Origin of the sequence: Chroococcidiopsis cubana SAG 39.79, from assembly GCF_003991895.1 — a bacterium.
Lineage (GTDB): Bacteria > Cyanobacteriota > Cyanobacteriia > Cyanobacteriales > Chroococcidiopsidaceae > Chroococcidiopsis > Chroococcidiopsis thermalis.
On the sequence record NZ_RSCK01000019.1, the window covers coordinates 1 to 57199 of the forward strand.

Annotated in this window: 61 protein-coding genes (1 of these 61 cut by a window edge); 44 read left to right on the top strand and 17 right to left on the bottom strand. The window is 45.6% G+C overall.

Annotated elements, in window-relative coordinates:
* Window positions 1-666: tRNA (guanosine(37)-N1)-methyltransferase TrmD (trmD, locus tag DSM107010_RS13955; protein ID WP_127023186.1), on the bottom strand; the 666-nt coding region annotated here is incomplete at its 3' end.
* 270 nt (window positions 667-936) lie between these two features.
* On the opposite strand from trmD, the gene DSM107010_RS13960 reads away from it, so the two are divergent.
* Together DSM107010_RS13960 and cphA are read left to right on the top strand one after the other, a co-directional pair.
* On the top strand, window positions 937-1800 hold the full coding sequence (locus tag DSM107010_RS13960) for a cyanophycinase (protein WP_015155362.1): 864 nt from the start codon (window positions 937-939) through the stop codon (window positions 1798-1800).
* Window positions 1801-1948: 148 nt separating this feature from the next.
* Window positions 1949-4642: a cyanophycin synthetase gene (cphA, locus tag DSM107010_RS13965; protein ID WP_106169994.1), complete on the top strand. Its 2694-nt coding sequence runs from the start codon at window positions 1949-1951 to the stop codon at window positions 4640-4642.
* Between the two features lie 64 nt (window positions 4643-4706).
* Here cphA and tatA read toward each other — a convergent pair whose 3' ends face one another.
* The 3 genes from tatA to DSM107010_RS13980 form a co-directional block, all read right to left on the bottom strand.
* Window positions 4707-4877, bottom strand: a complete 171-nt coding sequence (gene tatA / locus DSM107010_RS13970; protein WP_127023189.1) for a twin-arginine translocase TatA/TatE family subunit — start codon at window positions 4875-4877, stop codon at window positions 4707-4709.
* 92 nt (window positions 4878-4969) lie between these two features.
* Window positions 4970-6313, bottom strand: a complete 1344-nt coding sequence (locus DSM107010_RS13975; RefSeq protein WP_127023192.1) for a serine/threonine protein kinase — start codon at window positions 6311-6313, stop codon at window positions 4970-4972.
* Between the two features lie 233 nt (window positions 6314-6546).
* On the bottom strand, window positions 6547-7749 hold the full coding sequence (locus tag DSM107010_RS13980; protein ID WP_199755541.1) for an RpoD/SigA family RNA polymerase sigma factor: 1203 nt from the start codon (window positions 7747-7749) through the stop codon (window positions 6547-6549).
* Between the two features lie 674 nt (window positions 7750-8423).
* Between DSM107010_RS13980 and priA the strand changes: the two genes are divergently transcribed.
* The 4 genes from priA (at window position 8424) to DSM107010_RS14000 (ending at window position 14468) form a co-directional block, all read left to right on the top strand.
* Window positions 8424-11096, top strand: coding sequence for a primosomal protein N' (priA, locus tag DSM107010_RS13985; protein WP_127023195.1), 2673 nt, complete (start codon window positions 8424-8426; stop codon window positions 11094-11096).
* A 49-nt stretch (window positions 11097-11145) separates the two neighbouring features.
* Window positions 11146-11511 (top strand): papain fold toxin domain-containing protein, encoded by a 366-nt coding sequence (locus tag DSM107010_RS13990; protein ID WP_106167841.1) that lies wholly within the window; start codon window positions 11146-11148, stop codon window positions 11509-11511.
* Window positions 11512-11524: 13 nt separating this feature from the next.
* Complete coding sequence (locus DSM107010_RS13995) at window positions 11525-11887, top strand: hypothetical protein (RefSeq protein ID WP_106167840.1); 363 nt, start codon at window positions 11525-11527, stop codon at window positions 11885-11887.
* Window positions 11888-12152: 265 nt separating this feature from the next.
* Window positions 12153-14468, top strand: coding sequence for a nitric-oxide reductase large subunit (locus tag DSM107010_RS14000; protein WP_106167842.1), 2316 nt, complete (start codon window positions 12153-12155; stop codon window positions 14466-14468).
* On the opposite strand, the gene DSM107010_RS14005 is transcribed toward DSM107010_RS14000, so the two are convergent.
* Window positions 14465-15724, bottom strand: coding sequence for a sensor histidine kinase (locus DSM107010_RS14005; RefSeq protein WP_127023199.1), 1260 nt, complete (start codon window positions 15722-15724; stop codon window positions 14465-14467). The genes DSM107010_RS14000 and DSM107010_RS14005 overlap by 4 nt on opposite strands.
* The gene (locus DSM107010_RS14010; protein WP_015155372.1) at window positions 15721-16398 is read right to left on the bottom strand and encodes a response regulator transcription factor; all 678 of its coding nucleotides are present in this window, start codon (window positions 16396-16398) and stop codon (window positions 15721-15723) included. Before DSM107010_RS14010 ends, DSM107010_RS14005 begins: the two co-directional genes overlap by 4 nt.
* Before the next feature lie 126 nt (window positions 16399-16524).
* Between DSM107010_RS14010 and DSM107010_RS14015 the strand changes: the two genes are divergently transcribed.
* Window positions 16525-16713 (top strand): hypothetical protein, encoded by a 189-nt coding sequence (locus tag DSM107010_RS14015; protein ID WP_015155373.1) that lies wholly within the window; start codon window positions 16525-16527, stop codon window positions 16711-16713.
* A 223-nt stretch (window positions 16714-16936) separates the two neighbouring features.
* On the opposite strand, the gene DSM107010_RS14020 is transcribed toward DSM107010_RS14015, so the two are convergent.
* The 3 genes from DSM107010_RS14020 to DSM107010_RS14030 form a co-directional block, all read right to left on the bottom strand.
* On the bottom strand, window positions 16937-18826 hold the full coding sequence (locus tag DSM107010_RS14020) for an ABC transporter ATP-binding protein (RefSeq protein WP_106167838.1): 1890 nt from the start codon (window positions 18824-18826) through the stop codon (window positions 16937-16939).
* A 212-nt stretch (window positions 18827-19038) separates the two neighbouring features.
* Entirely contained in the window at window positions 19039-19521 is a 483-nt protein-coding gene (locus DSM107010_RS14025) for a single-stranded DNA-binding protein (protein WP_015155375.1), read from the bottom strand.
* A gap of 102 nt (window positions 19522-19623) precedes the next feature.
* Window positions 19624-22176 (bottom strand): mannose-1-phosphate guanyltransferase, encoded by a 2553-nt coding sequence (locus DSM107010_RS14030; protein WP_015155376.1) that lies wholly within the window; start codon window positions 22174-22176, stop codon window positions 19624-19626.
* Window positions 22177-22428: 252 nt separating this feature from the next.
* Between DSM107010_RS14030 and DSM107010_RS38425 the strand changes: the two genes are divergently transcribed.
* The 4 genes from DSM107010_RS38425 to DSM107010_RS42225 all read left to right on the top strand — a co-directional run bounded on the left by DSM107010_RS38425 (window position 22429) and on the right by DSM107010_RS42225 (window position 24119).
* A complete protein-coding gene (locus DSM107010_RS38425) occupies window positions 22429-22587 on the top strand; it encodes a hypothetical protein (protein ID WP_158631784.1) in 159 nt (52 codons plus the stop codon).
* A 29-nt stretch (window positions 22588-22616) separates the two neighbouring features.
* A complete protein-coding gene (locus tag DSM107010_RS14035) occupies window positions 22617-22808 on the top strand; it encodes a hypothetical protein (protein WP_015155377.1) in 192 nt (63 codons plus the stop codon).
* Window positions 22805-23740: a cobalt-precorrin-6A reductase gene (locus DSM107010_RS14040; RefSeq protein WP_199755543.1), complete on the top strand. Its 936-nt coding sequence runs from the start codon at window positions 22805-22807 to the stop codon at window positions 23738-23740. The genes DSM107010_RS14035 and DSM107010_RS14040 overlap by 4 nt, the downstream gene beginning before the upstream one ends.
* Window positions 23741-23984: 244 nt before the next feature.
* Window positions 23985-24119, top strand: a complete 135-nt coding sequence (locus DSM107010_RS42225; RefSeq protein ID WP_258184080.1) for a hypothetical protein — start codon at window positions 23985-23987, stop codon at window positions 24117-24119.
* Window positions 24120-24271: 152 nt separating this feature from the next.
* Here the strand turns inward: DSM107010_RS42225 and DSM107010_RS14045 are convergent, their stop codons facing one another.
* The 3 genes from DSM107010_RS14045 to DSM107010_RS14055 all read right to left on the bottom strand — a co-directional run bounded on the left by DSM107010_RS14045 (window position 24272) and on the right by DSM107010_RS14055 (window position 25669).
* Window positions 24272-24880 carry a 2OG-Fe(II) oxygenase gene (locus tag DSM107010_RS14045; RefSeq protein WP_106170649.1) on the bottom strand — a complete coding sequence of 203 codons (609 nt, stop codon included), beginning with the start codon at window positions 24878-24880 and terminating at the stop codon, window positions 24272-24274.
* A 106-nt stretch (window positions 24881-24986) separates the two neighbouring features.
* The gene (locus DSM107010_RS14050) at window positions 24987-25412 is read right to left on the bottom strand and encodes a type II toxin-antitoxin system VapC family toxin (protein WP_106170646.1); all 426 of its coding nucleotides are present in this window, start codon (window positions 25410-25412) and stop codon (window positions 24987-24989) included.
* The gene (locus DSM107010_RS14055; RefSeq protein WP_015155382.1) at window positions 25409-25669 is read right to left on the bottom strand and encodes a hypothetical protein; all 261 of its coding nucleotides are present in this window, start codon (window positions 25667-25669) and stop codon (window positions 25409-25411) included. The genes DSM107010_RS14050 and DSM107010_RS14055 overlap by 4 nt, the downstream gene beginning before the upstream one ends.
* Before the next feature lie 245 nt (window positions 25670-25914).
* On the opposite strand from DSM107010_RS14055, the gene DSM107010_RS14060 reads away from it, so the two are divergent.
* Window positions 25915-26130: a GNAT family N-acetyltransferase gene (locus DSM107010_RS14060; protein WP_106170644.1), complete on the top strand. Its 216-nt coding sequence runs from the start codon at window positions 25915-25917 to the stop codon at window positions 26128-26130.
* Between the two features lie 153 nt (window positions 26131-26283).
* Window positions 26284-26478 (top strand): heavy-metal-associated domain-containing protein, encoded by a 195-nt coding sequence (locus DSM107010_RS14065; protein ID WP_015155383.1) that lies wholly within the window; start codon window positions 26284-26286, stop codon window positions 26476-26478.
* Here DSM107010_RS14065 and DSM107010_RS14070 read toward each other — a convergent pair.
* On the bottom strand, window positions 26456-27361 hold the full coding sequence (locus DSM107010_RS14070; RefSeq protein WP_106170641.1) for an alpha/beta fold hydrolase: 906 nt from the start codon (window positions 27359-27361) through the stop codon (window positions 26456-26458). The two genes, DSM107010_RS14065 and DSM107010_RS14070, sit on opposite strands and share 23 nt — an antisense overlap.
* A gap of 80 nt (window positions 27362-27441) precedes the next feature.
* Here DSM107010_RS14070 and DSM107010_RS14075 point away from each other — a divergent pair, with 80 nt between their 5' ends.
* The 5 genes from DSM107010_RS14075 (at window position 27442) to DSM107010_RS14095 (ending at window position 29705) form a co-directional block, all read left to right on the top strand.
* Entirely contained in the window at window positions 27442-27678 is a 237-nt protein-coding gene (locus DSM107010_RS14075) for an AbrB/MazE/SpoVT family DNA-binding domain-containing protein (RefSeq protein WP_015155385.1), read from the top strand.
* Window positions 27672-28004 (top strand): type II toxin-antitoxin system PemK/MazF family toxin, encoded by a 333-nt coding sequence (locus DSM107010_RS14080; RefSeq protein WP_015155386.1) that lies wholly within the window; start codon window positions 27672-27674, stop codon window positions 28002-28004. Before DSM107010_RS14075 ends, DSM107010_RS14080 begins: the two co-directional genes overlap by 7 nt.
* A gap of 57 nt (window positions 28005-28061) precedes the next feature.
* Complete coding sequence (locus tag DSM107010_RS14085; protein WP_015155387.1) at window positions 28062-28274, top strand: type II toxin-antitoxin system VapB family antitoxin; 213 nt, start codon at window positions 28062-28064, stop codon at window positions 28272-28274.
* The gene (vapC, locus tag DSM107010_RS14090; RefSeq protein WP_106167900.1) at window positions 28261-28662 is read left to right on the top strand and encodes a type II toxin-antitoxin system VapC family toxin; all 402 of its coding nucleotides are present in this window, start codon (window positions 28261-28263) and stop codon (window positions 28660-28662) included. Before DSM107010_RS14085 ends, vapC begins: the two co-directional genes overlap by 14 nt.
* Window positions 28663-28730: 68 nt before the next feature.
* Complete coding sequence (locus DSM107010_RS14095) at window positions 28731-29705, top strand: tyrosine-type recombinase/integrase (protein ID WP_106167899.1); 975 nt, start codon at window positions 28731-28733, stop codon at window positions 29703-29705.
* Between the two features lie 75 nt (window positions 29706-29780).
* On the opposite strand, the gene DSM107010_RS14100 is transcribed toward DSM107010_RS14095, so the two are convergent.
* Complete coding sequence (locus tag DSM107010_RS14100; protein WP_106167898.1) at window positions 29781-30932, bottom strand: tyrosine-type recombinase/integrase; 1152 nt, start codon at window positions 30930-30932, stop codon at window positions 29781-29783.
* Window positions 30933-31330: 398 nt separating this feature from the next.
* Between DSM107010_RS14100 and DSM107010_RS14105 the strand changes: the two genes are divergently transcribed.
* The 11 genes from DSM107010_RS14105 (at window position 31331) to DSM107010_RS14150 (ending at window position 42125) form a co-directional block, all read left to right on the top strand.
* The gene (locus tag DSM107010_RS14105; protein WP_015155391.1) at window positions 31331-31915 is read left to right on the top strand and encodes an endonuclease dU; all 585 of its coding nucleotides are present in this window, start codon (window positions 31331-31333) and stop codon (window positions 31913-31915) included.
* A gap of 140 nt (window positions 31916-32055) precedes the next feature.
* Window positions 32056-35730: a DUF2157 domain-containing protein gene (locus tag DSM107010_RS14110; protein ID WP_106167897.1), complete on the top strand. Its 3675-nt coding sequence runs from the start codon at window positions 32056-32058 to the stop codon at window positions 35728-35730.
* A 236-nt stretch (window positions 35731-35966) separates the two neighbouring features.
* The gene (locus tag DSM107010_RS41240) at window positions 35967-36110 is read left to right on the top strand and encodes a hypothetical protein (protein ID WP_241994214.1); all 144 of its coding nucleotides are present in this window, start codon (window positions 35967-35969) and stop codon (window positions 36108-36110) included.
* Window positions 36049-36684, top strand: coding sequence for a DUF998 domain-containing protein (locus DSM107010_RS42945; protein ID WP_422387882.1), 636 nt, complete (start codon window positions 36049-36051; stop codon window positions 36682-36684). Before DSM107010_RS41240 ends, DSM107010_RS42945 begins: the two co-directional genes overlap by 62 nt.
* Window positions 36641-36952 carry an element excision factor XisI family protein gene (locus DSM107010_RS14120; protein ID WP_106167895.1) on the top strand — a complete coding sequence of 104 codons (312 nt, stop codon included), beginning with the start codon at window positions 36641-36643 and terminating at the stop codon, window positions 36950-36952. The genes DSM107010_RS42945 and DSM107010_RS14120 overlap by 44 nt, the downstream gene beginning before the upstream one ends.
* A gap of 386 nt (window positions 36953-37338) precedes the next feature.
* Window positions 37339-38226, top strand: a complete 888-nt coding sequence (locus DSM107010_RS14125) for a DUF2267 domain-containing protein (RefSeq protein WP_106167894.1) — start codon at window positions 37339-37341, stop codon at window positions 38224-38226.
* A gap of 302 nt (window positions 38227-38528) precedes the next feature.
* Window positions 38529-39161: a hypothetical protein gene (locus DSM107010_RS14130; protein ID WP_015155396.1), complete on the top strand. Its 633-nt coding sequence runs from the start codon at window positions 38529-38531 to the stop codon at window positions 39159-39161.
* Window positions 39162-39289: 128 nt separating this feature from the next.
* Window positions 39290-39886, top strand: coding sequence for a hypothetical protein (locus DSM107010_RS14135; RefSeq protein WP_015155397.1), 597 nt, complete (start codon window positions 39290-39292; stop codon window positions 39884-39886).
* A gap of 9 nt (window positions 39887-39895) precedes the next feature.
* The gene (locus tag DSM107010_RS14140) at window positions 39896-40216 is read left to right on the top strand and encodes a hypothetical protein (RefSeq protein WP_127023202.1); all 321 of its coding nucleotides are present in this window, start codon (window positions 39896-39898) and stop codon (window positions 40214-40216) included.
* Window positions 40116-41291 carry a cysteine desulfurase family protein gene (locus DSM107010_RS14145; protein WP_127023205.1) on the top strand — a complete coding sequence of 392 codons (1176 nt, stop codon included), beginning with the start codon at window positions 40116-40118 and terminating at the stop codon, window positions 41289-41291. Before DSM107010_RS14140 ends, DSM107010_RS14145 begins: the two co-directional genes overlap by 101 nt.
* A gap of 99 nt (window positions 41292-41390) precedes the next feature.
* A complete protein-coding gene (locus DSM107010_RS14150; protein ID WP_127023208.1) occupies window positions 41391-42125 on the top strand; it encodes a DUF1995 family protein in 735 nt (244 codons plus the stop codon).
* Between the two features lie 40 nt (window positions 42126-42165).
* Here DSM107010_RS14150 and DSM107010_RS14155 read toward each other — a convergent pair whose 3' ends face one another.
* The 3 genes from DSM107010_RS14155 to DSM107010_RS14165 all read right to left on the bottom strand — a co-directional run bounded on the left by DSM107010_RS14155 (window position 42166) and on the right by DSM107010_RS14165 (window position 45387).
* Complete coding sequence (locus DSM107010_RS14155; RefSeq protein WP_015155400.1) at window positions 42166-42543, bottom strand: hypothetical protein; 378 nt, start codon at window positions 42541-42543, stop codon at window positions 42166-42168.
* 120 nt (window positions 42544-42663) lie between these two features.
* Window positions 42664-43038, bottom strand: a complete 375-nt coding sequence (locus DSM107010_RS14160) for a hypothetical protein (RefSeq protein ID WP_015155401.1) — start codon at window positions 43036-43038, stop codon at window positions 42664-42666.
* Between the two features lie 771 nt (window positions 43039-43809).
* The gene (locus tag DSM107010_RS14165; protein WP_106167425.1) at window positions 43810-45387 is read right to left on the bottom strand and encodes a calcium-binding protein; all 1578 of its coding nucleotides are present in this window, start codon (window positions 45385-45387) and stop codon (window positions 43810-43812) included.
* Window positions 45388-45596: 209 nt separating this feature from the next.
* Here DSM107010_RS14165 and DSM107010_RS14170 point away from each other — a divergent pair, with 209 nt between their 5' ends.
* The 15 genes from DSM107010_RS14170 to DSM107010_RS14240 form a co-directional block, all read left to right on the top strand.
* Window positions 45597-46529, top strand: a complete 933-nt coding sequence (locus DSM107010_RS14170) for an RluA family pseudouridine synthase (RefSeq protein ID WP_106167424.1) — start codon at window positions 45597-45599, stop codon at window positions 46527-46529.
* Between the two features lie 599 nt (window positions 46530-47128).
* On the top strand, window positions 47129-47647 hold the full coding sequence (locus DSM107010_RS14175) for a phycocyanin/phycoerythrocyanin subunit beta (RefSeq protein ID WP_015155405.1): 519 nt from the start codon (window positions 47129-47131) through the stop codon (window positions 47645-47647).
* A 130-nt stretch (window positions 47648-47777) separates the two neighbouring features.
* Window positions 47778-48266 (top strand): globin family protein, encoded by a 489-nt coding sequence (locus DSM107010_RS14180; protein ID WP_015155406.1) that lies wholly within the window; start codon window positions 47778-47780, stop codon window positions 48264-48266.
* 135 nt (window positions 48267-48401) lie between these two features.
* Window positions 48402-49244, top strand: a complete 843-nt coding sequence (locus DSM107010_RS14185) for a phycobilisome linker polypeptide (RefSeq protein WP_106167423.1) — start codon at window positions 48402-48404, stop codon at window positions 49242-49244.
* Window positions 49245-49306: 62 nt separating this feature from the next.
* On the top strand, window positions 49307-50071 hold the full coding sequence (locus DSM107010_RS14190; RefSeq protein WP_015155408.1) for a HEAT repeat domain-containing protein: 765 nt from the start codon (window positions 49307-49309) through the stop codon (window positions 50069-50071).
* Window positions 50072-50190: 119 nt separating this feature from the next.
* Window positions 50191-50841 carry a HEAT repeat domain-containing protein gene (locus tag DSM107010_RS14195; RefSeq protein ID WP_106167422.1) on the top strand — a complete coding sequence of 217 codons (651 nt, stop codon included), beginning with the start codon at window positions 50191-50193 and terminating at the stop codon, window positions 50839-50841.
* A 683-nt stretch (window positions 50842-51524) separates the two neighbouring features.
* Window positions 51525-52043, top strand: coding sequence for a phycocyanin subunit beta (locus tag DSM107010_RS14200; protein ID WP_106167421.1), 519 nt, complete (start codon window positions 51525-51527; stop codon window positions 52041-52043).
* 97 nt (window positions 52044-52140) lie between these two features.
* Window positions 52141-52629, top strand: a complete 489-nt coding sequence (cpcA, locus tag DSM107010_RS14205; RefSeq protein ID WP_106167420.1) for a phycocyanin subunit alpha — start codon at window positions 52141-52143, stop codon at window positions 52627-52629.
* A gap of 150 nt (window positions 52630-52779) precedes the next feature.
* The gene (locus tag DSM107010_RS14210; RefSeq protein WP_106167419.1) at window positions 52780-53658 is read left to right on the top strand and encodes a phycobilisome linker polypeptide; all 879 of its coding nucleotides are present in this window, start codon (window positions 52780-52782) and stop codon (window positions 53656-53658) included.
* Between the two features lie 89 nt (window positions 53659-53747).
* Window positions 53748-54071, top strand: a complete 324-nt coding sequence (locus DSM107010_RS14215) for a phycobilisome linker polypeptide (protein ID WP_015155413.1) — start codon at window positions 53748-53750, stop codon at window positions 54069-54071.
* A gap of 57 nt (window positions 54072-54128) precedes the next feature.
* The gene (locus DSM107010_RS14220; RefSeq protein ID WP_015155414.1) at window positions 54129-54368 is read left to right on the top strand and encodes a phycobilisome linker polypeptide; all 240 of its coding nucleotides are present in this window, start codon (window positions 54129-54131) and stop codon (window positions 54366-54368) included.
* A 16-nt stretch (window positions 54369-54384) separates the two neighbouring features.
* Window positions 54385-55203 carry a HEAT repeat domain-containing protein gene (locus DSM107010_RS14225; protein ID WP_106167418.1) on the top strand — a complete coding sequence of 273 codons (819 nt, stop codon included), beginning with the start codon at window positions 54385-54387 and terminating at the stop codon, window positions 55201-55203.
* Between the two features lie 76 nt (window positions 55204-55279).
* A complete protein-coding gene (locus tag DSM107010_RS14230) occupies window positions 55280-55918 on the top strand; it encodes a HEAT repeat domain-containing protein (protein WP_106167417.1) in 639 nt (212 codons plus the stop codon).
* An 84-nt stretch (window positions 55919-56002) separates the two neighbouring features.
* Window positions 56003-56842 (top strand): phycobilisome rod-core linker polypeptide, encoded by an 840-nt coding sequence (locus DSM107010_RS14235; protein ID WP_106167416.1) that lies wholly within the window; start codon window positions 56003-56005, stop codon window positions 56840-56842.
* A 114-nt stretch (window positions 56843-56956) separates the two neighbouring features.
* Window positions 56957-57199: the 5' end (the start) of a phycobilisome rod-core linker polypeptide gene (locus DSM107010_RS14240; RefSeq protein ID WP_106167415.1), read on the top strand. Its footprint extends 501 nt past the window's final position; the window shows 243 of its 744 coding nt (coding positions 1-243); it begins with the start codon at window positions 56957-56959; its stop codon lies off the right edge, out of view.

Genomic DNA, 57199 nt, shown 5'->3' on the forward strand with positions numbered 1-57199 from the left:
TAACAAATCAGGACGACGCTCGCGGGTGCGTTGAATTTGCTGTTCGTAGCGCCACTGGGCGATCGCTTGATGGTTGCCCGAAAGCAGAACTTCTGGAACTTTCCAGCCGCGAAATTCTACCGGACGAGTATATTGAGGATAATCTAACAACCCTGCCTCAAAACTTTCGGCTTTAAGAGACTCTGTTTTTCCTACCGTTCCTGGTTGTAGCCGGATAACTCCATTCATCAATGCTAGAGCGGGAATTTCTCCTCCAGTTAATACGAAATCACCTAAAGAAATCTCTCGCGTGACTAAATGCAGTACGCGATCGTCTACCCCTTCATAATGCCCGCAGATAATGACTATTTGCTCGCAGTTACCTGCTAATTCTTTGAGCAACGATTGATTCAAAGGTTGACCTTGAGGAGTCATTAATATCGTTTCTCGACGCGGTAAAATTGGGAGTGATTCAACGGCAGCGAAAATCGGATCTGGTTTCATCAACATCCCTACACCACCACCGTAGGGTTCGTCATCAACCTTGCGGTGCTTGTCCGTGGTAAAGTCACGAGGATTAACCAGATTTACCTCAGCAATTTTTTTTGCCAAAGCTTTACACATCAATCCTGAGCTAAGAGGAGAGGTAAAGAAGTCGGGGAAGAGAGTAACTATATCAAAACGCACAAAAACTCAACCAGAAAAATGACTATATTAAACAGTTATCAGTGATTAGTGGCTGGTGGCTAGCTGCTCACAAATGACGAATGACGAATGACAAAAGTGTTGCTTATTGTTTAAATTATGTTTAAATATTGTCACGTCTGGCAAATTACTGAGCGGTCAGGGTAAAAAAAAATCAATTGGTACGGTCTCAACCTCGGATTGAATGCTTTGCAGCACTGAAGCGATCGCGGGAGCGGACTTTGAATGAGGTTGACGAGAAGGAAAGAAACAATGGTGCAATTAGAGGCTCAATCGCTGGAAATGAGGACTCCCCAAGCTACAAAAACAGCCATTTTGGTGATCGGTGGAGCAGAGGATAAGGTTCACGGAAGGGAAATCCTGCACACGTTTTTTGCTCGTGCCGGATCGACAGATGCCCATATTGCTATTATTCCTTCTGCTTCTCGCGAACCGACAATTATTGGCGCACGCTATCTTAGCATTTTTGAAGAAATGGGAGCAAAAAAAGTTGAAGTCTTGGATATCCGAGAACGACAACAGTGCGATGAGCCAAACGTTCAGGCATGTCTGGCTGCTTGTACGGGAGTCTTTTTGACCGGGGGGGATCAACTACGTCTGTGTGCGGTGTTGGCAGATACCCCAGCGATGGATATTATTCGGATGCGGGTGCAGCGGGGACAGTTGACTTTAGCTGGTACGAGTGCGGGAGCTGCCGTGATGGGGCATCACATGATTGCTGGCGGTGGCAGCGGCGAGTCACCAAATCGAGCGCTGGTAGATATGGCGATCGGTCTGGGAATCATCCCTGATGCGATCGTGGATCAGCACTTTCACAATCGCAACCGGATGGGACGGTTGCTCAGTGCAGTTGCCTGTCATCCAGATCGTCTGGGGATCGGGATCGATGAAGATACTTGCGCTATGGTCGAGAAAGATGGCACTTTAAGGGTAATGGGCAAAGGTACAGTTACGATTGTCGATCCTGGGGAAATGTCTTACACTAACCATGCCGATATTGGTGCTGCCGAGCCTTTGAGTTTGCATAACTTACGAGTGCATATTTTGAGTTATGGCGATCGCTACCATTTACAAAAGCGGATCGTTTTGGCTCCCGTGCAAAGACTACCTCAATAGAATTCGGAATTCGGAATTATATTCTTTCATTGGGAAGAATATGAGTTGCATTTTTGATTTTCAGTGAAAATGTGATTTTCGATACAGTTGTCGCTAAGTCTTGAGCGAGACACTAGTTAATTGGTTGCACCCCCCATTTCCCAATCCCATGAGAATTCTGAAAATCCAGACTTTACGCGGTCCCAACTATTGGAGCATTCGCCGACATAAGCTGATCTTGATGCGGCTCGATTTAGAAGAGTTAGCCGAGCAACCAACGAATCAAATCCCAGGCTTCTATGAAGGACTGGTCGAAACTCTGCCGAGTTTAGAATCGCATTTCTGCTCTCCTGGGTGTCGCGGTGGTTTCCTGATGCGGGTGCGGGAAGGCACTATGATGGGGCATGTGGTGGAGCATATCGCTTTAGAGTTACAAGAACTGGCAGGCATGTCAGTCGGCTTTGGACGGACGCGGGAAACCTCAACGCCAGGGATTTATCAGGTGGTGTTCGACTATGAAGACGAGCAGGCAGGACGCTATGCGGGAAGGGCTGCCGTGCGGATGTGCCAAAGTATTGTGGAGCAAGGAAGATATCCCCAAGCTGAGTTAGAGCAGGATTTGCAGGATCTCAAGGAACTGTATCGGGATGCGGCGCTAGGACCGAGTACGGAAGCGATTATAGAAGAGGCAGCAGCTAAGGGAATTCCCTGGATGAATTTGGGGGCGCGGTTTTTGATTCAGCTGGGTTACGGTGCGAATCAAAAGCGGGTGCAAGCTACCATGAGCGATCGCACGGGAATTTTGGGTGTAGAACTTGCCTGCGATAAGGAGAGTACGAAACGGATTTTAGGCAATGCAGGCGTACCCGTTCCCCAAGGGACGACAATTAGCTATTTAGATGAATTAGAAGATGCGATCGCCTCTGTTGGCGGTTATCCAATTGTGATTAAACCCTTGGATGGCAACCACGGGCGGGGCATCACGATCGATATTAGAACCTGGGAAGAAGCTGAAGCCGCCTACGATGCTGCGAAAGAAGTTTCTCGCGCTGTCATTGTCGAGCGTTACTACGTCGGGCGCGATCATCGAGTATTAGTCGTAGACGGCAAGGTGGTTGCCGTTGCCGAGCGCGTCCCCGCTCACGTTGTCGGTGATGGTGAGAGTACGATCGAACAGTTAATTGAAGAAACGAACCAAGACCCGAATCGAGGTGAGGGACACGATAACGTTCTGACCAAAATTCAACTCGATCGCACCAGTTTTCAATTGCTCGAACGCCAAGGGTATACCTTAGATACGGTATTAACAGAGGGCGAAGTTTGCTACTTGCGGGCAACAGCAAACTTGAGTACGGGCGGGATCGCTGTAGACCGTACCGATGACATTCACCCAGAAAATGCTTGGTTAGCGCAGCGAGTCGCGAAAATCGTTGGCTTAGATATCACGGGGATCGATATTGTCACCTCCGATATCAGCCGCCCGTTGCGGGAAACTGAGGGTGTAATTGTCGAAGTGAATGCGGCTCCAGGCTTTAGGATGCACGTTGCTCCCAGTCGCGGCATTCCGCGTAACGTTGCTGGGGCAGTATTAGATATGCTATTTCCCCCAGGTACGCCCAGCCGAATTCCAATTATTGCCTTGACGGGGACGAACGGTAAGACAACCACTACACGCCTGACGGCACACCTGATTAAACAGAGTGGCAAGGTTGTCGGCTACACCACAACTGATGGCACGTATATCGGCGATTATTTGGTAGAACCAGGTGATAATACTGGTCCCCAAAGCGCTCAGTTGATTTTGCAAGACCCCACGGTGGAAGTTGCCGTACTGGAGTCGGCGCGGGGAGGAATTTTGCGATCGGGACTGGCTTTTGATGCTAGCGATATTGGGGTGGTGTTGAATGTGGCTGCCGATCATTTAGGAATTGGCGACATTGACACGCTCGAACAAATGGCGCACCTCAAAAGTGTAGTAGCGGAAGCCGTGCAACCAAATGGTTATGCCGTCCTCAACGCCGACGACCCTCTTACAGCACAAATGCGCGATCGCGTCAAGTCTAAGCTGGCTTGGTTTTCCATGTCTCCAGACAATCCTTTGATTCAAGAGCATACCCAGCAGGGTGGCTTGGCAGCAGTGTATGAAAACGGCTACCTCTCAATTTTGCAAGGAGATTGGACGCTGCGGATCGAACAGGCAGCGAACGTACCGTTAACTATGGGCGGACGCGCACCGTTTATGATTGCCAACGCTTTAGCCGCAAGTTTGGCAGCTTATGCCTATGGCGTGCAGATCGAACAGATCCGTGCTGGATTGGCTACGTTCCGCGCTTCCAGCAGTCAGACTCCTGGGCGGATGAATTTATTCAACCTGGGTGAATATCATGCCTTGGTAGACTACGCTCACAATCCGCACAGCTATGAGGCATTAGGGGGATTCATTCGCAACTGGACGGCAGGAGAAAGAATTGGTGTTATTGGGGGTCCAGGCGATCGCCGTGACGAAGATTTTATTATGTTGGGTAGGCTTTCAGCAGAAATTTTCGATCGCATCATTATTAAAGAAGACGACGATAACAGAGGTCGCCCCAGGGGAGACGCAGCTGAATTAATTTCCAAGGGAATTATGCAGGTCAAGTCCGATTGTCGTTACGAGATCGTTTTAGATGAGACGACAGCAATCAATACAGGTTTAGACACTGCTTCCAACGGTAGTTTGGTTGCGATCCTCCCAGAAAGCGTCAGCCGTGCTATTAGCTTAATTCAAGCCCGTAATCCCCTAAGCGATAATTCCCTCCAGCCTCCCAGCGTGGCGGCGCAAGATAATGCAACGGGGATCGTGTCGTCGGTGAATCAGATTTAGTCATTTGTCATTGGTCATTGGTCATTTGCAAAAATATGGTTTTGACTTTTGACTTTTGACTTCCTCATTCCTCTTCAGAATTGGGATCGTCCGATTGCGGGTTTTTCAGTTCTTCTTTAAAGCCACGTAGGGTTTTACCGAGGGAACTGCCTAATTCGGGAATTTTCTTGGGACCAAAAATTAGAATTGCAATAATGAAGATGATTCCGACTTCCGCCCATCCTAGACCAAACATATAATTCTCCTGTCAACCTTCTTTCTTATTAATCATAGATGGGGTGCGATAACTTCGTAACAGGGAGCAGGGAGTAGTTAAGAAATGAGTCGCTACTGTTTTGTAATTGGTATTTCCAGCCATGCACTGAGTTCTTGGGCTAGCCAGTCAATTTCTGAGGGAGAGATTGAACCGTCGTTACCCAGTTCGTATTTTCTGGTTCCCGCCCAAATTGTCAAACGAGAAACATTGCCAAAAGAGGCGATCGCCAGTTTTTCAATTTCTTGTCTCGGCAGTTGATGGCGCGGCTGTTTAAATCGAAAGCCGAACATTTCGTAACTGCGGGTTATTTGTTGAGGATCTAGAGTAATTCGGACTTTCCCAAATAAAGCTGATAATATCCGCCAGACCATGCTTGCACCCGCACCCAAAAAAGGGAGTGAAAATAAGGCGAAGAAAAGATTCATTCCCATCGGTGCTGTGATGAGAGCCGAGGCTAGCCAAAATACTAAAAACGAATTCCAGGCGATCGCAAATAAGCTTAAAGAAAGAATTTCAGGACTAAAACCTTTGCTAGGAAGTAAAATTTCTACAGAATTGGCATCTTGATGTAATTTAATCTTACTTCCAAACGGTTGCGAAATTATCGGTACGATATTTACAGGTTGTTCTAAAGCTGCTAATGCTTCCCGAGCCGAACTCAAACGCCGATCTAAGTTTGGTTCAATCATCCACTTCAACCAGCGGGTAAATTCAGGACTCAAATTTGCCACTGATTCAAATTGAATTTTGCCGTCTTTGTGCGGCAGATCGGCAGGATGAATCCCCGTAACCAAGTAAATTAAAGTTGTACCTAAGCTGTATAAATCGGAGGCGGGAACAGCGCGATCGCCAAATTGTTCGGGTGGCATATAGCCATATGTCCCCACAACTGTCATAGTTCCGCCTTCCTTAGAAGCTAAAGTTTGTACGGAACCGAAATCGACTAAATATATTTTTTCTATGCGATCCCCAAGCAAAATGTTACTGGGTTTCAGATCTCTGTGAATGACTGGTGGTTTTTGTCCGTGGAGGTAAATCAAAATTTCTAGTACTGACTTAGCTAATTGTTTGACTTCCGCCTCGCTAAACCTTCGTCCAGCTTTGAGTTCTGTTTCTATAGATTTCCCTTCTACATAAGACTGTACTAGAGCAAAACCTTTAGTGTAGGGTGTATCGAGTTCAAAAAAATCTAAATATTTAGGAATAGCGGGATGAGATAAAGCTTTTAAAGTTTCTGCTTCCCGTTCAAATAATTTCAATGCCTCCCATTCAAAATCTATCCCGAAGGAGAGGAGTTTGATAACAACTAATGCTTCTGTTTTCAAATCTCGCGCTAGTAGCGTTTTGCGTCCGGCTTTTTTTGCCAATTGCTGCTGAATTTCATAGCGCGAAGTGAGGCGATCGCTATAGTTCATATTTCGTAATTCGTGCTTTGGAGGGTGCAATGCACGTGTCGCACCCTACAGAAATGGTAGCAATTGGAGCCGATTGAAAGAGAATGTCGCGCAAAGACGCAAAGGCGCAAAGAAATGAAGAGTATCTTCGCGGGCGATCCGAGTCTCAAGGAGATCTCACGTATGCAATGCTTAGCAACAAGCTACTAGTCCTCAGTAACGCTTTGCGCTTCTGCGTCTTTGCGCGACCAAAATTATAACAGCCAGCCTTTCAAGCGTTTAGCAATGTGAGGACGACGCAGTTTCCGCATGGCTTTACTTTGGATTTGTCTGACTCTTTCGCGCGAGAGGTTGAACAGACAACCGACTTCCTCTAAGGTACAAGGTTCGCTTGTCGTTAACCCATAACGCAGAGAAATTACGTCTTTTTCCCTGGGAGTAAGGACATCGCCTAAAACATCCCATATTTCCTGTCTCATCATGGTTTCGCTCATCTGTTGTTCGGGAGATTGAGCGTCGTTGTCTTCTAAGAGATCGACTAATTCTGTATCTTCCTCTTTCCCGACTCGATGATTGAGAGATAAAGCTTTGCGCCGTAACTGTTGTAATTGACGTAGCTGTTCTGGTGGAACTTCTAATGCTGCGGCTAATTCAATTTCTGAAGGATTGCGTTGGAGTTTTTGTTTTAACTCTCGTTGATATTTTTTAAGTTTATTTAATTTTTCAACAATGTGAATTGGTAACCGAATTGTTCTAGCGTCATTAGCGATCGCCCGCGTAATTGCTTGACGAATCCACCAATAGGCATAGGTAGAAAACTTATATCCCTTGTCGGGATCGAATTTTTCCGTGGCGCGGTTGAGTCCCATTGCGCCTTCTTGAATCAGATCTAGAAATGGCAAACCACGATTTAAATAGCGTTTGGCGATAGAAACTACTAAGCGTAAATTGGAACGGATCATTTTTCGCTTTGCCACTCGTCCCAAATACAGTTGATGTTCTAATTGCTTGTCTGAAATTCCTAACTCCGCTATCAATTCTTCTCGGTTTGGTTGACGTTTGAGTTGCTTTTGTAATCCTCTTTGAATTTCTTCAACTTCAACTAAAAACCGAACTCGACGCGCCAATTCTACTTCTTCGTCTGCTTTCAGCAGGGGATAACGCGCCATTTCTTTAAAAAACGCTCCCACTGCGTCGTCAAACTGAGTTTTTTGATACTCCGAAGCTCTTGCTGCTCCAATCCCATCAAAGTCTCGTTCGTCAGCCTCCCACCCTTCTGTCAAGGCGATCGCTGTTTCTTCTATATTGGGTGTTGTTAGCTCGGGTAGCTGCTCTGGTTCCGATTCGACTTCTCGATTCAAAGCGGTAATTACCTCTATTTCGGCAATATCTATATCGCTGTTGAATTCAGGGGTAGGGAAGCGATCGTGTTGGTACGGCTGCTTTCTTTCGTACATAAACACTGGCACAAGGTAGATGGGAGACTACTTAATTAAAAATTAAGTTTCAGGCTTGAAACTTGTCTGGGTAATTATCTTCTGATTAGAAGCTTATTATCAGTTTTTCTCGACTTGAAGACCTTTCAAATTCGTATTTTTTCTCACCAAGTTCGCTCGGCAATAAACACTGTAAATTGAGAGCGAGAGTTTTATTAAATTTTCCAACCATGCTTATCGTAGGCTAATTATCGTTTGAAATGCAATGTAAATAGTTAGAGATTTCCTGTTTTTCTATGGCAAACCTATTAAGTTTTTATTAAAATTTGCTCTGTATTTCAGAAAAATGAATAGGTTCTCCAAAAGTTATGAGATATACCAAGCCAATTAGATGTTTAGTATTCCTAAATGTAGGCTAGCTCTGTTAATAAAAGTTACCAATTATACACATATAATTAGCTGATTCATTAAATTTTCTTAAAGTATTTGTTCCTAAAAATTAGGATGGCATAGAATTAACGGTTTAAATCTCTATCAATAGGGAGAAAATACTTATTGGAAGTCAAAAGTCGAAAGTCAGAAGTCAAAACTAACTGCTCCCCACTCCCTTCATTGCGAATTCAGAAGGCAAATTGTAATATGGATTACCACAGGTCGCGCCAAGGATAAAATTGTAGGAGTAGGCTAATTTAGGTATGGTCGGGGTAAATTTAACAGGCAGATCTGTGGTAGCTGAATTACAAGGATACTACCAATCGCAAACGAACCAGCGTTGGCTGGAAGTTTTGGTAGATTGTCCTGGAACGCAGGAAGTCTATACTTATAAGTTGCCAGCTCAATTGACGGTACAACCGGGAGATATCCTCAGCGTGCCGTTTGGGGCAAATCAAGTTGGTGCGATCGCCTTACGATTTGTAGAACATCCTCCCGTCGATCTATCGCCAGACAAAATTCGTGCTGTTGAAGATGTGGTGAGTCGGGGCTTTTTCCCGCCTGCTTATTGGGAACTACTCAATCGAGTGGCAGCATATTACTACACTCCCTTGATTGCAGCGATTCGCGTTGCCTTGCCACCCGGACTATTGGGGCGATCGCAGCGTCGGATTAAACTAGTTGGGGAAATTAAGCCTGGTGTTGATGCGTTCTGCACTCCGGCGGCGAAAGAAATTTTGGCACTGCTGCAAGCTCAACCTAATAAAGACTACAGCTTTATTTATCTGCAACGGCAAGTTAGAAATGCCTATCGGGGAGTGCGAGAATTGTTGCGCCTGTCGTTGGTAGAAAGTTATCTAGAACCACCCCGCCTGACGCGCCCCAAGTTGCAAAAAGCGGTGACATTGGTAAGTACGGGATTAGAACGAGATATTACGTCTCGACAACAGGAAATTTTAGACGTGTTGCGACGGCAGGGCGGCGATATTTGGTTGAGCGAATTGTTACGACTGTGTAACGCCAGTCCTAGCACCCTCAAAACATTAGAACAAAAGGGTTATGTTGTCATTGAAGAACGGGAAATGCTGCGGCAAGAACAAGGAGTATTGCAAGCAGCAGACGAGCCAAAAACGCTGACAGCAGCTCAGTCACGAGCAGTAGAAACAATTACTCAATTAGCAGGATGCGATCGCGTCTTATTGCATGGAGTGACGGGATCGGGTAAAACTGAAGTTTATTTACAGGCGATCGCGCCCATATTACGTCAAGGCAAATCGGCTTTAGTTTTAGTACCGGAAATCGGTTTAACTCCCCAACTTACAGACAGATTCCGCGCCCGCTTCGGTAGCAAAGTATGCGTTTACCATAGCGCCCTCTCAGATGGAGAAAGATACGATACCTGGCGACAAATGCTCTTAGGAGAACCCCAAGTTGTCATTGGTACTCGTTCTGCTATTTTTGCCCCCTTACCCCGTCTTGGCTTAATTATTTTAGACGAGGAACACGACAGCAGCTTTAAGCAAGACTCCCCCATCCCCACCTACCACGCCCGTACCGTCGCCCAGTGGCGCGCTGAATTAGAAAACTGTCCCTTAGTGTTGGGTTCTGCAACCCCTTCTTTGGAAAGTTGGGTGATTAGTAGGGAGCAGGGACGAGCTGGGAGCAGGGGGAATAAGAGAGCTGAGGGAGCTGAGGGAGCTGAGGGAACTGAGGGAGAAAGAAATTTAAAATCTCCACACCCTACACCCTACACCCTACACCCCACACCCCACACCCCACACCCCATTCCTGAGCGCACCACTACCAATTACCAATTACCAATTACCAATTACCAACTACCAACTACCCATTACCTCTCCTTACCAGAACGCATCCAATCCCGCCCTCTCCCACCTGTAGAAGTGGTGGATATGCGTCAGGAGATTCAGGAGGGCAATCGCTCGATTTTCAGCCGGGCGCTGTTGGAGGCTTTGCAGCAGTTGCAAGCACGGGGACAGCAGGGAATTTTATTTATCCATCGACGGGGACACAGCACGTTTGTTTCGTGTCGCAGTTGCGGTAACGTGCTGGAGTGTCCTGCTTGCGATGTGTCGCTGTCCTATCACCATACGGAAGAAGGTGCGCCGCAGTTGTTGCGGTGTCATTACTGTAATTACAGTCAATCTCATCCTCGTAATTGTCCCGAATGCGGTTCCCCCTATTTGAAATTTTTTGGCAGCGGGACGCAACGGGTGGCGCAGGAAATTACGCGGTTGTTTCCCCAGTTGCAGTTTATTCGGTTTGATAGCGATACAACTCGGACTAAAGGGGCGCACCGGACGCTGTTAACTCAGTTTGCCAACAGAGAAGCAGATTTATTAATTGGGACGCAAATGCTGACGAAAGGGTTGGATCTGCCTCAAGTTACCCTGATTGGTGTGGTAGCGGCGGATGGGTTATTGCATTTACCCGACTACAGAGCCGCAGAACGTGCCTTTCAAACTCTGACTCAGGTTGCGGGAAGGGCAGGACGGGGTGACGATCCTGGTAGAGTGATCCTACAAACGTATACTCCCGATCATCCGGTGATTCAAGCCGTACGGCAACATGAATATGAAGGGTTTGTAGAGGCGGAGTTGCAACAGCGGGTGGCGTTGAATTATCCGCCTCACGGACGATTGATTTTGTTGCGTTTGAGTAGTGTTGAGGCGAGTGCGGTAGAAAATACAGCTGGAGCGATCGCATCCTATCTCAATAATTACATTACGCCTAGTTGGGAAATTTTGGGTCCTGCCCCAGCAAATATTTTGCGAGTGGCTAATCGTTACCGTTGGCAAATTCTCCTGAAGATTGCGACCGATCTGCAACCAGTGTTACCCGATTGGCAGCAGGTGCGATCGCTTTGTCCTAATAATGTGAGTTTGACCATTGATGTCGATCCGCTCAATTTGATGTGATGTCTCTCATCCAATACCCATTACGATCGCTGCTTGACCAAACTGCATCATGACCAGCGCTAATCTTCATTGTCAACTGAGCGCGATCGCTAAACAGTTCCAGATTTTTGAATGTGTTCCCTGCGCCATTGCTCTGCGCCAATTCCTCATTGAGCAGCGTGTTTTTGGCAAACAGATTAGCCTTTTTACAGGTAGTATAGAAGATCCATTCTGTAACATTTATCACAAACGCCTCCAACAAAATATCTCCGTCAACGGACGACATGAAGCTATCTCTGTTGAAATTGACGGACAAGAGCTGATTTTTGACAACATCCATCCCGAAGGAATTTCCAAAGTAGACTGGATTGATAACCTCTACTGTCCCGCTCAGGACTTAGGTGGCAGCTTCCAAATTACTGAAACTGCATTTTAAGCTGGAGGAACAAATGATTGATTTGTACGATCTCATTCGCAATATCCAGAAACGTCCTGCTATGTATTTGGGACAAGCTTCCGTGTCCAATCTCCGCACTTTTCTGGCAGGCTACTGCTTTGCTCGTCGCCAACTAGGAATTCCTCAAACTTCACAAGAACAGCGATTTGCAGAATTTCCAATTTGGATTCAGCAAAAATTTAATCTAACTTCCAATCAAACCTGGGATCGGATTGTAATGTTTTTCTCTCAGGACGATCGTGCTGCCCTAGAACAGTTTTTCCAGCTGTTTGATGAATTTGTTCACGAGCATCCTATTGAACTTCAAGCAGATACAAAAACCAATCTGATCGCGGTTGCAAGGACTCAAGAATAATAACAACTGAAGTAGAAACAGGTGCGATCGCTTTGTCCTCATAATGTGAGTTTGACTATCGATGTCAATCCGCTCAATTTGATGTGATTTGTCTCATCCAAGGATCGAACTATGAGCTAGCTCAGAGATACTAGCGAGCAAGTTTGTCAAACTAAAAGTACGACCAAGATGAAGGTTGCGAGTGCGAATGTGGGTTGAACTGAGTTCGACTTGCACGATTCGATTTGCGATCGGCATTCTTTTATCTTTATTTGGAGGTGCGGCAATGACTGATTCTATATCGGTGAATGGCGATCGCGCCGCAACTGGAGGGCGATCGCTCAGCCTACCTGCCTGGTTAGTACTCATCTGCATCATTGCCTTTACGACTTTGCTAGCTGCCGGAGCAGCGATCTGGAAAAATGCCCCACCCGTCCCCGATGTGGTGCAATCCCCGCAGCAAGAAATTATCCTGACACGAGCCGAGATCCAAGCGGGACAAGAAATCTATCTAGCTCGCGGCGGGCAACACATTGGCAGTATTTGGGGACATGGCAGCTATCTCGCGCCCGATTGGACGGCTGACGTGCTGCATCGCTGGGGATTAAGCACTGCTGGCGTTCTCTATAACAGTCAGCCAGATTTTTCTCAAGCAGACTTGGATGCTTTACCCGCTCCCGAAAGAGCCAGTTTGGCAGCAAGGGTAAGCGAGCAGTTCAAGACCAACCGCTACGATCCCCAAACCCGCACGCTACTCCTGACGGATGCTCAAACTCAAGGCTTGAAACAAGTTTTTCAAGATTATCAGCCACTTTTAGCGCATGGTTCTGCCATCCACTCTATTCCTGATGGCTGGTTCAAAGACGATACCCAAATTCGCAATGTCACTGGCTTCTTTGCCTGGACTGCTTGGGCAGCTTCTGCCAATCGCCCCAATGCTCCTTTTTCCTATACGGCGAATTGGCCCGCCGATCGCCTAATTGGTAATCAAGCTCCAGGACAGTTTATCACCTGGTCGATCCTATCTGTGGTGGTTTTGATTGCGGGTATTGGCGTGTTTCTATTTATCTACCTGACGCAAGAAGAAACAGATGAAGTCCAGCCCGTTCTGGCTCGTCCAGCCGTCCGCATTCCTACGCCCAGCCAGAAAGTAACCTCGCTATTTTTTGGCGTGGCGATGACATTGTTTCTGGTGCAAATTTTAATGGGGATGTTTACCGCGCACTATGCCGTGGAAGGGGAAGGATTTTACGGTATTCCCCTGATGCAATTCCTTCCCTATGCTGCCTCGCGCACCTGGCATCTGCAACTCGCTCTGTTTTGGATTGCTACCTGTTGGTTAGCGGCTGGATTGTATTTTGCGCCTCGGTTCGGTCAACACGAACCCAAGCATCAAGCCTTGGGCAATACCGTTCTGCTGGGAGCGTTGGCGATCGTAGTGGTCGGCTCGATCGTTGGCACTTGGCAAGCCGTGACAGGGGTGCTGGACGTAAAAGATAGCTTCCTTTGGGGACATCAGGGCTACGAGTACATTGAATTAGGGCGAGTTTGGCAACTGCTGTTGATTGGCAGCATGGTCTTTTGGTTGTGGCTGCTGTACCGTGCCTTCAAGCCTGCCCTGAAACAGGAAAAAACTCCGACGGGGTTAAGTCACTTTTTCCTCTACAGTGCAATTACGATTCCTCTGTTTTATTCGGTGGGGTTAGCCTACACCAACCACACATCCCTGAGCATTGCAGAGTATTGGCGCTGGTGGGTGATTCACTTATGGGTGGAAGGTTTCTTCGAGGTGTTTGCGACAGTGGTAATTGCCTATTTGTGTAGCGAACTGGGATTCCTCAAGAAATCCTCGGCATTACGCGCCACCTATCTCACCACGATTCTCTATTTAGGCAGTGGGGTAATCGGTACATTACACCACCTATACTTCTCCGGTACGCCGACATTTATTGCCGCGATGGGAGCGGTATTTTCGGCGCTGGAAGTCGTACCCCTGACACTGATTGGCTTTGAAGTCTTAAAAACTCTGAGACTATCTCAGGAAGCAGAAGGGTTTTACCGTTGGCCCCTGCGCTTTTTCATTGCCACCTGTTTCTGGAATTTAATCGGTGCGGGAGTGTTTGGCTTTTTAATTAACCCTCCGATTGTCTTGTATTACTCTCAAGGACTGAACACGACTCCAATTCACGCCCATTCTGCTTTGTTTGGCGTGTATGGTTGTTTAGCTCTAGCGCTGATGTTGTTTGCCTTGCGGGAATTTGTGCCAGAACAGGCTTGGAACGAGCGGCTCTTGCGTTTTAGCTTCTGGACGATTAATGGCGGTTTAGTTGGAATGCTAGTTTTAGGACTAATTCCCAATGGCTTCTACCAATTGGCGCAGTCGATCGAACACGGCACTTGGTATGCTCGTAGTGCTGAGGTGATTAGTAGCCCGTGGATGCGATGGACTGTATGGTTGCGGATTCCAGGTGATATTATTTTTGCGATCGGTGCGTTGACAATGTTTGTGTTTACGATGAGAGCGATCGTTGCTGTCTTTCGCTTTCCGGTCAAAACGACACAATCGGAGTTACCAAATAGGGCAATTGAGGTATTGCGCTAAGACATCACTGAGAATGACAGGGGGAAAACGACTGTGAAAGTCGTTCCCTGCCCCAGTTCGCTGTTGACATAAATCTTGCCTGAGTGCTGAGTTGTAATTGTCTTGGCGATAGCTAAACCCAAGCCATAGCCGCTTGAATGATAGGAGCGAGCCTCATCTGCCTGCCAAAAGGGATCGAAAATTCGATCCCTATCTTCTGTCGCAATGCCAATTCCAGTATCTCGAACGTCAACTTGAATCTGCGTGCCTTGAGTCCGCGCTGTTACCCAAATTCGCCCGCCCTTTGGGGTGTATTGAATTGCATTGCCAATTAAGTTAGAGAATAGTCGATTGATATGAGCGATGTCTCCCAATACATATAGCCCTGAAGTTAAATCTGATGTTAGGAGAATTTCTTTTGCTTGAGCTTGGGGTTCAAAGGACTCTACTAAACTTTTTAATGTTGGCTCCAGATCTAAAGGGGCTTTTGCTGAGTGGGGTATCTGTTGAGTTTGGTCGGAGCGGGCGAGAAAGAGCAAATCCTCAATCAGGTTTGTCATTTGGTCGGCAGCCCAGGCGATCGCTGCTATTCTTTTTTTATCCGCAGCATGAATTCGCTCTGGATGATTTAAAATCAAACCGATATTACTTTTAATCACTGTCAAAGGGCTTCTTAGTTCGTGAGAAGCGTTGGCAGTAAACCATTTGACTCGCATCAGACTTTGTTCGATCGGTTGCACTGTTTGGCGCGTCAGCCAATATCCACCCAATCCACACAATCCCAGTTCTGTAAGCAGACCGAGACTCAACCGCCAGCGCCACTTTTCCAGCAACTCATCCACTGTTCTGAGAGATTTACTGACTCGAACATAGCCCTGCAATTGTCCTGCTCTTTGAATGTCAGGACTACGAACGGCGATCGTTAACTGGCGTAACTGCCCAATTTGCTGCACCGAGTCAGACACTTGGGGGGGCAGCGACGATCTACGCCTTCCCTGTGTTGCCAAGGGTTTACCATTAGCATCGAACCATTCCAATGTCACACCGCGAATTTCTAAATCATCCCAAATATCATCATTCAAATCGATCTGAGGATGCTTCTGCTTGCCTAGACTCAAGGCTGCAATTCTTGCCATAGCCGTCAGTTGCTGGTCTAAATCCCAGTAGAGACTGCGAGCAAATAACCAATAGGTCACTCCCGCAAACGCACCTAATAGCACTGCCATAATTGCCAAATACGTGCCAAACAAGCGGTATCTAAGAGCTTTTGAATTCACGATCGCTCCTTGAGGCGATAACCCAAGCCGTGGACTGTTTGGATTGCGTCTTTCGGGACTCCTACGTTTGTCAGCTTGTGGCGCAGGCGCTTAATGTGCGCCCTCACGACTTCTTCATTCGGCGAATCTTCTAATGCCCAGAGGCGATCCAAAAGCTCAGCTTGGCTGAAGATCCGCTGGCGATTGCGCAAAAACAATTCCAGCATTTGATATTCTTTGGAGGTGACATTAACTGCTTGGGAGCCATAGGTGACAGCTAAGGTGCTGGGGTCTAACTTTAACTCTCCCCAACTGAGAATCGGTTGTCGCCCCGGACTATCTCGACGTAACAAGGCGCGGATGCGGGCTGCTAATTCGTTGACATCAAAAGGTTTAATGACGTAATCATCAGCCCCACTATCCAAACCGACAATCTTATCAGCAGAGGAGTCCCGTGCTGTCAGCATCAAAATTGGTTTTCCATAACCAGAACTACGCAGACGCTTGCAGAGACTAATGCCATCGAGCTTAGGTAGCATCAGATCTAGCAAAATCAAGTCGTAGTCGAAAGCCTCCGCCTGTTGCCAACCAGCTTCTCCATCGAGGGCAATATCTACGACATAATGCTGGTCTTGCAGCACGTCTGCTAATGTCTCCGCAATCAGTTCGTTATCCTCGACTACTAAAATACGCATCGTTTCGATCTCGATCGCATTTAAGTTTCACAAATTAGTCACATTCGTTGCCTATGCTTACGTTATAGCTGAATCTTAGAACTTGGCTAACGAATAATAAAAATTATTTCGGCTTGGAGTTACGTAATGCTGAGCGAAATTACCTTAAATCCCACCTTATCCGAGCAAACATCTGAATGCCACATCGGTGAATGTCTCATCGATCGCGCTGAAATCGATTGCTATCCCTACGCGACTCGGGGAGTTTTGTTTGGAATTCTCTTTGGGAGTCTGTTTTGGGGGGCGATCGCTGGTGTCTTCATGCTACTACTGTAAAATATCTTAAGCTTGACTAACTCGCTAGCGATCGCGGGAACTCAAAAGCGAGAACAGCTACTTTTATGTTGTTACCAGTCAAAAATTACCGATTTCAGATATCGATCTCCCGATCTTTCAGGGTTTGCTGTCTTTCCTACTTTCAAAAAAAGATTTTAATGCATTAATTAAGGTGGGCATTGCCCACCCTACTAATAACTAGATAAACATTACTGATAACTGGTCACTGCTCCCTGATCGCTGATATATGTTGCTGGCGTTGGTGAATTCTTTCTGGCGAACCCGTAGGGATCGAAGCGATTAATTTGCGCGTGTATTCTTGTTGCGGTTGGGAATAAATTGTTTCTGCACTTCCCTGTTCGACAAGTTGTCCCTGATTCATCACCAAAATGCGATCGCTCATGAATTTTACCACGCTCAAATCGTGAGAAATAAATATATAAGTGAGCTTTAATTCTTGTTGTAATTCTTTTAAAAGATTGAGTACCTGTGCTTGTACCGACACATCTAATGAGGAAACAGATTCATCGCAGATAATAAATTTAACTTCAGGATAAAGAGCTAGCGCTCTAGCAATACAAATTCGCTGCCGTTGTCCGCCAGAAAATTCATGAGGATAGCGGTTCATCAATTTAGGTTCTATCCCAACTTTAGCTAAAAATTCTGCGGCTCTTTCTCGTCGCTGTCTCGTTGTCTTACTCGTGCCATGAATCCACATTGGTTCCATCACTGCATCGCCAATCTTCATCCGAGGATCGAGAGAACTATATGGATTTTGAAACACGATTTGCATTTCGCGGCGGAGTCGCTGTAACTGTTCGCCTTTAAGTGTGGTGACATCTTTGCCAGCAAAAAAGATTTTCCCGCCCATCGGTTGAATCAACCGTAAAATCGTTCTCCCCAAAGTTGTTTTGCCGCAACCAGATTCACCGACTAATCCCAAAGTTTCCCCTGGATAAACTTGAAACTCAACGTTATTTACTGCCATGAAATAGCGCTTTGCTCGACCGAACCCTCCCCGGATGGGAAAGCCAACTTGAAGATTTTTGACTTCTAACAGAGGTGGCTGTTGTTGTAATTGCTCTACCCGTTGGTGAGTGGCTTCTGATGGAATTAAAGCGGGATAATGCGGTTGTTTTGACTCAATTTCCAATTCTCCTGTAGGGGTTTCCCTCACAGTCATGAAGTCGGCAACTGTCAGGAGTTTTTGCGGTCGGGAATCTAGCGCCGGACGACAGGCTAATAAGCCTTTCGTGTAAGGGTGTTGGGGTTGGGAGAAAATCTGCTCTACTGCACCGTACTCGACAATTTTCCCCTTGTACATCACCGCGATCGCATCGGCAATTTCTGCCACCAATCCCAAGTCGTGGGTAATAAACATCATCGACATCTGACGGCGATCGCGCAATTCCCGCAACAAGTCCATAATCGTCGCTTGTACGGTCACGTCTAGGGCTGTGGTAGGCTCGTCAGCAATCAAAATGGCGGGATTGCAGGAAATTGCCATTGCAATTGTCACCCGCTGTAATTGCCCTCCTGATAGCTCGTGGGGATAGCGATCGAGTATGGCGAGTTTTTGTTGGTTGACCCAGGTTTGAATTTCCCTTGACGATGCATTTGGCTGCTTGACGGTGGCGAAATATTTCTGTTGTAACTCTTCGTCACTGGGTAAAAGTTTGACTTCCTGCAACCGTGCCGTGGCTTGACGACGGGCTTCAGCTTGAGATACGTTTTGATGCAAGCGAATGGCTTCAGTTAATTGAAACCCAATTGTAAAGACTGGGTTGAGGGCGCTCATCGGCTCTTGAAACACCATTGCCAAGCGATCGCCCCGATATTTCTGCATCTGGGCAGGAGATAGTTGCAATAAATCTACTGCCTGCCCGTCTGCTGCCCAAAATTTGATTTGTCCCCCCGTCACCTTCCCAGGAGTCGGAATCAGTCCCATCATCGCCAAGGACGTGACTGATTTTCCCGAACCCGATTCCCCTACAATTCCCAGGGTTTGCCCCCGCTTCAGTTCAAACGAAATGCCGTTAACAGCTTTAATGAGTCTATTGTCATCTGTAGCAAACTCTACGTGTAAATCGCGAACTGTGAGGACATCACTCATAGGAGTTAGCGGGGCGATCGATAAATTAACTGGATCTTAACAGCACCGCTTGGTAGTTGGTAATTGGTAATTGGTAGTTGGTGAGTTAAGCAAGAGGCGAGAGACGAGAGAAATAACTCGTGAATGTTTGAATTCTTCTGGCTCCTGACTCCTAGTTTTTGACTTTTAACTTTTGCCTTTTGACCTCCCCATTACCCATTACCCATTACCAGTTAAAACGGAATATCATCCTCATCGACTTCTACAGGCGCTTTGGGTGACTCTTGAGGTGCGGCTACGGCGACAGGGGTGGGTTGTCTTTCGACTGGCGCTGAAGCACGCGGCTGGGGCGCTGGTGGGGTGTAGCTACTTGTTTCTTCCCGTTCGGTGGCGGAAGACATGAGGTTAACACCATCCAGCCTGTGAATGCGTTGTGCGGTTAATTCAGCGCGTTTCTCTTTAAAGCCCTCTTGTCGCTCTACAGTATTCATACCTAAACGACCTTCAATAATGACGCGATCGCCTTTGTGGTAGTTTTGCTGAATTTCGTCTGCCATTTTGCCCCAACCGACAACTCTTAGAGTCGCTGGGGGGTCTTCTGCCCGTAGCCCAGGAATACTAACCATCATTTCGGCGATCGCCAGCAGGTTGTCGTTATTGACGTGACGTAGTTGCGGCTCTTCTTTAATTTCTGCCATCAAAATACAGCTGTTCATGTCTTCGTCTCCTTTGTGTAGGGTGTAGGGAGTCGTTATTGGTGGTTGAAAGTAGACGGTTAACCGTCTACTTTCAACTCACTTCTCCTTTATACTTCATCCCTATCTTGCCTCTAGTCCTTCAAGAGATGAGACGGATGGCTCCACTCCTTGTTCTTGTTCCACGAACTCTTGAACGCGGTGGCGGTATTCCCGCAGGGATTCATCTATCCAATCTCGATCGTTACTATTTGCGAACAAATGTACCACTGGTTCCCCTGCATCTGGCAAGATCAAAATCCAATTATCTTCATGGCGATCGAGAATCTTTACACCGTCGGTCAGTTCGAGTCTTTCTGCTGGATGGGTTTCGACGAGATGGCGCATCAAAGCTCCCTTGACCGTCCAAGGACACCGGACTGTATAAGATTTGTGGTAGACGCGGGGGAGTTCGGTGCGAATAGCGGCAAGCGATCGCTCTTGAATGGTCAGCATTTCGATTAGCTTGGCAATGCAGAACATCCCGTCGAACCCTGGATGCAATTGCGGGAAAATAAAGCCTGTTTCTCCACTTCCGCCTAAAACTACATTTGGCGTGCGACGGCATTCTTCCATTAAGGCGGTGGGGTTTGCCTTGGTACGAATGATTTTCGCATCGTGGCGACGGGCAATTTGCTCGACAGCACTAGAAACGTGAACGGGTACGACGACAGTGCCTCTGGGGTGTGCTGTCAGCATCATGTTGACCATCAAAGCCGTCAGCATTTCACCCCGAATTGGGATACCTGCTTCATCTACTAAGGTCATTTGTTCGCCATTCGCCGATACCTGCACGCCGAAATTAGCTTTGAGTGCTTCGACGACGTGACCGAGTTGCATCAGTAATGCTTCTTTCTCTACGGCACTGACGGCGGTTGGTTTGAGGCTAGCATTTAACACCACTGCATCGCAGCCAAATTTAGCTAGCATTTGCGGCAGGACTGCCCCAGTCACCGCATAAGAGTAGTCGATCACGACTTTAGAGTTGCTGTGGTGAACCGCTTCGACATTGAGGTGCTTTTCAAAGGCAGTGCAGTAGGTAGATACCATTTGGGTCGGATAGACGACATTACCGATTTCGTGAATTTGTACGCGCCGCAGGTCTTCTTTGAAATAAGCTCCTTCAATTTTCTTTTCTAGAGCTTTAGAAATATTGATGCCTTTGGGGTCGATAAATTCAATCAAAATGTAATCTGGGCGATCGGGATGCACTCTTACGTGAATGCCTCCAGACACTCCCATTGTTGAGATTACAGTTCGCGCCATTGGAATTGCAGTCGCATCGAGGTTTTGAATGTTGATCCCGACCGACATCAATCCTGCAATTAGCGATCGCGTGACCATGCGAGAAATACTGCGCTGGTCGCGGGAAACCGTTACCTGCGCCCCTGGTTTTAATGTCGAACCATAGGCGGCTCCCAGTTTGACGGCAAATTCGGGTGTAATGTCAATATTTGCCAATCCCGTCACGCCTCGCTGACCGAAGAGATTGCGCTGAGCGGTGTGACCCCAAATTAAGTTAATATTTAGCGTTGCGCCCGATTCAATTTGCTTGCTGGGCCAAACTCTGACGCTGGAACTGATCAGGGCTTCTTCTCCCACGGTAGAGAGAGAGCCTACTACCGCGCCTTCAAGGACGTGGGCGCGACGGTCTACCCGCGTACCGCGAGAAATAACGCAGGCTCTCAAGTGCGCCTCATCTCCAATCAGCGCTCCATTCCAGACAATCGGGCGCTTCAGGTTGGCATCAGCGCCAACGGTAACGTTGTCGCCAATGACCGTACCCGCAGAAATTTGAACTCTGGCTCCAATGCGGCAATTATCACCGATTAAACAAGGGGCTTCTAGGCTGGCAGTCGGATCGATGTGAGTATTTTGTCCTATCCAGATTCCTGAAGACCGCTCTTCGTAGGCATAGTCGAGTTTGACTTTGCGATCGAGTGCGTCGTACTGACTTTCTCGATAGGCATCTAAGTGACCGACATCGCACCAGTAGCCTTGAGCAATGTAACCATACATTGGCTCGTCTTTTTCCAATAATAAGGGAAATAATTCTTTAGAAAAGTCACTTTCTTGATTTTCTGGCAGATATTCCAATACTTCTGGTTCCAAAATATAAGTACCAGTATTTACCGTGTCGGAAAAAATTTCGCTAGAAGAAGGTTTCTCTAAAAAGCGGCGGATGCGTTGCGATTCATCTGTAATTACTACACCAAATTCAATTGGGTTGGGAACGCGGGTTAAAACTACAGTGGCTTTCGATTTTTTCTGTTTGTGAAATTCTATGGCTGCGGTGAGGTCAAAATCTGTGATGCTGTCACCGCTAATCACTAAAAACGTGCGATCGAGCAATTCTGCGATATTTTTGACGCAGCCTGCCGTTCCTAGCGGCTGATCTTCCTCAACGGCATAAGTCATCTGTACGCCAAAGTCGCTACCATCTTGAAAGTAGTCGCGCATTACGTCAGGTAAGTAGTGTAGAGTGGCAATCACTTCTGTAATCTGATGCCGTTTGAGCAGATTAATAATATGTTCTGCGATCGGTCGATTCAGCACTGGAACCATCGGTTTAGGAAGATCGCAAGTCAGCGGTCGAAGCCGCGTTCCAGATCCTCCAGCCATCAGTACTGCGCGCATAATTCCTCCTTAGATGTTCCACCCATTAGTGGTGTAAAGCCAACACTTTGAGCAACGCTAGTCTTTATCTAGTTTCCTATGTCTCTCCCACTTGCGGCACTCCCACAGGTTACATCCCACCAACAAACTCGATGGATTCTACCTACCACGCTTTCCAACTAATCATGCTACGGGCATTCAAGCAACTGCAATAGCGCTAGAAGCGGTATCAATTGTGTCAGCTAAACTGGGAGAAGGTGTGGAGTGTAGGGCGTGGGGTGTGAGGACAAGGGAGAGGGGGGAGACAAGGGAGACAAGGGAGACAAGGGAGACAAGGGAGACAAGGGAGACAAGGGAGACAAGGGAGACAAGGGAGACAAGGCAAGCAGAGGAGAAATTACCGATCGCTGGTCACTGGTCACTGATAACTGATAACTGATAACTGTAGAGGTAGATGCGGAATGAGTAGTTTAATTACTTTGTTATTAGTCTTAGCTTATGGCGGTGGTGTTTGGAAGTTCTGGACTGGATTTCACCGCACAAATTTCTCTCGCTCTTTTACTAACAGGCTAAGATTATCTCTACTGTGGCCTGCTTTGATCGTGGCAAATAAGTCTTATCGCCAGAATTTTAGAAGAGCGCTGAAGGGATGATGGAAAGGAGACAGAAGGGGGACAAGGAAGACAAGGGGGATAAGGGAGAGATTCACTCTCAAATCCGAAATCTAAAGTCTAAAATTTCCCTCACTCCTCAACGCCAGATGTTTCAAGTCGAGGAACCGCAAGAGCGCACTGGCTCCTCGTCACTCCTCACTCCTCTGTGGCTCATTGGTGGAACGCAGGAAAGCGCTCAATTGGCTGAGGCGATCGCACGGGCTAATTTGCCGTGTATAATTTCTGTCACAACGGAATCAGCTCGCGCGCTCTACCCCGATGCGGCTTGTCTGCAAGTACGGGTGGGGCGTTTTACCTGTTTGGAGATTGAAGCGTTCGTGCAACAGCAGGTGGTTGGTGTGTTGGATGCATCACACCCCTATGCTGTGGAAATTTCTCAAAGTGCGATCGCAGTTTGTCAAAAGTTGGGAATTCCTTATTTGCGGTACGAGCGTCCTGTTTTAAAGGGAGCAGGGACGGGCTGGGAGCAGGGAGCAGAGGAACGAATAGATAGTTTTGAATCTTTGCTGTCGGGGGACTACTTACAGGGACAAAGGGTGTTACTAACTATTGGTTATCGTCCTTTGCATTTGTTTCAAGCTTGGCAGGATAAGGCGACTTTATTTGCCCGTATTTTACCTAGTGCGATCGCATTAGAATCTGCTTTGAAGGCTGGGTTTGCTAACGATCGCTTAATTTGTCTGCGTCCACCAATTTCGGCAGCTTTGGAGGCGGCTTTGTGGCGACAATGGAATATTTCTGTAGTGGTGACTAAAGCTTCTGGTGCGCCTGGAGGAGAGGATGTGAAGCGGACTGTGGCTGCTGAATTAGGGATCGATTTAATTGCGATCGCTCGCCCAAATATTGAATATCCGCAGCAAACTAGCGATTTATCAGTGGCTCTAGATTTTTGCCGCATGTTATTTGGATAATTGAGGATTGGTGGCGGGCGATCGCAACTTTCCTAGTTTTGTTACTTTTTTGTTCCAGTTCTGTCACTTTTTTTAAGTTAAATTGTAGTCGAATGTGAAATCAAAGTTCCAGCTCTATAACTTTGTTTCCTATCTTTTTGTTTTCAAGCAAGTTGTAAATACTCGCTTCAAATTTATATGCAATTTAGTAGAGGAATACGGTAAAAGTATAGCCATATAATCCTAATATTTAGGAGGATTTTTCATGAATTCATACATTTTCTTTGAAACTGCACTTCAGATTTTAGTAGTAGCTTATCTAATCTCAGTGGTGCTATTACTTGCAGCTTCTAAAATTGGTTTAGCAGTCATTGAAACTATTGAAGACGCTCAAGACTAATGGCAATAAGAAGAGATATGTCAACTCGACTAGAGTAGATCGATTTGATGCCCAAATTGTGAAAATTTTACCCAGTTATACTCCGAGGCGATCGCTTATCAATGACGCTCGATCCCACGTTTATACCCAAGCAACAATCAGCATACCCAAAACTACTTTTTTTTCTTTGAAGACTGATTCACTCTTGACTCGACAATAAACTTTGGAATTTCCCGCAGTTCGGACTCGCTCAAATTATACTGTTCGCAAACTAAGCTGAGGCGCTTTCCTGGGGTTTGTACGGGATTGACGGAATGGGTCAAATTGCCCTGAAAGTATACTAATGTATTAGCTTGTGGTTTAATCTGTCCGACTTGACGCTTATCGCAGCGCAGTATCAATTCTCCTCCTTGCATATCTGGTGGTAGTTGCACGTAAAGGACGCTGACGATTGTGGGTGGTTCGATGATTTTACAATAGGAACGTAAGGAGCGATCGATATGCGGATCGACACGGGAGCCTGCAGTTAGGAGTAAGGGATTGAGGTAAAAGGCATTACAATCCGATCGCAAGGCTAGATTGAGATATGGTTTGAAGTAAGGAAATTTTTGTTCTACTTCTGCTATTCCAGCACGTTGAAATACTACAGAAAATCCTTTGGTTCCTACAAAGTCACGGTTGAGATTGTTGGTAGTAAAGTAGGGACACGCTTGAATTTCTCCCCATAAGTCGTTGAGGTAGTTGCTGGGAAAGCAAGCTGGTTGTTGGTGGTAGTATTTCAGTTTCACAAGAAACAGAGAGTAGGGGGAAAATTCGGAATTCGGAATTCGGAATTCAAGACTTTTGACTTTTTTATTTATACCCAATATGCGGAATTAATACCCAAAATTAACTGGGACGAAAGACGCGATCGAACGGTTGCTTGCGGTAGCGTCTGTAGATGTCGAAATCTGCGTCTAATGCGGCGATCGCGCTGATATCCAATCTTTCTGATATAGTCACCAAAGCAAGATCGGCAAAGTCTGGCTTCAGATCGGCATACTGAAGATTTAATTCTACGATACGGGTGAAATCGTTTGGTTGCAGGTGTTCGATCTCAATTATTTCTTGTGCCACCATAAGCAATAGATCGTTTTGCACCAGTGGATTTCGCGGTAGTAAGTGTAGAGATTCCGTGATGCAAGCTACCGTTGTCAACATGATACTGGTAGAGTTCATCATGAATGGATAGACTTGAGCATGATAGCGATCGTTCCGATTAAAGAAAGCGACAAGTATACCCGTATCTACCAGAAAAATCGGATAATAGCTCATTCTGGATTTTCTTCCAGCAATCGTTTGGCAATATAGCGTTTACGCGCTTTCCGTTCTGACAAATCTGGCACTCCATCAAATAAGTGGGGTTCTCTTCCCATGCGTTCTGCTAGTGTTTGCTTACCAGCTTGCAGACTCAACCACTTCTGATTGATGATTCTCCTTATTGTCTCGCTTCTATCTGCTTGTTCGTGCGCCACAATCTCAGCTAGCCGCGCCTCGGTTTCTGCGTCTAGTCTGACAGCTATTAGTCCCATATTTGTACTCCTGTTTGTTATACAAGTATAACGCAAGCGATCGCGCTTGGATACGATGCTTTGCGTTGTTGTAGAGCAAATACATCAAATGCATACCTAAATAGCAAATAAAATACCCAAAACCTAAAGTGCGAGGAGAAAATCTGATGTAGCGATATGCGATCGCCAGGTGGTAGGGTTTTAAAGTATGGAACCGTTTGCTACATACACCCATGCTTTCGACCATGTAGGTGTACTAGGAACTTATGTGGATCTGTCATACTAGAAAGCTATTTGCAGTCATGTTTGAGGCTTCACGCCTGAAGGGATATGAGAAAATATTCACATTCATTCGTGCAGATAACACAGCAGCTTTAACGACATATCTCAACCAAGGTTTTCAGATTGTCGGTACGGCAAAAAGACATGCCAAGATCGATCGAATCTATCTAGACGAAATTATTGTCGAACGATTTGTGTAGAAATTGAGCAGTGGTGAGAATTATCAAATTTCAAGCGATCGCTCTACTAGAGTACGTCCTGCTTATACCCAGAAATTGAGATTTATACCTATATATTCAACTTGAAGCATAAATCTGATACTCTAAACTTGAGTAGAATTCAGTTTTATAGTTATGTCACTACAACTGAAGGTTCCGAGTATTGTCTGTGATGGCTGTGCAGAAACAATTACCAAAGCGGTTAAATCTGTGGATGCAGATGCTCAAGTTGATGTGGATGTCTCGGCTAAGACTGTTAAAGTGGAAGGCGCACAGTCTGAAGAGTCCATTAAACAAGCTATTACGGCTACTGGTCACACGGTAGAGTAGAATCGACAAATTCTAAAATGTGTTGTGCTGTCATTTGTGGCTGTTCTAGATGAGGAACGTGTCCGCAATCTTGAATCCAAATCAGTTGACTTTGGGCGATCGCGCGTTTAAATCTATAAGCATCGGTAGTACCCAAGATCCGATCGTCTTTTCCCCATAAAATTAGTGTTGGTGGTTGGATTTGGTTAAGTCTGTTTTTAAAGGAACTATATCCACCACTCTTGGTAAAAGCAATTAACGCCTGACTCCACTGAGAACATTCTAAATGTAGTGCGGCACAGACTTGAGCGTCAATGGAAGCAAGTGTCTTATTTTTATAAGCAGCACGACTAATACTATGACGGATTCTAGGATTTTTTAAAAACTCAGTCGCTAAACGATCTAGTGGTGGAAACATATATTTACTCATCACCGAACCACCAGCTACTCCAGCACTATCAATTAAGACTAACTTTTGCACCGCATCTGGATATGTCAGCGTGAAATCTATGGCTGCTGCGCCTTCCATCGACGCACCTACTAAAATTACAGGCTTTTGAATCAGAGTTTTCCAGAAATAATATAGATGAGTCTTAATCGTATCGGGAGTAATCTTAACTCCTGCAACTCTGTCGGTAAACCCAAAACCGAATAAATCTACTGCCCAAGTTTCGTGATGAGCTGCTAATAGTGGTAATAATCGACGAAACTCTAACACGGAACTATCAAAACCGTGAATTAATAATATGGGGATTTCTCCACTACCTTGTCTGACGTATGTGGTTGCGATCGCTTCTGGAGATAATGGAGTGGCGATCGCCTGTTGCTGTATATTCTGAGCTAATGCGATCGATGTCGCTTCAGTGAGTTGCGTGACAAGCTGGGGAAGAAATTGGGCAAACATACAAATTGTTTTCTATTTCGATCTTAAATTGTAATTCAATATTGATATACTTTGTATATCCAAAGTATAGCTATAAGACAATGCGAAGTTCAATCGGTAAATGGGGAAATTCGCTGGGATTGAGGATACCCAGACATATTGTAGAAGAATTATCTCTGCATCCAAATGATGAAGTTGAGTGTCGCGTTGAAAAAGGTAGATTGATTGTTGAGGTCGTACACAAGCGCAAATACACCTTAGAGGAATTGCTTTCTCAAGAGATGGAACCCGAACCAGAAATCGACTGGGGTAAACCTATGGGTGAAGAAGCGTGGTAGAAGTTCCAGCGCGAGGTACTTTCATTTGGCTGAATTTTGAACCGCAATCTGGACGCGAACAAATGGGTAGAAGACCTGCTTTAGTTGTTAGCCATACAGCTTTTAACCGCAAGCGTGGTTTTGCGTTCGTTTGTCCCATCAGTAATACTAGACGGAAAAATCCTTTTTATATTGCGATTCCAGAAGGTTTAGCTGTAACTGGAGTCATCATGTGCGACCAATTGCGATCGCTAGATTATCGCATCAGAAATGCAGAGTTTTTAGGTGAATGTCCTATTTCCCTACTAGAAGAAGTCTTACTCCGAATTCAACCGATCTTCTTGTAGAGAAAACCGGATTTTTTGTGTATAATACACTTAGATAAACACAGTATACACATAAAAATGCGAACAAATATCGAGCTTGACGATACATTAGTTGAAGAAGCCTTTCGACTTACCAACGTCCGTACTAAAAAGGAACTTTTGCATCTAGCGTTGCAAGAATTAATTCGCTCTCAGAAAAAGAAAAATCTACTCGATTTGGCTGGAAAAATTGAGTTTTACGACGATTACGATCCCAAAGCACTCAGAACAAATCGCCATGCTGCTGATTGATACATCTGTTTGGGTAAGTGTATTTCGAGATAAAACAGGACTTGTACGCCAGCAACTTCAATCAATCATTAGCGATCGCGATGTGATTCTAACTCGTTTCAGCCAGTTAGAACTGTTACAAGGATGTCGAGACGACCGCGAGTGGAGATTATTACACAGCTACTTGCAAGCCCAAGATTATGTTGAATTAGATGCTGAATCTTGGCAAGCTGCCGCACGTATATACTTTGAATTACGCAGACAAGGATTAACCGTGTGTAGTCCGATTAACTGCTGTATTGCTCAATTAGCTATAGACCATGCATTAACTTTAATTCATGACGATCGCGACTTTGAAGTTATTAGTAGCGTGCGATCGCTGCAACAAATCCGCTTTCAGCCAAAATAGTTGAAAACTCTAGACATATTGATATATGGAGGTTATAGTAGGTTGCGGAAAGGCGCATTATCGTAACCATGAGCCAATTAAGTCGGCTGACAGCCCCTAAATCGAGTTTCAACATTCAACCCCAAGAAGATATTTTGGGAAATTTATTGGCAAATAAGCGCAGCGAAAATACTCGTCGCGCCTATGCTAAAGATTTAAAAGATTTCTTCGTCACGATGGCAGGAGTTGAACCAGATCGCAATTTGATTGCCGAATTCCTCCAACTTTCTCGATTCAACGCCACAGCCTTAGTACTTAAATATAAGGCAGTTCTGATCGATCGCAATTTATCGGAAGCAACAATTAACCGTCGATTAGCAGCAATAAAATCTTTAGTTAACTACGCACGTCAAATTGGGATGTGCGATTACAGTTTGGACGATATTGCAGGAGAGAAGGTAAAGGCTTATCGCGATACGAGTGGAGTGAGTTTAGAAGCGTATCGTCAGGTGTTAGATATTGTCGATCGCAACACGCTTAAAGGCAAACGCGATTATGCGATATTACGATTGCTGTGGGATAATGCCTTGAGACGCGGAGAATTAGTTAAAGCGAATGTAAGTGACTTCGATCCAGATAGGCGATCGCTAACTATATATGGAAAAGGTCGAGGCACTCAAGCCGAGACAGTCAGTTTATCTGAGTCTACAGTAGCAGCATTACAAGAATGGTTGTGCGAACGCGGTAAAGCTAAGCGTAACGAACCATTATTTATTGCACTCGATCGCGCCAGTTACAGTCATCGTCTCACGGGTACTGCTATATATAAGATCGTACAGGCAATGGCAGAAACAGCAGGATTGAAAAAACGCCTCAGTCCCCACAGAGTTAGACACTCTGGAATTACAGCTGCATTGGATGCAACAGGTGGAAACGTTCGCATGGTACAGAAATTATCTCGTCATGCCAGGTTAGATACATTAATGGTTTACGACGACAATCGCCAAAATCACCAAGCCGAAGTCACTGGATTATTAGCAGCATTGATTGAAGGAGAATCGTAGGGGCGGGTTTAGCAGATAGCCTAAAAACCCCAACAGCAAATCTTCATTCAAAACCCGCCCGTACAGAGGGAAAAATTACCCATTAGCGTACAAATCTGGAAGCACAGAAACAGACGGAATATACTCAGCATAATCGCGATCGAGAGATTGCAGATCGCAACCAGTAATTTGAGCCACCACAGCCGGATTTACACCCGCACTCAAACACGTACAAATAAACGTGTGTCTTGTATTGGAAGGTTTGCGATATTCCACACCAGCCAACTCCAACATTTTCACCCAAGCACGGTTGCGAAAATTGCGATCGTCAATCGGTAATCCTTCAGGACTCGGGAAGATAAGATCTTCTAGTAAATAATTTTCGGGTTTTCTAGTTTGAAGCAATAATCTAATTCTGTCATTTAAGGGAATAGAGCGAACTTTATTTGTCTGAGGGACACCCCGACTCATAGATTCTCCAATCCAAATACTTGACATATTAGAGTTAATATGCGTCCAACGTAAAGCGATCGCCTCTGTAGTTCGTACCCCAGTTAAAAATAAAAATTCGACAAAATCGGCATAGTGTTTGTATTGAGGGTGAGTTTTGAAAGCAGCGAGAATTGCCTTAACTTCCTCTTGTGTAAATGGTTTGAGTGGTTGTTTGGGTGCTGACTCCACCTGCTTTTGTAAATCTTTCCAGGGGTTCGCTTCCACAAAACCCTTCGTTATTCCCCAACTCCAACAAGCACTGAGTAAAATCAGCCTTTCTTTCCTGGCGCGTTCGGCGTTCTTACTCTGAAGCCAAGCATTGAATTGTTCTACATGAGTTTGTAGAATTGCGATCGCATTTTGTGCGGCTAGTAATTTCCGCGTCTCATCCTCTCGATAGTAAAACTGGTGCAGATATTTCAGAGTTGTCTTGTAGCGATCTAAACTTCTGGGATGTAAAGACTGAGACTTATACTCCATAAACTGTTGGAATAATTCGGCACAAGTAAGAAGTTGCGCGTCATTAACTGGTTTTTCAGCTAAGCTTTGGGGTTTGTATTTAGCCAGAGTGGTGTCAAAATTACCAGAAATCGCATCCAACTCAATTTGACGCGCCTTCAACTCTGCCAACATTCGACTCTCTTGAGTATCTGGCAATCCTAGAGATAAACAATACCGCTTTCCCGAAACTCGCCAACGCAGTCTCAGCCTATCTTTAAAACTTTCTACAACAACCGAACCTTTACTTGCCTTCATTATTAGGTATTTATTTCGTGTTTTAGGTATACAAGCGAGAGGACAGAGACAACAAGCGCTAGAGAATATCAGGTATAGATTAAACTATTTGGGTATCAAAACGAGATATTCCAATGTAAAAATATTGATTGTTTAAGTTTGGGTATAAGTAGCATATTTTAGGTATTTAATTGACTGAATCTTCACTCGATCGCGTTTCAAGAGTTTTTCACCCAGATTTGGGTATAATCCATGTATTCTAGGTATAAAACTGATTTTTTAAAATATTTAGGTATAGCATCCCAAATTTGGGTATTTTTTTGATGTAATCTAATCCTGAAAATATATTGCTTTGCACATCTATATTCATTTGCATAACTGCGTTTCAATAATTCTAGAAACAAAGTACTGCAAACCCAGTGAAACTAGAAACATTACTAGCACGCGATCGCACCATTCGCGTTATCGGTTTTGACGATGCGCCATTCGTGCGCCGACGCAGTAGCAGTGTCTCAATCGTCGGTGTTATTTGTGCAGAGACGCGATTTGAAGGGATGGTATGGGGAAAAGTGCGACAAGACGGCTGGAACGCTACAGATACAATCTGTCAGTTACTTTTAGGCAAAAAATTTCTGCCTCAACTCCACATATTGCTATTAGATGGAATCGGCTTTGGTGGCTTTAACATCATCGACTTACCCAAACTTGCAGACAAACTAAAAATTCCCTGCGTTACCGTCATGCGCCGACAACCAAACATGACAAAGATAGAAACAGCACTACAACGCTTACCCCAACCCCATCGCCGTTTAGAACTGATGCGCCGTGCGGGAAAAGTTCACGCATATCCGCCATTTTTCTTTCAAGTCTGCGGGGAAGATCCAGATGTTATCTCAGCTGTATTACAAAGATTAAGCGATCGCGGTCACGTACCAGAAGCCCTAAGATTAGCACATTTAATTGGTGCGGCAGTCGTAAAAGGAGAAAGCGGGAGTTCAGCTTAGCGCCTACTCTACGAGAACGCTGCGCGTATGCGTCTTTGCGCGACACGATCTTCGATCGCCAACTTAAAAACTAGCACATTTACCGAGAGTTAAATTTCCCTACAATCGGCATGATGAGGTATGCGCTGAGATAGCTAGCCATGACCTCACAACCAGAGCGAATCGAGATAAAACTAACAATACCAGCTACACAACCCCAGTTGTTAGAAGGATTAGATCTGTGGTTGCGCTTGGGGTTGCTTTCTGAAACTCAAGTTATCCAAATTTGTCGCACTTACCTAGTTTGTGCCTTACCCCTACCTGAAGTAACTCCTCAAGCAGACTTTATTACGACAACACAAGCAGAAACACCCGTTCCAATTAGAACTCGTCCCGCACCCATACTCAGCCGGATTTTATCTTCCTTGATGGAAGAAATTAGCGTCGTGTGGCTGCTATTTCTAGGCGTGTTCATGGTAGTCGTATCCTCTGGGGTACTAGCTGCGAGTCAGTGGCAAAACTTTTCCTCAGTCGGACAATATGCCATTTTATTCGGCTACACCTTAGCATTTTGGGTTGCTTGCTGGTGGACGCGACAACGACCGAATTTGAGTTTGACAAGCAGGATTTTACAAGTCACCACCCTATCCCTAATTCCAGTTAACTTCTGGGCAATCGATGGGTTTCAGTTGTGGTGGGATGGATTGGGATTAATAGTAGGAGCGATCGCAATTTTAAGTTTATCTGCGATCGCCTGGATGTTACTGCAAGCTGCATTACCGATTAGAGTGAATACTCTTGCACTGAGTTGGCTGCAATTGGGTTGGATAATACCCGGGTTTCCCCTCATTGCTATTTATAGCGGTACGTTAGGGACAGCAGGAGTATTATGGCATCGGGTAGAAAAGCGTCAGGCAAGTTTAATTGATTTAGGGATGAGTGGCGTTGTTCTGGCTATTTCCACCTTACTGCTTTTGGGTAGGGGAGTCCTACGTGCAGGCGTACCCATAGATGCAATTGGACTGGCGTTAGGGATTTGCGGCTGGGTACTTTGTTGGTTAACTCGCCGTCAGGTACAACCTCTATTGACTCGCACGGGTATCGGGTTATTAGTATTGGGTTGGATAGTCGCTGTCAATGTCGAACCACCTTGGCAAGCGATCGCAGTTAGTATTTTAGGTATCTGGTTATTAGCAAATCGTCTGCAAAGACTTTGGCAAGTATGGGATTTACTCGCCCTATTTTTTGTTGGATTGCAGGCTTACTGTTTGCTATGGCGGCTGATTCCCATTGCAGGGAGGCAACAAATTATTGCCTTGGCAACCCAAATCGCCGGAGGTTATTTATTCCCAGGAGAACTCATCGGGCTAGCGCTTTTTCCTTATATTATTGTCACCTTAATTGTTGCCTCGCGCCTCCGGCGTGCCTCTCAACCAAAATTAGCTAGTTATACCGAAGGCGTGGCATTGATTTTAGGAAGCGTTCTTGCTTTATTTAGTTTATTCAATCCCTTGGTGCGATCGCTCTACTTATTAGCTTCTACTCTTACCTTAATAATTGTCCTCCGTCAGCGTCCAACTCGCGCCGCATGGTTAATTTATCTCACGCATGTAACAGGAATATTAACTTTATATGCATGGATAGGCTGGAGTTTTCCCAATCTCAATTCTCAATTCTGGGCAGTTATTTTATTAATTGGGATGATAGCAGAATGGGGGTTTGCATGTAGGGGCGCACAGCCGTGCGCCCTTACGCATCCAATCTGGCAGCGTAGTGCGTGGTATATCGGCTTAGCCTTAGCAGGATTGAGTTATCCCCTACTCATAGAAACAAATTCATACTGGGGATTAATTTGGCTAGCCACTCCCGCCTGTCTCACATTTCTCGGTAGTCGTACCATTCCTCAAGCAAGATTAGCAAATTGGCTGAGTGTTGTTGCCTTACTTCTAGCCCAAATCCTCACTGAAGCTAGAGTAACTCCTTTATTAATAAGTACGGCAGTCGCCACCAGTTTAATGTTAGTCAACACGCAGAAATTGCGATCGCAACTTGCCGCAGCAATAACTATTGGATTTGGCTTGAGTTTTGCGGGAACTTGTCTGTGGCAAATTTGGGGGGTTCCCCTCAATTGGTTACCAACATGGATTGGCGTTGCTTTATGGGGGTTGTGGATGTTACGGCGATTTCTCCCCACGGGAATTTATACCCCAGCATTAGACGGTTGGGCGATCGCGCTGAGTATAATTAATTTAACTTTCCTAACTTTAGGTAGGCTAGAAGTTTACCCCATACAAGATTTATACATAATTTTTGCCGCAGTTATAACCACAGGAGCAATTACTTATCGTAACTGGGAACAGCCGACAAATTTAGGTTTTTATGGGATTGCTTGGGGTACAGAATTAGTAGTAGCTAGTCTCGTATGGTGGAGTGTACCGTCTTTTATAAATATTGCGATCGCTAATTTAGGATTAGGACTAGCAACGCAATTAGGTGGTGATTGGTGGGTACGTCGTTCTGCCTTACCTTACCTTTCTAGTTGGCACGTTATCTCGCTTATATATGCAGTCATAGGATTAATTTTCGCCCACTATACATTTACTGCCTACACAGGACTTTACACGTTAGCAGCAGCATTAGTAGGAATTGGTGTTGGAAGGCGTTTACCTCTGCTCAAACCAATTACATTTATATCTGTATTTGGTATTTCCTTTGCTGCTTACGAACTTTTAATTTATCAATTGATCCAATCCAAAGGAGGGCAAGCAGGGGATGGCATAGTCTTACTATCAACCCTAGCCTGTGCAATCGCAATTATCTATCGTTTCTGTTCTCGGTGGTTGCTATTCTATTGGAGACTTACATCTCAAGAATTACTCGTAATTACCCATCTTCACTGGGGAATTGGTAGTCTTTTTTCCTTATTAGCATTAGGAGTAAATTTAAGTAATTTTGGCAGCAATCTTTGGCTAGTGGTTACAGTAGCATTAGCAGCTTATGCAGCTTGGCAAGGACGGAATCGAAATTTCTGGGTTTATTTGGGAGTCGTACAATTAACAATTGCAATTGCTCACCTTTTAAATCGAATTTTACCCCTATCTGCATTCCTGGATTGGTCAGCCGCGATCGCTTGTGTCTACGCCTACCTTTTATACTCCTTACCTTGGCAAACTTGGGGATGGTCGAAACAACCTTGGCAGCGTTCTGCTACTGTTTTACCAGGGGCAATTGTCTTGCTTACATTTAGTGAAATTTCAATTTCAAGTTTATTTCTCATCGCTGCTTTCTATGCTTGGCTGGCAAGGATAGAAAATCAGATTCGTCTCAGTTATATAAGTATTGTTTTAGCTGATTGGGCAATTATTCGACTGATTCAAGATTGGCAGTTCACCGATCCTTTGTGGTATGTTTCTATCTTGAGTGGTTCGTTGCTATATGTTGCCCAAGTCGATCCAACATTGCGATCGCCTACCGAAAAGGAAAAGCGTCACATTCTCCGCACTTTGGCTGTAGGGTTATTTTGTTTAACGGCTTTATATCAATCAGATAACAGCTTGTGGCAAGGAATTTTAACTATCTTTCTGGGTGTAGGTTTAATTTTAGCAGGAATCGTATTTCGCACCCGCGCTTATTTATATGTTGGAACGCTAACTTTTATTACAAAAGTCTTGCGTCAGCTTTGGCTATTTATCGATAATTATTCTTTACTACTATGGGCAATTGGAATTGTAGTCGGATTGCTATTTATTTGGATTGCTGCCACATTTGAAGCGCGTCGCACTCAAGCGATCGCCTTGATGCAAACTTGGATTCGAGAATTAGAAAGCTGGGAATAAAGCTGTAATCTTACGGAAAGTTTCTAGCTAATCACCCCACACAAGGAGTTATACAAAAAGTTTTCGTATAACAGTCAAACGTGGGGTGTTATACGGAAAAAGTCCGTAGAAATAGCCTATATAAGATTAGATATACGGAAACTCTCCGTATAATAAACAGCTTAGACGGACATAGCAATGTCGCGACACCAAGAAGAATCATAGCAACCGATGGTGCCGCACTTATGTAGCGTAGTATGCGCGCAAGCAAAAAACTCAAAGCCAAAGTCGGCTCGGAGGTGAACAATGGTACGAAAGGTCTTGCTCGTCTGCGGTATCTTGTCTTCACTACTCTATGTTGCCACCGTCGTACTCGCAGCTATACGGTGGGAGGGCTATAGCTCCACCTCTCAAACCGTCAGCGAACTAATCGCTATCGACGCTCCGACGACACCACTCGTCGTTCCGCTTTTCATCACGTATTCCCTACTCGTGTACGCATTCGGAGTGGGCATCTGGCGATCGGCTGGTCGAAAGCGCGCTCTGCGCTTCGCGGCGGTCGGACTGGTCGGAAAGGAGGTTCTCGGCTTGGTAGTAACGCTATTTTTCCCGATGCACCTACGTGGGGTCGAGGGAACGCTTACCGATACCATGCACGCAATTCTCACGGGTGTGGGCGTTCTCTTCATGCTGCTCGCCATAGGGTTCGCGGCTACGGCATTCGGAAAGCGGTTTCGCCTCTACTCCATCGCGACAATCCTGATACTTCTCGTGTTTGGCATTTTGGCAGGTTTGGACGGTTCCCGGCTTACGGCAAACTTGCCTACGCCGTGGATGGGAGTTTGGGAGCGTATTAACATCTTTGGCTACATGCTATGGGTCGTGGTGCTGACCATCATGCTCTTACGCATCCAAGATACTGTAGCCCCAGATGACTCCGGCGGGAGAAGCAATTTTGGATCGGTCGGTTCTTGATGACCGAACCTCCCATCTAACAATCCCTTTGCACGCCGACCGTATAGGGCAGTATCTGGTTTTAGATCTAGGCTGGAATGGCGATAAATATCTCCATGCGACACCTATACATCTGAGTGCGATCGGTGATAAAGTCTGGGTGCAATATGATGATACAGAAGAAAGTGTAGTCACCGATCTGATGGAAGCAGGTATTCCTAGAGAGAATATAGTGCTTGGTTTTCGACATCCAAAATTAGGGCAGCATACAGGTTTTGCTGTGGCATAACGCTCGAAAGTGGCGATCGCAACATCACAAGTCACTGAACGTAATGCTCTGAATTGGATTCGAGAATAGTCTGTTCCGCAAATTTTAGCCACTCAAAGCTTTTCTGAAAAAATATATCTTTAGGGAAATAGACAATAACAACCAAACTGTTTCTTCAAGCTCATGCCTCAAAATTTCTGAATATGTTTCCTGTGACAGATGTAAGCAAGTATTTATTCTTAATACCTTAAATGGCAATGGCTGTAGATCCGAACTAAATTCGATCCTCCTTCAGTTCATTTACACTAAGACTTGAATTGAGTCAAGCACTAGAGGGACTGAAAAACAATTTGTTGGTTCTCTTTAGCTACAGTCAAAATCTGCATAAAAAGCTAAGGGGTAATTTCATGACCATTCCATTAAGAGAAGATGTTGCCTACATTATTTTGAAAAAAATCAATGAAACTGGGCAAGAATTGCATCCAGTAAAATTTACTGCTGATGACTTTATCGGTCGCGAACCAACAAAAGCCGAACTATTAGGACACTTGGATTATCTGAATCAAAAGCAGTATATTAAGGCTGAATTTAGTGGTAATGCTTATGGCAACCAGGAAGATGTTCCCGATGCTGTAAATCCTAAAGAAGTTGATTTTAGAGTTGCCAATACTTTTGGTTCATCTGATGGTCCTTTGCCACATTTGATTACTTTCAAACAGGCAGAATTGACAGAAAAAGGTCGCCGAATGTTGGAGAAGATGGAGGCAAAACCTCCAGAAGAATTAAAAGAAGGTCCCTCAGTTCCCATTGCGACTAAAGACATGCCTTTCTTAGAGAAAGTCATGCTTAAAAGCGGACTTGAGGATCTGTTTGATGCTAGAGATGTCACAGAAGTCGTCTATCGCGTCATGCGCGATTTAATGACAACGGAAGCATCAGATCGAGTGGCAGAAGAATTAGAAGATAAGGAAGTTCTGCCGACAGAAGACAAAGCGTTGCAAATGGAAATAGCTGACTTGTGGAATGATACCAATCCCATCGTTCGCTTTTTGAGTAGAATTCGTCCGCCTTTCTACCACTCAGATAGTTCTGACATTACTAACGTTAATGACAATCGCTTCTTGGCACGAGTTAAAGGTGAAGCACCAACAGCAAAAACTGCTTTCGATTTAGATACCGAACAAGTAGTTAAAGCTGTATTTTCTGCTACCAAGGACGAACTATCGGAAGAAAGAGTTAAAGAAATTGCTAACTGCTTACCTCCAAGAGTTCGGCAAATGTGGGAAACAGCTTAGGAACATTTGAAGTTAATTTTGAGTCAGGGTAGGAGACAACTCCTACCCTGTTTTGTCATTGGTTATTGGTCATTTGTTACTAAACGACCCAACCCCTCTTGAGAAATAGCAGGTGGTATGTATTATTTGTTGCTATAATTCAATGTCGAACTACCCAAATGCTTCTCGAAAAGCAAAGTTTTAACTAACTATTGCTAGAGAAATTTGGTTGATTTATATAACTCATCAGTTCAGATGCAGCCTTGGCTGGAAAAACAGTCAAATCTAGATTCACGTAAATATATATATGTAACTGGAGAAAAATGAAGAACTGTAGTATGAGGCTGCGCGGCTCGATCGCAATGCTAGGTGTTATTTGTAGCAGTTTGACAATCGATTTACCTGCCGTTGCTATACCCCAAGCAGAGCAAAAGTCAGTACTTACGTCTCTTTCTCAGATCGTTACAGTAGCACCACACAATAGCTATATTTCACAAACTACACAAATTCCCCAAGTTTCGCCTGCTCCCGTTCAACCACCCCTACCCGAACAGCAGCAGCCTCCTAATACGCAAGTGTCCCCTACTCCACAAGTTTCGCCTTCTCCCATTCAACCACCCCTACCCGAACAGCAGCAGCCTCCCAGTACGACAGTGCTATTGAATCAGGGCAAAGTTAGTATTAAGCTGATCAATCAGACAGGAGCAAAAATCACTTATCAAGCAATTGGCAATACAGCACCGCGATCGCTCCCAGGAAAATCGGATGTCACGCTCAAAAACTTAGTTACACCTACAACGGTGACATTCAAGCGCGAAGATGGCGGATTGCTGAACGCAACTGGGCGATCGCCAACTCCAGGAGTACTAGAATTAATGCTAGATGCAACCACCGACCTCGGGATAGATAAGCAATCTCTGCAAATTCAACCGACTGGAGACGTATTTCTGAATTAGATCCGACTCACTACTGACTCAATCACAATTTACAAACGAATAATTCTCCTCTTGATAGACTAGTATCATTGGGTTAATTTTGTGCTAGCACACGAAAACTCAAGTTATTTATTCCCCATCACCCATTCATGGTTACAGCAGTGAGTTCGACATCGTTTCTGCTTCCGCCTACTTTAGGTGCTTTTTTGCCCTCCCTACCCCTGGATAGCCTCTTCTCTACACAGGGGATTATGGTGATGCTACTAGCAGCCTATGCGGTTGCTATGTGGATGTTTCTCACCAGCGCCCCGAAGGTCTATACCGTTATGGTATCTGACTTAGAGATTGCCCGTCAGCTTTACGAAGGAATGCTCAATCTCCCCGCTGCCGAAGTTCCTTTACACTACTACTACAACTACGAGCAAACCTTGGGCGCAGCTGGAACGATCGATCCTTACTACATCTCTCCTAGTCCGAGTTTTACCAGCACCAAAGGATTTAACGGTCCCGATGGATTGTGGTATCAACTCAAGAAAAACACCCAACTCCACATCATTACTGGAGCTAGTTTAGGGAAGAAAAACCAGCAGCGCCATGTCTGTTTCGATCGCGAATGTTTGGAACAAGTCTTGATGCGGGTGGAAATGATGAATTTAAAGCACAAAATTCTCAGCCAGAAGCCATTAAACTTCTTAGTCAAAGATCTTGAAGGACAGATTATTGAGATGGCAGAAGTGTCTAATTAGGAGTGAGGAGTGAGGGGACAAGGGAGACAAGGGAGACAAGGGAGACAAGGGAGACAAGGGAGACAAGGGGGAACTCGCTCTTCCCCGCGACCGAAGGGAGTGGGGATTAGGGGGACAAGGGGGACAAGGGAGAGCGGGGACAAAATTCTCTCTTGTATCCTCCCACACTTCCCACGCTTCCCACACCCCACACCCCATTCATCGCGCACCACATATTCTCTTGACATCCATGCAGATTTATCTCGACTACAGCGCGACAACGCCGACTCGTTTAGAGGCGATCTCGACTATGCAAGCAGTGTTAACTCAACAATGGGGCAACCCATCTAGCTTGCACGAGTGGGGCGGACGCGCTGCAACGGTGTTGGAACAAGCCAGAATGCAGGTGGCTAGCTTAGTCAACGCCCGTAACGCCGAGTCAATTATCTTCACTTCCGGTGGTACAGAGGCAGATAACTTAGCAATTATGGGGGTTGCCCAACGCTATAGTAGTCCCCAGCACTTGATTATTTCTAGTATCGAACACTCGGCGATCGCAGAGCCAGCAAGGTCACTAGAACGGTGGGGTTGGCAGGTGACTCGTTTACCAGTAGATGGCAACGGGTGCGTGAATCCCGATCGCTTGCAAGCAGCACTTCAACCAAATACAGTTTTAGTTTCAATCGTTTATGGTCAAAGTGAAGTTGGCACGCTACAACCAATTGAGACTTTGGGCAAGATTACCCGTTCCCACGGCGCATTGTTTCACACAGATGCTGTCCAAGTTGCCGGACGCTTGCCTATAGATCTGCAAGAGCTACCTGTAGATTTATTATCCCTTTCCAGTCATAAAATCTACGGTCCTCAAGGGGCAGGAGCGCTTTACATTCGTCCTGGGGTGGAGATCGTGCCGTTACTAGGTGGCGGCGGACAAGAATCAAAACTGCGATCGGGAACGCAAGCAGTACCAATTATTGCTGGTTTTGGTATTGCCGCAGAACTTGCCGCTCAAGAAATGCCCACGGAAACATCGCGCTTGGTGTCATTGCGCGATCGCTTGTTCGCTCAATTAGCTGACGTGCCTCAACTCATCCCTACAGGCGATCGCCAGTCACGTCTACCGCACCACGCTAGTTTCTACATTAAAGGCGCAGATGGCGAGAAAGTCAGCGGGAAAACTATCGTGCGGCAAATGAATTTGGCGGGAATTGGGATCGGCGCTGGTTCTGCTTGTCATAGTGGTAAGCTTTCTCCCAGTCCCATATTACTAGCGATGGGATATGACAAAGCTGCGGCTTTGAGTGGAATTCGCTTAACTCTAGGTAGAGAAACCACAGCAGCCGATATTGACTGGACGGCAACGGTACTGAAACAAATTTTAGATCGCCTCATACCTGTAAAATTACAGTTATCAGTTAACAGTTAACTGTTATCAGTTATCAGTGGTAGTTGGTAGTTGCTCTGCAACTCTCTCTTCTCCCCCTCAGCTCCCCCAGCTCCCTCAGCTCCCTCAGCTCCCTCTCATATGACAGAATTTCCCAAAACGCTAGAACAGGCGATCGCCCAAGCAGCAGTAGCCACTTCAGCAGCGATCGCGGATGGATATACTCGCCTGCAAGTGGAGTTAGCGATCCCAGAACTCAAACCGATGTCTGTTGCCGAGCAATTTTTAGCAGAATTTACTCAGTTCGGCTCCCAACTTAAGGTGTTTTTTCCCGATGCAGGTGCGGCGGCGCTAGCACGGCGGGATTGGGGAGAAGTACCATTTAAAATTGTCGATATCGGCACGCGATCGCCGCTGGAAGAAAAAATAGAACCAGAAGATGAGGCTTTGTTATTTATTTCGCCTTCTGCGGTAGAAGTCGAACGAGTAGAAAAGTTGTGCGAGTTAGCTACATGTCCTACAGTGATGCTCAATCCTCGTTTGGAAGACGTGGCGATTGTCGGGATTGGTTACGCTGGAAGACAATTACGCACCCGCTTTCTCAATAATATTGAATCTTGCTACTATTTGCGCCCCATCGAAAATATCTCCGTATTCCGTTCCTACCCCGGTGAATGGCAAATCTGGCGGGAAATAGAAGAAGAGTTTCAGTTAATTACCGAACAACCAACAAAACCAATGGGCGATGAAATCGATGCCATTCTCTACGGAGATACGAGTCAATCCAATTCAACTGAAGCTGCTAATGCTTCTGGATCGAGAAAACCAGGAATTTTCGCTAGTATGCAAAGATTCTTACGGACTTTGAGTCGCTAAGAAATTCATTTTGACTTTTACCTTTTGACTTTTGACTTTTTTAAGCTACCGGATCGAGAGGTTGACAGAATTCATCCACGCCTTGTTTTTGAACGTATAACAAAACAGGCATTACCAGTAGGGTAGGGCAGATTTTAGCTGCTGTTAGTTGTTCTACTACTGGCGCAAAAGATTCATTTGCTAACGCAGATCGCAATTCTTGGCGACAAATAAAGGCACGACATTTCTTTGCCAAACTCGATAACCACTCTGCATTTGCTATATCTGGTTGCTGTCCGGCTCGAATTGCTAGTACCATAGCTGCATCTTCTAAATCTCCCTCACACTCTTCTATTTCTTGCAAAGCAGCAAGAGCATTGGGATAATTTGTCAATTCAACCTGCAATTTAGTAATTTCTTCTAAAGTAACTTGCGTCATGGAAAGGTTGGGAGCGAGAATTAAATCAGTGACCAGTTATCGATGACCAGGCGCGACAGTGACTCCTGACCAACAACTTATGGATTATTTGTGATGATAACTGATAACTGATAACTGTTCTTACAAACCTACTAATTCTCGCGACTCAAAATCAGTGAGTTGCTTGGCAATTTCTAGTCTTGCTTCTAGTTTGGCAACACTAAATTGATTGCGTAAATATTCTAAGTGCGCGATCGCATTAGCTTTATCAGCCGTCAGTCGCATGAGTGTATTGACTGCCGTTTGATATTCTTGATGAGTTAGCAGAACTTCAAAGCGACGTGCCTTACGTTGAGTGTCGTTTTTTAAGTCTATATCGAACGCCGATAGCCGATCGGCGTTTCCTTCTTCACGGCTAATTAGCTGTTGAACTGCCATAATTTGCGAGTCCAGTTCGTTTACTCTCTGGGCTGCTTGGGCGATCGCGGCTGGGTAGTGATTCAGTTGCGTTACCATTATCAATCTTCGACCAACTCAAATTTTTTCACGAAAAAGCAAGTGAAATTAAGCTATTAGCAGCGATTTATTGGAGTCAATCTTGATGCTAATTAACCTGCTGCTTTCCTCTTTATTTTAGCATTTTTGAATTGAATTGAAAGGTAGAAAAACCGTTCCTGGTAAATCTTGATAGCTTTCTACATAACAAAATTTTCTAGCAAGTCGCAAGAAAATCTTAACTTTAAATACATCTCTAAAATAGTTGCTCATGGCATCAGTAAATCGTATATCATGAAGCAATTAATTGCGGTTTTATGTTATAATTAAGAAGAAAGTTTTTAATACAATTTAGTTACTTTCATTAGCGATCGAAGAAAATCGCGTTGACGTGACATTTGTAGGGACGCACGGCTGTGCGCCCCTACAGATCGTCTGTTTTACCCAATTGAAACCCGCTATCAAAATTTCAATTCAAAATTTCCCGGTACGGGCGGGTTTTGGGTCGAGATTTCTGGTCATTAGCCGCGAACATACTTGCTAAACCCGCCCCTACAACTTTTGTTCGCTGATAACTGATACCAATTTACTCTTTGACTACGACAAAAGAGATCCCCCCAACCCCCCTTATCAAGGGGGGCTAGGGGGGATCTTCTGTAGCGTAGTTTTAGTGAAATGGTATGACCCCTCTTCTGTTACTTTAGGCAAATTCAACGAATCTACGTGGTTTTAGCCTACGAAAAATCAAGGTTTCACCCCAGTTTGACAGAAGAGGGATGACCTACTCGTGTCTTAAATTGGAACAGAAATGGGTTCGGGATTAGTGTAGAAAAAGTAGGAATTGCCCAGATTTAGCTTTGTTGGCGATATATCCTTAACAATGCCGATGAGTTCATCTGGTTCGCTTCCAGGTTTGTTGATGTATATTCCCGTACCTGCGGGTAAACTGCCAGAGGTTGCTTTTAGCAGATAGTCAGTCGGTTGTCCGATCAGTGTAATCTTGTCCTCTTGAAGGTTAAAGTCTGTAATTAACGCATAGTCATTGTTGCCAACAGTTGAAGCGTTGTCATCGTCGTAGTAGCGATAAGAGGAATAGTATTTACCACTTAATGACTCGCCCAGCCAAAAGTTATCTTTACCTGCACCACCTGTAAGAGTGTCTATCTGCCCTTTGCCCAGAACTGACGGATTGGGACGACCGCCACTGACGAAATCTGAATCCATCGGGCTAAATGGAGTTGTTCCTAAAAGTGAATCATTACCATTACCACCTAAGAGGATATCGTTGCCTTTGTCGCCAACAATGAAATCATCATGATCGCCACCTAATAAGGTATCGTTACCGTCAAATGCCCTGACGTAATCATTTCCTACCCCAGCGTCAAAATAATCGTCTTGAGAGGTTCCGTAAAAGTTATCCTCAGCAGTGGTAGTAAAGTAGCGATCGCTCAGTTTCAATCCCGATTTATTCTCTACAATTGCCAGCAGTTCGTCCGGTTGACTGCCTGGTTTGTCAAAATAAATTGCCGTACCTTGAGGTAAACCTTGAGGAGATGGTTTCAGAATATAGTTACTTTTAGCGCCATTCAGCCGGATCGTATCTTCTTGGGGATTGAAATCTTTAATTAAGCTGTAATCTCGCCTGCCGTCTGTGGTTGGATTGCCATCGTCGGTACTGTAACCGATTCCAAAAGTGTCTTTTCCCGCACCGCCAAATAACAAATCGATGTCGTTTTTGCCACCAATAGAATCATTCCCGCCAAAGCCAATGACGGAATCGTAACCGCCAGCGAGAAAGTCATCCCCAGCCCCACCATATATCGTGTCTTTGCCTCCACCTCCTACCAAGTGGTCTTTACCATCGCCGCCTTCTAAGATATCGCGATCGCCGCCACCATCTAGAAAATCATTGCCGATATTGCCATAAAGCTTGTCGTTACCGCTATCGCCTGAAACTTCGTCGCTACCGTCTCCGCCTTCTAAATAGTCTTCGCCATCACCTCCATGAATGTAGTCATTGCCACTCTGACCGAAAACTTTGTCGTTTCCAGAGTCTCCCCATAAGGCTTCACTCTCATTTCCTCCGACTAAATAGTCGTTGCCGTTACCACCCTCTGTATAGTCGCTACCCTCACCCCCTTCAATGTAGTCGTCACCGTCACCCCCCTGAAGATGGTCGTCACCGTTCCCACCAAATAAGCGATCGCTACCATTGTCGCCATAGAGGTAATCGTTTCCGTCTTCACCGTAGAGGCGATCGTTGCCCGAACTGCCTTGCAAAGTGTCATCCCCAGCTAAACTGTAGATTTGGTCGTCGCCTACAGTGCCAGTTAACGTGTCGTTATTTATCGTGCCTCTAAAAATCGCCATATAGTTATTTCTGTATTCATCGATGCAAAATTAAATCTGTTATAGTGCTGTATTTCGGAGAAAGATGAACCTTTGTGATAAAAAGTAATTGATACACCGTATCTTTTCTAACAATCGAACCTGCACTCTTGCTTGGCTCAAAGATGAATGAAGGGCGACTTAGATAAAATTAACAATGCGAAGTGCAGAGGAATCGATTTAGAGTAGTCGTGACAGAAATTCATTTACAGGTAACAGCCAGTGACGATCGCCTAGACCGTTACCTTGCCCAACAACTCACACAATTGTCGCGATCGCGTCTGCAACAGTTGATCGAACAAGGCTGCGTCCAGATTAACGATTCAGTTTGCACGGCAAAAAAAACAGAGGTGAAAACAGGCGATCGCATTCGGATCGAAATTCCTGCCGTTCAGCCGTTAGAACTCAAACCCGAAGCAATTCCCCTCGATATCCTGTACGAAGATGATTCGCTACTCATAATTAACAAACCTGCGGGGTTAGTCGTTCATCCCGCCCCAGGTCATGCTGATGGTACTTTAGTTAATGCTTTACTTGCCCACTGTCCAAACTTACCAGGCATAGGCGGAGTGCAACGCCCTGGCATCGTTCATCGTTTGGATAAAGATACGACGGGGGCGATCGCGATTGCCAAAACTGACCTTGCCCAACAACACCTACAAGCACAACTCAAGGCAAAAACCGCCCGCCGCGAGTACTTGGGTATTATTTACGGTGCGCCGCCGCCCAATGGAACTGTAGATTTGCCCATCGGTCGCCATCCTACAGACCGCAAAAAAATGGCGATCGTTCCTGTAGACAAGGGAGGACGGGCAGCGATCACCCACTGGCAAGTTAAAGAAAGGTTAGGAAACTATACTTTAGTTCATTTTCAATTAGAAACCGGGCGCACTCATCAAATTCGCGTCCATAGCGCCCATATCGGTCATCCCATTGTGGGCGATCCGATTTATGGGTCTGGGCGTTCTGTTGGTGTCAATCTTTCTGGACAAGCCTTACACGCTTGGCGACTCACGCTACAACACCCAGTAACTGGAGAGGCGATCGAGGTGACAGCAGCACCTCCAGCAGAATTTAACACGCTATTGGAAGTCTTACGGCGGAGAATGGCGATTTCTCGTTAGGCAAAAACATAATTTACGCATTGATTGTGATTGTAGGGGCATACAGATGTGCGCCCCCATAGATATGTTTTCTCGCGATCGCCATCTTTCATGAGAGTGAAAAAACTGAAAAATATTTCTACGATTTCTTAATTTTTAGTTACAAAACGTAATTTTTTTGGATGGGATATCGATAAGTATTAATGCTCTCAGGGTCAGATCGGACAAGGTCTTACTCTGTAAAATTGCCTAGTCGAATTACATAAAGTTTTGACATAAACAATTAAGTTGTGTAACTTGATTTTCATTTAGGATAACTGAAAGCTATTTGAGCAAATCAATTTGTTAGCTTTCCGTGCATTTTTACACAGTTTAATATTATTTAACCAATTGGAGATCGAGCGCATTGTATAAAAAACTTATGAGGAATTTATAGCAAATAAAACTTTTGTTTCTAGCGATATTTTCTCAGAATACTTTATAGCTAAACAGCGATATTTATCGGAGTAGCTATCGTCGGTATAGAGAAACATGCTGCCTGAGACAAAGTTTTGTTTGTGCTTTCCCGTGCGCTCGCACCGATAGAAATAGAAGCAATAAAATTTAGGAGAATTGAAAAAATGCTTGACGCTTTTTCTCGCGTAGTCGAACAAGCCGATCGCAAGGGTTCTTACCTGAGTGGTGATGAACTGAACGGACTTCAGGCGATGGTATCTGATAGCAACAAGCGTTTAGATGTAGTGAATCGTTTGACGAGCAACGCTTCTACAATTGTGGCAAATGCGTATCGCGCATTAGTAGCCGAAAGACCCGAAGTATTTAACCCTGGTGGTGCTTGTTTCCACCATCGCAACCAAGCTGCTTGTATCCGCGATTTAGGTTTTATTTTGCGCTACGTTACCTACTCCGTATTAGCTGGAGATGCAAGCGTCATGGACGATCGCTGTTTGAACGGACTGCGGGAAACCTACCAAGCTTTAGGTACTCCTGGTGATGCAGTCGCTTCAGGAATTAAAAAAATGAAAGATGCAGCAATTTCAATTGCCAACGACCCCAAAGGCATTACTCGCGGCGATTGTAGCCAATTGATGTCTGAAGTAGCTGGCTACTTCGATCGCGCTGCTGGTGCAGTTGCTTAATTTATCAGAAGCCAGGAGCCAGGAGTCAGGAGTCAGAAGAAAAGAAGAAGTCAGAATCTACAATTAATTCTTTTCACGACTCACGGCTCATCACTCATTACTTACTAATTAATTTGGAGAGAATTCACAAATGAAAACACCTTTAACTGAAGCGATCGCTGCTGCTGATGCTCGTGGTTCGTATGTTAGTAATACCGAAATGCAAGCAATTTTCGGTCGTTTCAATCGCGCTCAAGCTGGTATAGAAGCAGCCAAAGCTTTTGCTAATAATGGGAAAAAATGGGCAGAAGCAGCTGCCAATCACGTTTATCAAAAGTTTCCCTACACAACTCAAATGCAGGGTTCTCAATACGCTTCCACTCCCGAAGGTAAATCGAAGTGCGTGCGCGATATCGATCACTATCTTCGCACCATTAGCTATTGCTGCGTTGTCGGTGGTACTGGTCCTTTAGATGAATATGTTGTTGCTGGACTGAAAGAATTCAACAGCGCCCTCGGTTTGTCTCCTAGTTGGTATATTGCTGCACTAGAATTCGTCCGTGACAATCATGGTTTGTCTGGCGATGCTGCTGGTGAAGCCAATACTTATCTCAACTACGCGATCAACGCTTTGAGTTAAAACAACATCAACATAGATTTTTGCCTAATTGGTAATGGGTAATAGGTAATGGGTAATGGAATGTTTCCAATTCTCAACACCAATTATCAATTACCAATTAATTGTTAGTAATCAGCAAAATCAAGGGAATAAAAAATGAGTGGAACAGTTATAGCTCAGTTCGTCAATGATGCGATCGCCGATGGAAAAGTCGAGCTGCGACAAAATTGGACTGAAGACGATTTACAAAAAGTCTTTCGAGCTGCTTACGAGCAAGTTTTCGGGCGACAAGGAGTCTATGCTAGCCAAAGGTTTGCTAGCGCTGAATCGCTGTTACGCAATGGCAAAACGACAGTGCGGCAATTCGTGCGAACTTTAGCAAAATCTGAGTTTTACAGAGAATGCTTTTTCCACAATAATTCTCAGGGGCGTTTTATCGAATTAAACTACAAGCACTTATTAGGACGCGCACCCTACGACCAGTCAGAAGTTGCCTACCATGTCGATTTATATGCCTCAAAAGGCTTGGATGCAGATATTGATGCTTACATAGATAGTCCCGAATACGATGCAGCTTTTGGCGATTGGGTTGTACCTTTCCATCGCGGGTTTCAATCTCAACTCGGTCAAAAGACTGTAGGCTTTCCTCGGATGTTTGCTTTGTATCGCGGTGCAGCTAGTAGCGATAACTCGCAATATGGGCGGCGTAATGCTCGCTTGAGGACGCAAATATCTCGCAATCAAACTAACTGGATTACACCACCTTCATCGCCCTCTGGCTTGTCTTTTGGCTCCAGATCGGCTGGAACGCTGGGAGTTTCTCCCGCTCAAGGTGACAGTCGGATGTTTGTCATCGAAGCCATAGCGGGTACAGTTGGCAGTAGAGTACCCGTGCGCCGTAGCGTACAAGTATACAACGTACCTTTTGAGAGGCTGTCAGCGACTTACCAGGAAATTCATAAAACTGGTGGCAAGATCGTCAGAATTACGCCTGTGTAGATTTGGGAAATAACAGTAGGGGCGCACGGCTGTGCGCCCCTACTATTTAAGATTTAATCCGAATGAACGAACCAATTTTGACCCCAGAAGCCGCGATCGCAGCTTTGGCAGGAGAAGATAATCAAATTCGCTACTATGCCGCTTGGTGGTTGGGAAAGCATCAAGTACAGTCGGCTTGTGCGGCGCTGTGTGAAGCACTATTTGACGATCGCTATCGGTTGGAAACAGGGGGATATCCCTTGCGTCGTCAGGCAGCTAGAGCATTAGGGCAACTGAAAAATTCCCAAGCCGTGCCAGCTCTAATTGAAGCACTAAGCTGTCAGGAAGATCTACAACTGCGAGAAGCAGTCATTCAAGCTTTAGCTGCTATTGGCGATCGACGTGCAATTAACCCTTTGCTCGATTTGTTACATTCTCAACAGCAGCCAGATGAGGCTTTGATTGAAGCTTTGGGAACCCTACAAGTTTGGTCGGCTCGTCCGCAGATCGAGCCTTGCCTACAGCATCCCTCAGAGCGGGTGCAGTGTGCGGCAGCGCGGTATATGTATTTATTAACCCGCGAATCGCACTACATAGAACGTATTATCAAAACTCTCAACCACGACAATGTTTATTTACGCTGGGCAGCAATTTTCGATTTAGGCGCGATCGGTCAAAGTCAAGAGGTTATCCAGGCAATTATTGCGGCTAGGGTTCCCAACAATTTGAAGCTGTTGAATTTAAAGCAGATTCTAGAAGCTGGATTGAATGGTGATGCAAGAGATACAATCTCATCTGATTCTGGGCTGCTTTTCAATGCGATCGACGATTTGTTGATTCAGCTTTAGAAAAGTCAAAAGTCAGAAGTCAAAAGTCAAAAGATTTGTAGGTCAACTTTAGAAAAGTCAAAAGTCAAAAGTCAGAAGTCAAAAGATTTGCAGGTCAACCCGCCCGTACAGAAATCAAAATGACTCAATTTGATGTTAGCCAAGCTGACTGTACTTCCGTGCGAGTCAGTGATTCATTAGAAAATATTATCGAACAGTTACGTGCTAGCTCGACTCCAGCAGAGGCGATCGCGATAATTGAGGCGATCGCTGCTTATCGTACCCCCGATGCGATTCCCCCTCTCATCGAGGCATTAAGCCATCATCATCCAGGTGTAAGAGCAGTTGCTACCTCTCAACTCATTCAGTTGGCTTCTCTATCGTTAGAAGCCCTAATTTCCACCTACTACACGGCTACAGACCAAGGGGTACAAGCACACATCATTCAAGCTTTAGCTCAAATTGGTGATTGTCAAGCGATCGCCATTTTAGAAGAAGTCGTCGGGGTATCTGTAGCAAACCACTGTCAAGGAAACGTTCGGCGCATTGCTGCTAGAGGTTTGGGCAAAATTGGTAGTACGGCGATCGATGCTCAGATAATTCACCGTGCCGTGGATAAGCTGAGTTGGGCATTGCTGTCACCCGAAGATTGGGCGCTGCGTTACGCTGCTGCCTTATCCTTAGCAGAAATAGGCACGCAGGAGGCGATCGCTGTCTTGCAACAAGCCTTAACTCAAGAATCAGACCGTGTAGTTCAAATCCGCATCCGCATGGCGCTGGCGGGGGGCTAGAAGAGAGCTAAGGCAGCTGAGGGAGCAATTATAAGTCACAAGCCTCTCGCCTCTTGCCTCTTTTCATGCACCACTCTCTTGTCAACTACCAACTACCCATTACCAATTTCCCATTACCCATATTTTCGTAATTATCGGTAATATTTATCAGCAAACTATTCATATTTATTTACATTTATTTCATAACTATAAAGATTTAAAAACTCTGTATTTGCTCTTTTTACTTACATCAAGAAAATATTAAGAAAATATGAAAACATGTTTATACTGAATAATAAGTATAAATACTACTAAGTTTTTTAAAGAAAATCACAAAAATTAACCGTGAAATCTCTTATATGTAAAGGATTTGGAGCTTTTATTGATGGAATCACGCTAAGCTTAACAATTCGTAATAAATAATGCACTTATGGCGTTGTATAAACATAACCTGGAGGGATTAATAACAGACAGAAGTTCAGCAAAACTCAGGAAAAAAACAAGTTGGATATTTTCTCATAAAAGTAGAAGTTTTTCTCATAATTCTGACGACAACATAACAATCGTTGGTAGAGGAAATAAAAAACCAGCTTAACCGAGGATGCGGCTCGTGTTTGTTGTGATTCATTCCAAACTTGATAAAACACCGCCAATTTTAATCAAAAAAACTGCGCTCAACTTTCGCAAGTAGGAGAAATTAGTTCATGTTAGACGCATTTGCAAAGGTTGTTGCTCAAGCCGACTCCAGAGGCGAGTTCCTGAGCACCGAGCAATTTGACGCTCTTTCCGGTCTAGTAAGAGATGGTAACAAGCGCCTGGATACCGTAAACCGCATCACCAGCAACGCTTCCACCATCGTTACCAACGCTGCTCGCGCTTTGTTTGAAGAGCAGCCCCAGTTGATCGCTCCTGGTGGTAATGCTTATACCAACCGTCGCATGGCTGCTTGCTTGCGCGACATGGAAATCATTCTGCGCTACATCACCTACGCTGTAATGGCAGGCGATGCAAGCGTACTCGACGATCGCTGCTTGAACGGACTGCGCGAAACCTACCAAGCTTTGGGAACTCCTGGTTCTTCCGTAGCTGTAGGCGTTCAAAAAATGAAGGAAGCTGCTGTCAAGATTGCTAACGATCCCAACGGTATCACCCAAGGCGACTGCAGCCAGTTGATGTCTGAAGTTGCTAGCTACTTCGATCGCGCTGCTGCTGCTGTTGCATAAGTAAGGCTTTTAGCGATTAGCAATGACTAGCTAAACGCCAATCGTCCTTAACCTGACCCAAGTTAACCAACTGCAAATATTTAGAGAATTTCAAACAATGAAAACACCAATTACTGAAGCAATTGGCGCTGCCGATACCCAAGGTCGTTTCTTAGGCAACACCGAGCTACAAGCAATCAACGGTCGTTTCGATCGCGCTGCTGCTAGCATGGAAGCTGCTCGCGCTCTGACCAGCAAAGCTCAACAACTCGTTGACGGTGCTGCTCAAGCTGTATACAGCAAGTTTCCTTACACCACCCAAATGCAAGGACCTCAGTACGCTGCTGACTCACGCGGTAAATCCAAGTGCGCTCGCGATATCGGTCACTACCTGCGGATGGTTACCTACTGCTTAGTAGCTGGTGGTACAGGTCCAATGGATGAGTACCTAATCGCTGGTTTAGACGAAATCAACCGTTCCTTCGATTTGTCTCCTAGCTGGTACGTTGAAGCTCTCAAGCACATCAAATCCAACCACGGTCTGTCTGGACAAGCTGCTAACGAAGCTAACACCTACCTCGACTACGCTATCAACGCTCTAAGCTAGAGAGCATCAAGCTTGCCCAGAGAGGGGTGCAAGTGCTGGATCGAGAGAACTAGCAGTTGCACCTAGCTCTGGGCATTGTTTTTCGCATGTGCCAGAAAACCAATAGTCAGCAAACCCACTTTAAGATTAGTTGCTTCGGGAGAGCGGTGTATGAGCGTTTTACCAGCAGATATTTTAGCAGCAGCAGGACGGCTGGGTATTTCTGCATTTGATGCCTCATCCAGAGTCGAACTACGACCAGATTGGACAGAGGAAGAATTGCAATCGGTCATCCGAGCCGTGTATCGTCAAGTTTTAGGTAACGATTACGTGATGAAGGCAGAACGCCTGACTTCATCTGAATCTTTACTACGGCAAGGAAACTTTACTGTCAAAGATTTTGTCCGCGCTGTTGCCAAGTCAGATTTATACAAAAACAAGTTTTTCTATCCCAATTCCAACCAACGCTTTGTCGAACTCAATTTTAAGCATTTGTTGGGTCGCCCTCCTTACGACGAGGCAGAACTAGCCTATCATACAGAGCTTTGCGAAGATGTGGGCTACGATGCCGAGATTGACTCTTACTTAGATAGCGTTGAGTACGACAACAACTTTGGTAACAATGTCGTACCGTACTATCGTGGATTTTCTGTCGAACCAGGATCGAGAACAGTAGGCTTTAGCCGGATGTTCCGCCTCTATCGCGGTTACGCTACAAGCGATCGCGGTTCGATTGGAGGCAAATCCCCTCGCCTCATGGGAGAAATCGGTCGCAACCAATCTTCTACCATCGTTCAACCGTCTAGCGGTACGCGCTGGAATTTTGGTGCAGCGATTCCTAAAGATTCAGCTCCCAAAAAAGCGATCGGCGGGACACAAGAAGAAAGCGGACGAGTCTACCGGATTGAAGTCACGGGACTATTGCAACCAGGTTATCCCAAAGTGCGCCGGAGCAGCACTGCGATCATGGTTCCCTACGAGCGGTTATCGCAGAAGCTACAGGAAATCGCCAAAAAGGGTGGCAGAATCGTCAGCGTGAATCCAGCTTAGCAGTCATTTGTCATTCGTCATTTGTTCCAATCAATGACAAATGACAAATGACAAACCACACATTTAATCATTGCAGCGCCTCTTAAACTATGTTTGGTCAAACCTCACTTGGCAGTGGTAGGCTCAGTAACGCCGAAAATCGCATATTTCGCTATGAAGTTGAGGGGATGCGTCAGACTTACGAATCTGACCAATTGAGCTATCCCATTCGCAGTAGTGGCAGTTTTGTGGTTACGGTTCCCTACAACCGCATGAACGAAGAAATGCAGCGAATTCACCGCATGGGTGGCAGAATCGTGAGCATTGCACCCGTAACTTTTGATGGCGACGGTAAACCTAAAAGCGATGCGACCGCAGCTCATCAAAATGTCAAAGCCGAAGGCAAAAGCAAGGCGACAAAAGCCGATAAATAAAGATCGGAGATCTGCACTTAACTGAATAGCTTACGGTTATATGGAGATATAGAAGCAATGTTCGGTCAAACAACTGTTGGTGCAAACGGAGTTTCCTCCGCCTCTAGCCGGATGTTTCGTTATGAAGTCGTAGGCTTGCGGCAGAACGACGAAACCGACAAAAATAACTACGAGATCCGTCGCAGCGGTAGCGTATTCGTCACCGTTCCTTACAGCCGGATGAATGAAGAAATGCAGCGGATTACTCGCTTGGGTGGCAAAATCGTCAAGATCGAACCACTATCGACTGTGAAGTAGGCATAGGTTTGACGCAATGGAGTCTAGTGCGGAAGAACTAGAGGTAGGAGCAACGGGATTAACGGTGGCACAAGCGATCGCCAACCTGCGATCGCCAGATCTGAGCTTGCGTTATTACGCAGCTTGGTGGTTGGGCAAATTTCGCGTCCGAGAACCAGCCGCCGTTGATGCTTTGATCGCTGCCCTAGAAGATGAAGCCGACCGGACAGAATTAGGCGGTTATCCCCTGCGCCGTAATGCAGCAAGAGCCTTGGGCAAGCTGAGCGATCGGCGAGCAGTCCCAGGGCTTATTTGCTGTTTGGACTGCGACGATTTCTACGTCAGAGAAGCCGCAGCCCAATCTTTAGCCATGTTAGGCGATCCATCTGCTATCCCCGCTTTAGTGAAACTGTTAGATGGCGGCGTTAATGCTGCCGTTGACGTACCAGGTAGACCCCATCTGACTCAGCCCTACGATAGCGTTCTCGAAGCTTTGGGAGCGCTACAAGCCAAATCAGCCATTCCTCTGATTCAGCCATTTACAGAGCATCCGAGTCCCAAAATCCAATATGCGGCACTGCGGGCAATGTACCAGCTGACTCAAGAAGATAGCTACGGACAGCGCTTATTAGCTGGGTTGAACAGCGACGACCTGAAATTGCGGCGGGTCGTTTTATCAGATCTAGGGGCAATTGGTTACGTCGGTGCAGCCGCAGCGATCGCCTCCTGTAGGGCGGAAAATAGCTTCAAACTTCTCTCCCTCAAAGGACTCCTAGAGTCGCAACTGCAAACCCAGCCTACTCAACTTTCCGATTCAGCCATCCATTTGATGAGTCTGATGGATTCCTTATTGTAAGGCAAGAGGCAAAAAGTGTAGAGTTTAGCCTCTCTCTCTTTCCCCAGTCACTAGCCACTAGCCACTAGCCACTGCCATGACCACCTCAACCCAAAACCTCATTCAAGCCGTAGATCGGGCAGATTCGCCCGAAAGCTTGGTGGCGGCGGTGCGATCGCTGGCAGCAGCAAAAGATGAGGCGGGGATTGCAACTTTAATTGCCGTACTGGGTTACAACAATCCAGTTGCCGCAGTAGCAGCGGTAGAGGGATTAACGCAATTGGGTGCGAAAGCAGTACAGCCATTAATTGATAAATTGGATGGCTATAACTACGGGGCGCGGGCTTATAGCATTCGCGCTATAGCTGCGATCGCCGACCCTCTTGCTTTAGAAGTATTGGCGACAGCAGCAGCGACGGATTTTGCTCCTAGCGTCCGCAGGGCAGCTGCTAAGGGTTTGGGTAATCTACATTGGCAGAATATTGCCACTCCCGCCGATCGCGCCGCAGCACAGTATCAAGCCCTGGAAACCTTACTCTCAGTCTCTCAAGACTCCGACTGGTCGATTCGTTACGCGGCTGTGGTGGGCTTGCATGGTTTGCTACAACTATCAGACCTGCAAGCAAAAATTCAGCCTCATTTAATCCAAATTATTGAGTCCGATCCCGATTCAGCAGTCCGCGCCCGCGCCCAACTCGCGCTCGGCGTTTCCGCAGATCGGTACGGGCGGGTTTAACCGCAGAATTATTTGTTCTAGTACAGCTTGCTTAAAAAAACCCGCCCCTACGACAACCAACAACTGTCAACTGATAAGTGAAAAATGTCAATACCATTACTTGAAGTCAAACCCTCCAGCCAAAATCAGCGGGTTGAGGGTTACGAAGTTCCTAGCGAAGATACGCCGATTGGCTATCGCTTCACAGATACTTCCTCGGTATCGGAAATCGATGAAATTATCTGGGCGGGTTATCGCCAAATCTTCAGCGAACACCTGATTATTGAAAGCTATCGCCAGCCTTTCCTCGAATCTCAACTCCGCAACCGCGCTATTACCGTGCGGGATTTTATTCGCGGTTTGGGTAAATCGGATGTCTACCGCGAATTAGTTGGAGAAACCAATTCTAACTATCGCTTAGTGGATATCTCCTTTAAGCGGTTTTTGGGACGCGCTACCTATAACCAAAAAGAGCAAATTGCTTGGTCGATTGTCATCGCCACCAAAGGTTTGAACGGCTTTATCGATGCGATTGTCGATAGCGAAGAGTACCGCGAAAACTTCGGCAACGACATCGTACCCTACCAACGTCGTCGTTATAAAGGTCGTCCCTTTAACTTGGTAAACCCACGTTATAACGGCGACTGGCGCGATCGCGAAAGTATCCGCAACTTGCAAGGTCGTGGCTTCTACAGCGCCCGCAAGACTGGCGATGTTACTAAAGAAGTGGTACGTCGGGCAATTCCCTCTAACTTCTTGGCAATGGCTGGTAGTATTTTGACCCCAGAAGTCAACTATCAGCGATCGCGCGATCGGGTTCTCTCTCAAATCTCAACAATGGAGATCCCCGATACAACACGCAAAGACACATTGCCCCAAACTACGATCAAACCTACCAAAGTCGCTTTACCCTACGACTACATTCCCTCCGATCCGAGGAATTAAGGACAAGGAAGACAAGGAAGACAAGGGGGACAAGGAAGACAATTCAATTGGCAATTCGCAATTACTCCCGACTCCCACTCTCCCACTCCCCACTACTCACTACTCACTGTACATATGTCAATACCTCTACTCGAATACAAACCCAGTTCGCAAAATCAGCGGGTGGCTGGTTACGAAGTTCCCAGTGAAGATACTCCTTGGATTTATCGCTTGGAAGATTGTATCGACCCCAGCGATAATCAAGAATTGATTTGGGCTGCGTATCGCCAAGTTTTTAGCGAACACGAAATTCTCAAGTTCTATCGTCAAGAACAGCTAGAATCTCAACTGAAGAATCGCGCTATCACCGTGCGGGAC

Coding starts and splice junctions, on each gene's coding strand:
- DSM107010_RS14225 (WP_106167418.1), top strand. CDS start 54,385: ATGGAGTCTAGTGCGGAAGAACTAGAGGTAGGAGCAACGGGATTAACG.
- DSM107010_RS14100 (WP_106167898.1), bottom strand. CDS start 30,932: ATGAAGGCAAGTAAAGGTTCGGTTGTTGTAGAAAGTTTTAAAGATAGG.
- DSM107010_RS14125 (WP_106167894.1), top strand. CDS start 37,339: ATGACCATTCCATTAAGAGAAGATGTTGCCTACATTATTTTGAAAAAA.
- DSM107010_RS14195 (WP_106167422.1), top strand. CDS start 50,191: ATGACTCAATTTGATGTTAGCCAAGCTGACTGTACTTCCGTGCGAGTC.
- cpcA (WP_106167420.1), top strand. CDS start 52,141: ATGAAAACACCAATTACTGAAGCAATTGGCGCTGCCGATACCCAAGGT.
- DSM107010_RS14020 (WP_106167838.1), bottom strand. CDS start 18,826: ATGAGTGATGTCCTCACAGTTCGCGATTTACACGTAGAGTTTGCTACA.
- DSM107010_RS14095 (WP_106167899.1), top strand. CDS start 28,731: ATGAGCCAATTAAGTCGGCTGACAGCCCCTAAATCGAGTTTCAACATT.
- DSM107010_RS14135 (WP_015155397.1), top strand. CDS start 39,290: ATGGTTACAGCAGTGAGTTCGACATCGTTTCTGCTTCCGCCTACTTTA.
- DSM107010_RS14010 (WP_015155372.1), bottom strand. CDS start 16,398: ATGCGTATTTTAGTAGTCGAGGATAACGAACTGATTGCGGAGACATTA.
- DSM107010_RS14230 (WP_106167417.1), top strand. CDS start 55,280: ATGACCACCTCAACCCAAAACCTCATTCAAGCCGTAGATCGGGCAGAT.
- DSM107010_RS14235 (WP_106167416.1), top strand. CDS start 56,003: ATGTCAATACCATTACTTGAAGTCAAACCCTCCAGCCAAAATCAGCGG.
- DSM107010_RS14130 (WP_015155396.1), top strand. CDS start 38,529: ATGAAGAACTGTAGTATGAGGCTGCGCGGCTCGATCGCAATGCTAGGT.
- DSM107010_RS14050 (WP_106170646.1), bottom strand. CDS start 25,412: ATGAGCTATTATCCGATTTTTCTGGTAGATACGGGTATACTTGTCGCT.
- DSM107010_RS14110 (WP_106167897.1), top strand. CDS start 32,056: ATGACCTCACAACCAGAGCGAATCGAGATAAAACTAACAATACCAGCT.
- DSM107010_RS13960 (WP_015155362.1), top strand. CDS start 937: ATGGTGCAATTAGAGGCTCAATCGCTGGAAATGAGGACTCCCCAAGCT.
- DSM107010_RS13980 (WP_199755541.1), bottom strand. CDS start 7,749: ATGTACGAAAGAAAGCAGCCGTACCAACACGATCGCTTCCCTACCCCT.
- vapC (WP_106167900.1), top strand. CDS start 28,261: ATGCTGCTGATTGATACATCTGTTTGGGTAAGTGTATTTCGAGATAAA.
- DSM107010_RS14220 (WP_015155414.1), top strand. CDS start 54,129: ATGTTCGGTCAAACAACTGTTGGTGCAAACGGAGTTTCCTCCGCCTCT.
- DSM107010_RS14180 (WP_015155406.1), top strand. CDS start 47,778: ATGAAAACACCTTTAACTGAAGCGATCGCTGCTGCTGATGCTCGTGGT.
- DSM107010_RS14160 (WP_015155401.1), bottom strand. CDS start 43,038: ATGGTAACGCAACTGAATCACTACCCAGCCGCGATCGCCCAAGCAGCC.
- tatA (WP_127023189.1), bottom strand. CDS start 4,877: ATGTTTGGTCTAGGATGGGCGGAAGTCGGAATCATCTTCATTATTGCA.
- cphA (WP_106169994.1), top strand. CDS start 1,949: ATGAGAATTCTGAAAATCCAGACTTTACGCGGTCCCAACTATTGGAGC.
- DSM107010_RS41240 (WP_241994214.1), top strand. CDS start 35,967: ATGCGCGCAAGCAAAAAACTCAAAGCCAAAGTCGGCTCGGAGGTGAAC.
- DSM107010_RS14145 (WP_127023205.1), top strand. CDS start 40,116: ATGCAGATTTATCTCGACTACAGCGCGACAACGCCGACTCGTTTAGAG.
- DSM107010_RS14165 (WP_106167425.1), bottom strand. CDS start 45,387: ATGGCGATTTTTAGAGGCACGATAAATAACGACACGTTAACTGGCACT.
- DSM107010_RS14150 (WP_127023208.1), top strand. CDS start 41,391: ATGACAGAATTTCCCAAAACGCTAGAACAGGCGATCGCCCAAGCAGCA.
- DSM107010_RS14190 (WP_015155408.1), top strand. CDS start 49,307: ATGAACGAACCAATTTTGACCCCAGAAGCCGCGATCGCAGCTTTGGCA.
- DSM107010_RS14055 (WP_015155382.1), bottom strand. CDS start 25,669: ATGGGACTAATAGCTGTCAGACTAGACGCAGAAACCGAGGCGCGGCTA.
- DSM107010_RS14015 (WP_015155373.1), top strand. CDS start 16,525: ATGCTGAGCGAAATTACCTTAAATCCCACCTTATCCGAGCAAACATCT.
- DSM107010_RS14215 (WP_015155413.1), top strand. CDS start 53,748: ATGTTTGGTCAAACCTCACTTGGCAGTGGTAGGCTCAGTAACGCCGAA.
- DSM107010_RS14060 (WP_106170644.1), top strand. CDS start 25,915: ATGTGGATCTGTCATACTAGAAAGCTATTTGCAGTCATGTTTGAGGCT.
- DSM107010_RS14040 (WP_199755543.1), top strand. CDS start 22,805: ATGATGGAAAGGAGACAGAAGGGGGACAAGGAAGACAAGGGGGATAAG.
- DSM107010_RS13990 (WP_106167841.1), top strand. CDS start 11,146: ATGACCAGCGCTAATCTTCATTGTCAACTGAGCGCGATCGCTAAACAG.
- priA (WP_127023195.1), top strand. CDS start 8,424: ATGGTCGGGGTAAATTTAACAGGCAGATCTGTGGTAGCTGAATTACAA.
- DSM107010_RS14075 (WP_015155385.1), top strand. CDS start 27,442: ATGCGAAGTTCAATCGGTAAATGGGGAAATTCGCTGGGATTGAGGATA.
- DSM107010_RS13995 (WP_106167840.1), top strand. CDS start 11,525: ATGATTGATTTGTACGATCTCATTCGCAATATCCAGAAACGTCCTGCT.
- DSM107010_RS14175 (WP_015155405.1), top strand. CDS start 47,129: ATGCTTGACGCTTTTTCTCGCGTAGTCGAACAAGCCGATCGCAAGGGT.
- DSM107010_RS14070 (WP_106170641.1), bottom strand. CDS start 27,361: ATGTTTGCCCAATTTCTTCCCCAGCTTGTCACGCAACTCACTGAAGCG.
- DSM107010_RS14035 (WP_015155377.1), top strand. CDS start 22,617: ATGAGTAGTTTAATTACTTTGTTATTAGTCTTAGCTTATGGCGGTGGT.
- DSM107010_RS14000 (WP_106167842.1), top strand. CDS start 12,153: ATGACTGATTCTATATCGGTGAATGGCGATCGCGCCGCAACTGGAGGG.
- DSM107010_RS14025 (WP_015155375.1), bottom strand. CDS start 19,521: ATGAACAGCTGTATTTTGATGGCAGAAATTAAAGAAGAGCCGCAACTA.
- DSM107010_RS13975 (WP_127023192.1), bottom strand. CDS start 6,313: ATGAACTATAGCGATCGCCTCACTTCGCGCTATGAAATTCAGCAGCAA.
- DSM107010_RS14155 (WP_015155400.1), bottom strand. CDS start 42,543: ATGACGCAAGTTACTTTAGAAGAAATTACTAAATTGCAGGTTGAATTG.
- DSM107010_RS14030 (WP_015155376.1), bottom strand. CDS start 22,176: ATGCGCGCAGTACTGATGGCTGGAGGATCTGGAACGCGGCTTCGACCG.
- DSM107010_RS42225 (WP_258184080.1), top strand. CDS start 23,985: ATGAATTCATACATTTTCTTTGAAACTGCACTTCAGATTTTAGTAGTA.
- DSM107010_RS14085 (WP_015155387.1), top strand. CDS start 28,062: ATGCGAACAAATATCGAGCTTGACGATACATTAGTTGAAGAAGCCTTT.
- DSM107010_RS14200 (WP_106167421.1), top strand. CDS start 51,525: ATGTTAGACGCATTTGCAAAGGTTGTTGCTCAAGCCGACTCCAGAGGC.
- DSM107010_RS14065 (WP_015155383.1), top strand. CDS start 26,284: ATGTCACTACAACTGAAGGTTCCGAGTATTGTCTGTGATGGCTGTGCA.
- DSM107010_RS14210 (WP_106167419.1), top strand. CDS start 52,780: ATGAGCGTTTTACCAGCAGATATTTTAGCAGCAGCAGGACGGCTGGGT.
- DSM107010_RS14185 (WP_106167423.1), top strand. CDS start 48,402: ATGAGTGGAACAGTTATAGCTCAGTTCGTCAATGATGCGATCGCCGAT.
- DSM107010_RS14120 (WP_106167895.1), top strand. CDS start 36,641: ATGACTCCGGCGGGAGAAGCAATTTTGGATCGGTCGGTTCTTGATGAC.